This window comes from Stenotrophomonas sp. STEN035, from assembly GCF_056759935.1.
On sequence record NZ_JBRRDY010000003.1, the window covers coordinates 112,929 to 170,599 of the forward strand.

The following is a 57,671-nucleotide window of genomic DNA, read 5'->3' on the forward strand; positions in this document are numbered from 1 at the left end:
TGTCGCTGTCAGCGCCGCACGAGCAAGGTGCCAACAGCTCGGCCTTGCAGCTGAGCGAAGGCATCGCCGTCGCCTCGACGCTGGCGATCTCCGGCTCGCTGTTCGCCGCAACGGTCGGTGGCAATGAAACCACCGGCTATCTGCTGTGCTTCGTAGTGACGTTGCTGTTGGCCGGATTGACAACCGTGGTCGGGCGCAGAATTGGTTGAGCAACGTCAGTTGAGCGACATCGGCTGAGCAAGCTCGGCCGCTTGGCGCAGGCCGGGCAGCATTGGACAAGGCAAGCGGAAACGCGCGCGGGCTGCATCCTGCAGCCCCGGAATTGTTTCAGTGCGCGGCGTCCACGCCTTCCACTTCCAGCAAGTCCTTGCGCAGGATGCGGCGCACTTCCAGCACCGCTTCCGGTGTTTCCTGCACGCTGTGGCCGGACACGATCACCTTCTCCGACAGCGCGCCATCCAGATGCGCGCTCCAGTACGGCACCAGCCCATCGTCGGACTGCGGGGTCGGCACCTCGGCTTTGCGCTTGGCGATGATGGAGTGGTACTTCAGGCCTGGCTGGATCGGCAGCGCCGAGGACGCCTCGATGAAGGGATCGCTGGCCTTCAGGTTCTCGATGCTGTTGGTGATCACCGGTTCCTTGGGCTTCTTGCCATCGGCTTCGCCCGGGTCCTGCAGCGCCATGAAGGCGTCACCAAAGGCACCAAGAATCGTCAGCGGCAAGCGCACCAGCCTGCCGATCAACCGGCCAAGGCGGTTGCCCGCTGCATCCGTACCCTTATGCGGTGAGGCCAGGAAGATAGCGCGCTCCACGTTCGGCTGCGGGGTGAAGTGCAGCACCGGCCCGAGCTTGGCTTCGACCCGCGCCAAGCGCTCGCCCTGCAGGTTGTAGCGCTGGCGGGTGTTGTCCCACAGCACCTCACCCGAGTCACTAAGCATCAGTCGTGCAATCACGCCACCCATGCTGTGGCCGATGAACACCATGTCATGCGATGCCGGCGCGGTGCCCTTCGGGTCGAAGTGACGCAGCGTGCTATTGAAGGCCTTGCTGATGGTGTAACGGTTCAAGGCGATCGGCGCATTGGTCGGGTAGTACACCGACCACACCTGGTAGTGCTCGCGCATCTCCTCATCGCCCATGATCTCGTTGGCCAGGTTCACCCAGGCCTCCGGGCTGCTGGCCAGACCGTGCAACATGAAGATGATGCGTTTGTTCGGATCGTAAGGCTGCATCAGGTAGATATGCGGCTCGCGGATGCCAACGCCACGGCCAAACAAGGTGCGCAGCGATTCGGTGGCAAACCCCGACTGCGCCAACCACAGGCCATAGGCCGCGGTGAAGTTGGCGGCAAGCGGCACTTCCTGGCCACGCATCTGGATGCTGGTGAGATCTGGCGAGTAGGCCTGCAACTGCACATGTCGGGTGGCCAGTATTTCCTCCAGGGTGTTGCCACTGAAGTTCAGCACAGCGGTGGCGTTGATCGCCGGCATCTCGCTGTAGACCGGCAGCTGCTGCTTGCTCTCCTCTGCTTCCAGCGCCTGTGCCAGCACCGGCGCTTCCATCATCGCTACCAGCTCGGCACCAAAACCATCACGTCGATACGAGCTGCGTAGACCAGCGAAGCTCACCGAGGACGCTGCCACCAGTTGCTTGGGCACACCTTCCAGCTTCAGCCCGTCGAACTGCGTGCTGATGGTCCAGTCATCCACCTGCACTGGCAGATTGATGTCCTCACCTTCCAATGCGCGCGCGCGGGTGCGCTGGAACACCACCGAGGCGGCCTGCTCGGTGGCATAGTTGTAGTAATCCCGCACCTGGGTAAGCCGGTCTTCCAAGGCGCGCTGTGCCGGGCTGCGGCCGCTGAAGAACAGGTACAGATAGGAATAGCGCGCGGTTTCCAGCCAGGCATTCAAGGCGGCCGGCGGCAGCTCGATGGGCTCGTTGCCCTTGGCCTTGGGCGTAAGCGCCAAAGCTTCCTGCATCCACAGCTCGGCCAGCGTGGACAGGCGCTGCTCGGACTGCAGGCCGTCGTTGGTGGTGACTGTCTGCCGGCAAGTGGGCAGATCCTTGCTGCAATCACTTTCGGTCAAGCCAATGACCGACAGCGACTCCTGCGACAAGGCACTGAGCTTGCCGGTGCTGAGGATGTCGCCGCGCTTGAGCATCACGTAGTCGGTGTTGCTCACCGCTTTCATCTTCACCATGGCGCAGCCGCTGGACAGCAGCAGCGCCAGTACCGCGACCACCGGCAACAGCCGGCGTATCCATGTCTGCGGGTTGTGGCTCATGGGTTGGTTCCTGGTGCGGGAATGCCGGGTACGCCTGCGCGTATCCGGGAAGAGAAGTCAGCCACATCGCCCGCTTCGCGCGCCCGCAGCGTTATACGCCCCGATTGTTGCAGAGTCGCCAGCGGCACGCCCGGGGTCAGCCCACCGACGTCGGCGGCGTACTCGGCCAGATAACCGGAGGCCAGCAGCCGATAGTCCAGCGGCAGGTTGGGCTGAATGCGGCGCATCAGCTCAAATACCACCGTGGTGCAGTTGCTGGTCAGCGTGTTGTAGAAGCGCGGCTTTCTTTCCAGCTGCTGAGCACGGTCCACGTAAAAACGCAGCAGATCGCGCATCTTGTCCGGGCTCAGCCCATGCAGGCGGTACAGATAGACATCCTCGCCACGCACGTTGCTACGCGTCAGCACGATGTCGCGCTCGTCCGAGGCCACCAGCACCGCCTCGAACTTGCGGAAGAAGCCGCCCAGCGCCGAGAACGACTCGCCCTGCTCCTTGCGGATCTCCAGCGAGAACACCAGCTGGCGGCCATCGGCAAAACCGAAGGACACCAGCGTGTGCGCAATCGCCGGCCCCATCCAATAGGACAGGATCATGTCCACCGACTGCACCTGCGACAGATCGTACTCGCGCGCTTCCCAGCGCACGTCGTAGTCGGTCTCGGTCCGCCAATGGAAGTTGCGCACGTTGTCGATGATCAGGCGGTCGCCTTGGATACGCGCATGCAGCGGCTGCGCCACGTCATCGGCCCAGGCCCGGTCCTGCTGCGGGTCGATCGTCGCCCACCAGATCAGCATCACCGCGAACAAGGCACCGAACACCGCCAGCGAATGCCAGCGCCGTACCGGCCCAAAGCCCGCGCGGATCGCCCAGATGCTGGGCACGCACCAAACCAGGATCGCCACGATCTTGGCCACCACATTGCCGGGGAACTGGTACCACAGCGCAAACCCGCCCCAGATACCGATGCACAGACACAGGAACGCCAACAGAACCCGACCGACGCCACGCACTACACTGCCCAGACGCCGCTTCCCTACATTTGCCACTTCACTCTCCTGAAAGACCCAACGGCCCCGGAAGCGCATCGCGCCAAGCCGGCAACCACCGCCAAATGAATGGGTCGCCTGCGACCCGCGGCAAAGATAGCCTGCCCAGCGCCGAAAGAGAGGTGAAAAAAAAGAACCGGCACATGGCCGGTTCCTCAATTCCATCACAGCCGAGCGGGCTGAGCTCGGCCAACTCCCCTTCAGGGCCGTCCGCGCCAAACCGCAATCCCGCCTAATACCTTGTTTTTCAACAAATAAATCGGCACCAGCAGTGCCAGACTCGGCAAGAGTCAATCATCGTCGCCACGACCCACCACGCGCTGCAACTCATCGAAACCGCCCGGCGCCAGATCCTTCAACAACGTAGTGAAGTCGCACCCTACCAACCGCTGCGCTCTGCGCAATAACAACGGTACCGGGCTGGAAGGCTCCTGCCGCGCATAGAAATCGCAGATTTCATCGATCCGGCGCCGTACGTCTTCCGGTCCGCAAATCTGCCCCGACGGTGCCACAGCAGCACCACCGGCAATACCCACCACAACTGCGCTCGGCTGACCGTCTTCAAGGGAGGCCACGACCCCGCTACGGGCCTGCCACTGCGGCTGTACGAATCTGTCCAGCTCCAGCAGGTCATCCAACAGCAGTTTCATATCCGGCGCGGCGAGGCCCAACCGGTCACTGAGCAGCGCATCAATCGCACGTGCATCCTCCAACGCACGCTGCACCACCTGAGCGGTCGCGGCCAGATCATCTTCCTGGCAATCGCGGCAACAAGCTTCGATCTCCACCCTCGACGCGGCAGGACCATCACCACCCTCGGCGAGCTTGATACTCCCGTCTGCCACACGCAGGTCACGCAGGCTGAAGCGGCCCAGCCTGGCCGACCACACAAAATGCGCTGTGCGCAACAATCCCAGTGCCCCTTGTGGATCTGCCAGCCCAAGCAAGGCATTCACCCGCGCTGTTGGATCGTCATCATCCTCTGCATCCAGCTGCGGGTGGACCCAAGCCCACTGCTGCTCCAACAGGCCGCGCAGCAACGCAATGCCGTCGCCCCAGCCGGCCAAGCCATGCATGCTGGTCCACGCGCTGGTCAGGTGCATCGCTACCCGCAGGTCACGCGTACGCTGCGCCAGTACCAGCGCCTGATCGCGAACCCGCTCCCAATCAGGCGCTTCGGCCGCGATGACGCTGTCGCCTACGGCACGCTCGCTGCGGCTTGTAGCAGCGCGCTCCAGGGCCATGAAGGCGGCGTCGTATTCCAGGTCCGGACCGCAAGGGGATTCCTCAGACAGGCTGACCCACAGATTTTCCAATTCGCCGTGCATGCTCATTGACGCCCTCTCTTGTCGCTTTCAATGGATATGCTCACTGCGCACACTCCGCGTCCGGATCATCGCGATCACACACCGCAAGCTGATCTGTAGGCAAACGGATACCGGGTTTGACGATACCGAAGGCGCGGTACTCCGCATTCAGCGACCCGACGTCCACATAAGGCATCCGCCGCATGCTGCCGCTCTGCGCACGTGAACCAAGCACCACGATGGGAATGTTCACCGAGCCGGTTATCGTCAACGGAGCGCCATTCACATCTTCCGCGTAGAAATACGCAGGTGGCTTCCCGATAAAATCCACATACGTGGTCGGGTGCGAGGTAACCAGGTAGATCGGATCAATCGAGGTACCAATACCACCACTGGACCACCAATGCGCTTCGCCTGCGCGCACAGATGCCTTGCCTACCTGCAGCAGGTCACCACCCTGTACCTTGAGGAAGAAAGCGGCATCGCCAACATCAACGCTGCGCTGGCTGCCATTGACCGAGCCCAGCGCCAACGTACCTGCATTGGTCATGCTGAAGCCTCCTTTGGCCACAAAATCGCCGAGCAGGCCAACGCGGTTCGTTGCAAACTCGGCTGCCGTTCCGAGGCTTGTCGCGCCACCAGAGCTACCGCTCAGCGCTCTGGCAACAATGCTGCCAGTGCTGCTCTGCGCGATATTTCCAGCCGCCTGCAGGCGAACCGCATCTGCATTCAAATGGCCTGAAAGCTGCAGATCACCACGTCCAACGCGCAGCAGCAGATTGTTATTTGCCGTTACATCGCCATCGACAAGCAGACCGGTGGCATTGCTCAGTTCAAGACTAGCCGCCTTGAAATCACCCAGTGAAGAAAGTCGGTTCTCCCCTCGCAGTTTGACATCACCAAATGCCGAGCCAGTCAACGCCGCAGCCGACAAGACGCCACTGGTCTGGGTGACTCCAGCCGCGCTGTTCAGCGTCAGCCTCCCCGCCGAGTTGATGTCTGCCGCAAGCAACAAGCCGTCCCGAGCTCCCAGCACCACATCACCGCCGCTCAGCCCCTGGCTGATGGACAGCCCCCCGCCGTTGGACAGCAGCGTCAACCTTGCGCTACCCACATCAACGGCGTTGGCAGGCAAGGTCAAGCTGCCTCCTGCCACCGCAGTAACTGCACCGCCACCACCACGGTTATCCAATGCCGTCAGCCGCAGGTCATTGGCATCTGCCAACACGATGCCATCGCCGAGCGCACTCACTCCGCCCCTGAAGTCGTTGGCGGCATTGCCCAACGCTATTGCACCAACTGCCATCAGGTCAGTTGAACCGCCAACCCTCACGGCTGCTGTCTGGGTGATTCCGGCGCCACTGTTCACCTGCAGATCCCCACCAATGGTGGCGGCTCCAAGATTCACACCGAACCCATCGAGATGGGTATTGCCCAGGATGCTTGCAGCCCCCACGGACAGAATCCCTGTCGCACCAGCAACGAGCGATGTTGCATCAACCCGTGCGAGCTGCAGGCTGCCAGCAGCTGCGATCAGCACCTGCTGCCCCTGCAGAGACAGCGGCCCTGCGAACACGTTGGCGGTGTTGTCCAGAACGATACGTGTACCACTGCGTATATCACCGCTACCCGCAATGAGCAGTGCCCCCGTCTGGGCAATGGACCCTGCTGATGCCGCCATATTTCCATGAACGCGAAGCGCGTCTATCGTCAACGCATCATTGGCACGCAGTACCGCATTGCCGACGACCGTGCCATTGCTGATGGACAGATCATCACCGGCAGTAGCCTCCAGGCTGCCAAGCATGACATCGGCTACGAGGATGCTGCCGGCACTGCTCAACGTCGCCGCACCATCCACCGCCATGCTGCCGGTCTGCGTGATCGAAGCGCCGCTGGCAGTCAAGTCGCCGCCGACATCCACGTTATTGACCGACAGCGCGCCGCCGCCTGCATCAAGTGCGGCATCGCCGGTAATCGCCAGCGATCCGCTCTGGGCGATACCCTTGCCCCCGGCGCTGAGACTGCCCGCCACCAGATCGCTGATTGCCAGCCCACCCGCACCGGCATCAAGTGTGGCGCCGTTGGCTACCGCTGCACCTGCCACGCTCAGGCCATTGCCTGCGCTGGCCGCGAGGCTGCCGGCGCTCACTGCTGCCAATGACATGGCCCCGGTGCTGCCCAGCGTTGCCGCACCGGTCACGGCAAGCGTACCGATCTGGGTGACCGAAGCGCCGTTGGCGTTCAGGTCTGCACCGACGCGGAGTGTGTCCACCGTCAGCGCATCATTGGCGCGCAGTACCGCATTGCCGACGACCGTGCCATTGCTGATGGACAGATCATCACCGGCAGTAGCCTCCAGGCTGCCAAGCGTGGCATCGGACATCAGGATGCTGCCGGTACTGCTCAGCTTTGCCGCACCGTCCACCACCAGGTTACCGGTCTGGGTGATGCCCGCGCCGCTTGCACTCAAATTTCCGCCGACAGCGACGTTGTTGACGGTCATCGCGCCGCTACCCGCATCAAGCGTGGCATTCCCGGACACAGACGTACCCACAACATCAAGGCCGTCACGGCCCATCGCGTCCAGACTGTTCAAGGTCCCGCCGTCCAACAACAAACTGCCTGCATTGCTTATCGTCGCCGCTCCTCCCGACAGGTAGACCGGCCCAGAAAACAGATTGCCAGCGTTGCCAAAGTCGATCCGCCCTGCACCCGCCGATATCCGCGTAGCCCCCCCCACCTGGGTGCGACCAGAATTCTGCACGATATCGCCATTGGTACTGGTAAACGTTGCAGCTCCAGCAGCGGAAACGTTGCCGGATAAAGCGATACCGTGACTACCCAGCAGATCCAGGTCTGCGCCCGCCAAGGCGATCTGAGTGATCAACTGGCCGCCATTGGCTGCCAGCGTCAGGCTGGCAGTGCCCGTATCCACATCGTTGCCGGTCAGCGATAGACCTCTTCCAGATACCAGACTGACCGCGGAATTGGCACCGTTGTGCAGCTGCGTCACCAGCAGATCGCTGGCGGACTCGATAGCAATCGTCGTGCCTGACAACGCGAGCCCGCCACCAAACGCGTTCTGTCCATTGCTCAAGGTGATGTCGCCAGCGGCATTGAGCTGGCTGGTACCGGCGACATTCAACGCTCCGCTCTGCTGGACGGAACCACTGCTGACTGCCCCCAAATTTCCCAGGACCGTGACATCGTCGAAGACGATCCCGTTACCCGACAGCGTGGTATTTCCGCCTATCGCGGCATTGCCAAGGCTCAGCCTGCCATTGGCAGTTGCAGAAAGACTGCCCGCCTGCACAACGTCCAGATCAAGTGCGGATGCACTGGCTATCTGAATCGCGGCACCGTCCAGAGCTACCACGCCATCAAAACGGTTGCCGCTGTTGCTCAGATTGATGTTGCCCTGTGATGCGAAGCTGGCCGATCCCCCAACGCCATAGGCAGCGGCCTGGGTGATATCAGCGGCAACATCCACTGAAAGGTTGCCGGTTGTGGTGATGCCTTTGGCGTTCAAAGATGCGCCGCGCACCGTCAACGAGTCCAATGCGGTAGTCGCGCCAACATGGTCACCAAAGGTCACCGCGCCGGTAGCGGTGATGTCCAGTGCATGCGCGCCGTTGATCGCCCCCGCAAAAGAGACAGTTCGTGCATCCACGGTCACATCATTGCTCAACAGAACAGGACGATTGAACACAGCGCTGGCATCGACGCTTACGTCGCCTCCCAGCATGGTGGTACCGCCACCTTGTACCAGCAGACTCAGCACATCGACCGCGCCGCCGAATGCGGTGCCGGCGCCACCGGCTGCGGCCAGTGCCCAAGGCCCGACAACGGTGCTGCCGAATGTCGTTGTGCCGTTCTGGCTGCGCACGCTGGTGAGTGCTCTCAGGTTGACCGCATCATTGAATGCAATGTCGCCACTGGCAAAGACCCAACCGCCCAGCCCGGTAGTGCCGGCTGCATCTGTCGTCAGCGATGCCAGCGCGCCAGCCCCTCCTACCGTGCCACCGAAGCGGGTGACACCGGCCGTATTGACCTGCAGTGCATAGCCACCGTCGATGCTACCGCCAAACCTGATGTCGCCTCCGCCGGTGCTGGCAAGGGCCACGTCCTTGGTCAACACCACTGAAGCGTCATACAGCTGCGCGCCGCTGGTCCTTACCGATGTGCCCAGCAAGCCGACGGCGGCACTGTCGACCTGCAGGCTGGTCAGCGCATTGCTTGCCCCGATCGATCCGAAACGCACGGTGCCACTGCCTGCATTCAGTGCCAATGCGTGCGCACCATCCACATCTGCGAGGGTGATGTCGCCCTGCGCGCTGGTCAGGTTGCTGTCGCCGTTCAACTGCAGCGCGCCATTGAACACCTGCGCGCCATCCGTGGTTACTGCGCTATCGATGGCCGCTGGGCCGGACACAGTCAGGTTGGAGAGCGCTGTCGATTGCCCTACACCTCCGCCAATTCGGACCGCGCTACCTGAGTTCAGCGCAAGTCCAAATCCCCCATCAATGCTACCTGCGATGCTCAGTTCTCCACCCGCGACCAGCGAGGTGTCACGCGTCAATCCAACTCCGCCGACGTAGCGTTGGTAGCCTGTCGTGGTTATGTTGCTGCCAAATCGAAGCTGCGCTGCACCGGCATCCAGTTTTCGCGCACTGACACTGCCCAGTTTGAGCAGGCCTCCTGCATTGATCAGGACATCGAGGCCCTCCAGATCGACCTGACCGCCAAACGCATTGGGGGCGCCCAATGTGATGTTGCCGCCGTCAGCCTTGAATGTACTTGCACCCGAAACGTCCAGCGCCCCGAATTGGCTGATGGACGAGCCAGAAACCCCCAGACCCCCGCCATCGGTAACCGTGATGGAACCCAGCGACATTGCCTTGCCGCTGAGAATGGCGCCACCGCCTGCGATGGTCGCGTCATCCAGTGCCAGCGCCCCCACGGCATCTGCATTCAGCTTGGTAGCCTGGGCCCGACTGATGTCCAGCGCGGTGCTTGCTTTGATGGAGACAGTGCTGCCGTGGAGCGATACTTTGCCGTTGAATAGGTTCCCAGCATTTGTCAGCGTTAGATCGCCGCCCGAAGTGAAGCTGGCATCGCCGCCAACGTTGTAAGCTCCAGCCTGCACGATACCGTTGAGTACGTTGAGGCTGAGGTTGCCGCTGGTCCTGATGCCCTGCGCGCTGAACGACCCAGCAGAGACTGCCAGTGATGCCAGTGCATTGGTTGCCCCAACAGCACCCGAAAACCGCGTTACCCCCGCTGCACTTGTCGTCAGCGAATATGCGCCGTCCACCGCGCCGCCGAAACCGATGGAACCGGCAGAACTGGATAGCGTGGTGCCACCGAATAGTACGACATTGTCGCCATAAGCCTGGTCACCCAGAGTATTGAACACACCCGCCAAGCGCGTCGTGCCACCGGTGCCGGTAGCAAGCGATGCCAATGCAGTAGTGCTGCCAAAACCGCCAGCCAGCGTAGTGGTTCCTGCCGTGTTTACTGCCAGTGCATGCCCGCCATTGGCACCTGCATTGATACTGATGGACTCACCAAGCGTACTGGCCAACGTGACATCACCAGTCAGTTCCAGTCCGTCGCCGTACGCCTGCGCGCCGCTGGTGGTCACATTGCCGCCCAGCTGGGTAGTGCCACCAACATCAGTGATCAGCGAACCCAGGTTTACAGCGCCAGCAAACGCGGTCTGGCCGGCGGTGTTGACGGTCAAGCCGGAAGTGCCGCTGACACTGCTGCCGAACGCGATATTGCCTGCCGCCGCACTGCTCAGCGTGACAGGCCCACTCAGCGAAACGGTATCGCCATAGGTCTGGCTTCCCGTTGTTCGCACATTGCCGCCCAACTGTGTAGTACCTGCTGCATCGGTGGTCAACGAAGCAAGGGCTTCAGTCCCACCTATGACGCCGGCGAAGGTGGTGGCTCCCGCAGTATTGACGGTCAAACCATATGCGCCATTGATGGTGGAGTTGAAGTCGATGGCACCTGCCGATTGGCTGGTCAGCGACGTCGTCCCCGACAAGTCAACCGGACCGCCGTAGCGCTGCATGCCAGTGGTGGTGACGCTCGACGGCAACGATATTCTCACTGCATCTGAGACATCCAGCGACGTCAGCGCTGTTGAGCCTCCCACCGCACCACCAAAACTGACCCACCCGGGCGCTGTGATCGACAAGGCATGGGCGCCATCAATCACTCCGCCGAATGTGATTGCACCCAGTGCGCTAGACAGACTGGTGTTCTGGCCCAGCACTACGGCGCCGTTGTAATTCTGCGCCCCAGTACTACTGATCGCGGCAGGCAAATATATGGATCCAGCGGTCGCATTCAGTGAGTCAACCAGGACATTGCCCAAGGCCAAGCTGCCAGCGGCTGAGATGGCTACATTGCCGGCGTCGAGCGATACATTCCCGCCGAAGCGGTTGCCGGCATTGGTCAACGTTACCTTCTTTGACGCATTGTTCAGCGTGGTGGTACCCGCCACCTCCAGCGCCCCGGTCTGGGCAAGATCGACGGAATTGCTCAAAGCAAGATTTCCGCTGACTATCCCGCCGATTCTGGCTACTTCGTTGGTCGCACTGCTCAGTGTGGCGTCGCCGGTAACAGCCAGCTCAAGCCCCTTGCTGGCGAGCAGTTTGCCGGCACTTTGGCTGACACCTTTATCACCGGAAAGCTGGATGGTTTCGGCGTCGCCATCACCAGATAAATGCAGCTCCCCGCCTACAGCATCTGCAGAAAGCAGCTGCGTCGCCTCTACCACGCCGCCGAGATTGATAGCCGACGCTGCCAGCGCTGGATCCAATCTTGCCTGCAGTACGACCCCGCCGGCCGTGATGAGGCCGGTGTTACTCACGGCGGCAGAGGTGCCGGCTGGCAAACTACTGGTTGCTGCGCCCAACAGCGCAGTAAGGCCTTGCAGCGGATCGTACTGGAGAGTGACACCGCCAGCCGACAGCAGATTCACCGTGCTGCCAGCGATAGAACCACTATTGGAGACAGACGCTCCCATCAACACTACCGGGCCCCTGCTGGTGATCTGCGCCCCTGCAGCAGTGCTGACGCTGGCTGCTGCGCCGGACTGGTCGAACTGATATTTCTCGCCCTGTTCGACCTCATTCCACTTCAACGAGCTGGCCACCAGGCCACCAACATTCACCTGCGCGTTGCTACCAAATGCAATGCCGGCAGGATTGATAAGAAACACATGACCGTTCGATGTCAGCACACCATCAATGCTGCTGAGCGACCCACCGTGCACCACGTTCAAGGTAACGCCGTTTATATCTGGAGTAGTGATTTGGACCGTGCCGCCCTGGCCGATATTGAAGCTACCCCAGGTGATCAGTGCTTTGGCTTGGGCCTGGCTGATCGTCATCGTGTTCGAGCCGGCTGCGCCGTAGGAGATCGTTGCGCCGGTGGCGCTCCCAGCCTGCGGAAGCTCCACGGCTTGTGCCCCGCCAGCGCAAGCAAGTGCCAGCGCGAACGGCAGCAGGCGCAGATGTGCGGGCAGACGGCGGCTGACGCCGGTCGTCGCGCGTGGCGAAGCGCCGATTTCGGAGGTCACCTGGATTTGGCCCAGGGCGTGATTGAACACAAGACGGTAGATGCGGTTCATGGTTCAGATCCTCAAAAATTCATGCTCAACCGTGCATACGCACGGGCATCGCGTCCATCGCTCGCATCGGCGGAACTGGTAGGCAATGCACCAGCCAAGCGCACTTCCATGCCATGGAAGCGCGGCAGCCGGAAAGTCACTCCAGCACCGGCGCTGGACAAACTGGTTGGCGCCAGGTGACCGGTGGCATCAGCTACCCGGCCGTGGTCGGCAAACACGTCAAACGTCAGTAGTTCGCGCCAGACCAAACCTTGAAACGGAGACATCCTGTCAGCAAACCCCGGCGCATCCACCTGGTACTCCAGGCCCAACAGATAGCCGCGATCACCCAGTGTTTCACCCTGCGAGTAGCCGCGGATGCTGTCATAGCCGCCCAACTGGAACTGCTCCATCGCCGGCAAGCCATTACCCGTGTACTGACCATTGAACTTCGCCACCAGGCGCTGGTCGCGAGTGAGGTATTGCATGCGCATCAAGCCCAGCCGCGCCACGGTGAACTGGCTGTCGCGATAGGGGTTGACCACGTCGAGTGCTGCCGAGTTGTCACGCAGCGATCGGCGCACGCTCAGCTGTGCCAGGTTCACACCGCGCCAACGCGTATCGTTCTGGCGCAAGCCGATACCCAGCTCTGCCACGTCGTAGCGGTGATTGGACAACGCCATGCCGATAGCCTCGAAGCGCGAGGACTCGCGCACCAGGCGCGCCGATGCTGTCATCTGCAACGGCACGGTGTTGAGGAATTTCCAGTCTGTACCAACATAGCGCTGTGATGCAGGACCCTTGATGGCAAGCACCGCCATTGGTCCAGTGTTCACTTCCAGCTCGCTCTGGTTGGCACCGGCCAGAACGGACAGCCCAGAGACGCCACGGATCGGCATGCTGTAGGAGAAGGCACCATTGCGGCTGGACGTCGGACTGAACTGCCAGTTGCCACTGATGGCAAAAACATCACCACGTCCAAGCGGGTTGTTCCACACCAAGCCCGCCTGCACGCGGCCGCGCCCACTCGTCTCAGTACCGAAATTGTCGACACTCAGATTCACCGCCCAGCCTCTAGCGGCTTCGCTGGCGACCAGTACCAGATCCGTCTCTCCCTCGTTCTCGCCAGGCTGCAGCACCGAGGACACCGACACTCCTGGCAGGTCGCGCGCGTACAGCAGCGCGCTGTCGATATCGCTACGGCGCAACGGCAGCCCGCGCATACGTTCAGCACTGTCACTCAAGGTGCGCTCTTGATAACGCTGATTGCCCTGCACGATGACTTTGCCGATGCGCCCCTCCATCACCTGTATCTCGATGATGCGGTCCGCCGCAACCGTCTGCACTGGCAGGAAAGCAACGCTCACCAGAAAGCCGGCTTGCCTATAAGCCGTCGTGATGACGTCCGCTGCAGCCTGCAACTGTGCAAAATCCAGCGCCACCGATGATTCGCCTGCGGCCAACTGCGCGAAGTGCGCATCGGCGATGGCTTGAACGCTGGCAGCTGTGATCCGCTGCTGCGGGTGCTCCGCTACACCTTTCACCCGAAAGCCACGGACCTCCATCTTCGCGGTTGTGTCGCGCTCGGATACAGCAGGCAGCATGGTCTGATGTGCATCCGTGGACGCGGTTGCAGATGCAGTGGTTGCGTCCGGCTCGTAGGCCTGCGCTGCCGGCAGCGCCGCCATGAGAGACAGTGCCAACGTGGTCATTTTCATCAACATGGGTCCATCAACAAAAAAAATGTGCGCTGCACGGCACAGCAGCTGGCGCCAGCGCATGCAGATCCACTCACAAGCTCGAAGGTAGGTAGCTGTCGCTGCCAACAGAGAAGGAGCTTCATCGGTTCTATTCCCTCAACAACCAGATCAGCAAACCACCCGCCAGCAGCGCAAGAGCAAGCGTCGCCAGCTTCCATATGCTGCTGTTCTTCCGTGCATCCGTTGCTGCAACTGCCGCCCTGGTGGGCTGCAGCGCATTGGGCTGGGTCTGCGCCTGGTGGTTGCGCCCGGCCTGCAGAATGCGACGACGACGTTCCCGGTACTCTGCGCGATCAAGCTGACCACGCTGGCGCGCGTCGGCCAGCGACCGCAGGCTTGCGTTCGCTTGATTCTCCCAATCGTTCACTTCAGCTCCCTCAGTACCCGAAAGCCAACATCGGCTTGAGCTGCGGTCGGCGCGGCACGACGCGCCTCCACCGTGCAGTCAGACCAGAAGCTGGCATAGCTCCCTCCCCGCAACGCTGCACCATCGCCGCCACTCACCCATTCCCACACGTTGCCTGCCAGGTTCACCAAACCCCAGGGGTTCGCCTCGCGACCACGCACCCCAGCAGGCGCTCCGGCCTGCTCAGCGGTGGCGGTAGGCGGAATGCAGTTGGAGTCAGGGGCCTGCCGCCATCGCTGGCTGGCTTGTGCCGCATGCAGCCACTCGGCATCGGTGGGCAAGCGATATCGCCAGCCGCCGCTGGCGCGCGTCAGCCAGCGCGCATAGCCTTTGGCCTGGCCAAGGGTGACGTTCTGCGCCGGCAGGCGTCCCAGTTCAGCGCTGGCAACCGTCCGTACCGCGCATTGGCCGGTAGCCCGACAGTAGATGTTGAAGTCATCTACAGCGATCTCGCCGCGTGCCAACGCAAACGGCTTGCCACCGGCCATACCCGGTACAACCATCATCATTGGCCCACGGCCTTCGCCCACCGCGTCGTAGCAAGGGCGCGCGCGGCCAGCCAGCCCGTCGCAGGGATCCGGGCCATCGGGAACCGGCGGTAGTGGCTCATCCTCGCTTGCGGCACTTGGCAGGGCAGCAGCAGACGCACCGCGTTTGGTCGACGCCGATGCCACAGCCGGCCGTGGGGTGGAACCTGCCTTCGGTGCCACCTGGTCGGGCGAGGGTTCCGCCCCGCCGAGCTGCAGACGACCGCGCAGCGAACCTTGCGGCAACTGACCGCGCGCCTGCATCTCCCGCTCCAGCCGCGCCATCGCCGTACCGTCAGCGCGGAACTGGCTGTCAAGCCGTTGCCGCAGTTGCTCCCGCTCACCGGCCGGGGTGGCGTCATTGACCGCCATGACCGCAGCAACCAACTGATAGCGCGCCTGCAGCTTGGGCAAGCTGGTGTTGCTCACCAAGGTTGCAATGCCACGCGTCACGGCCTTCACTGCCGCCGGATAATCGCCCTTGGCGAACTGTGCATCCGCCTGTGACTGGTAGGCCTGCGCCAGCAAGGCTGGCGCCTGCTCGCGCACGAAGGCAGCATCTGGCTGCAGCGTACGCAAGCGTGCAAACAGACTCTCGGCCTTGTCGATATCACCAGCTGCAACGGCGCGCCGCAATGATTCGCCGCGTGCCACCACTTCGGCCTGTGCACGCTCCGCCTCCAGATTGGCCATCGCTGCCAACTGCCGCTGCTGAAGATGCGCGTGCTGCTGTTGCAGGGAGGGTGTTTTCGCCGCGTACTCCAAAGCGAAGTCCAGCAGGATCAGGTCATCGGGTAGCTGAGCGGGCTGATCGTGGGACGCCAACGTCGCCGCAACGGTCTCACCCAGACGCAGTTGCGCAGTCTGCAACTGCGCGGGATCGTCGCGCAGCCTGGCCATGACTGCCGCCATCTTTGCCTGCCAATCCGCCGCCGCCGAGGGGGCCTGCAGCAACTGTTCAAAGCTGGCCGTTGCCTGGGCAACGCTGCCAGCCGCCGCAGCATCGGCTGCCGGGCGCGCGAGGCTACGCAACTTCGCCTGCTGCAACTGCAGACGCAGCGATTGTGGGAACTGCTTCGTGGCCAGCGCCAACTGGCTACGCGCCAACTCCTGCTGGCCCTCGGCAAGTGCGGTGGAAATTGCCTGTGCGTACCCAACTTCGAGATCAGGGGTGTGCAAAAGCGGGCTGCCGGGATCAATCATTCCTATCCGCGCCAAGGTCTCCTGCAGGCTGCCGGCGCCGTTCGCGAACAGATTGCCCGACCCGAGCAGTTGTTCACCGAGCCGGGTATCCAATGCATTGAGCTGACTGTCACGCTCACTTTCAATTGCGGCGCGACGCGCGTCCATCGCAGGCGCGTAGAGACGCAGGCGATCACGCAAGGCAAAGACCTTGGCGATGCCGGGAAAGTCAAAGCGACCGGCCTCCGGCTTCCACAACTCATCAAGCCGCCGCACAAGAAATTGGCGTACCAGGTCGCCGCTTCCAACAAGGAACTGCGCACGCTGTTCGTCATCCAGTGATTCCAGCCCAGCCACGGCCTGTGCTTCATCGCGATAGCGGTCCGGCGCCGTAGCACTGAAGCCCTCGACCACCTTATTCAAGCGACTGGACGCCTCATGCCGCCATAGGCCAACACCCGCGGCAACCAGCACCACAGTCGCTGCTGTGCCATAGCCAACGACAGGAAGCACACGCTCGCGCCAACCCACATAGCGCAGACCTTCCAGCAGCGACTGCACGTCCGGCAGACGCTTGCTCTGTTCAAAGGCCACCGCGGCAGACAAGGTCTGGTACTGACGACGGCTCAAGCCAGGGATCGGCGGCAGGCGCCGGCCCTCTTTCAACGCAACTTCGGCACTGTTCTTGTCAAATGGATGTCGTCCGGTGAGCAGTTCCACGCACACGCAGCCCAACGCATAGATGTCGTCAGCCGGTGTCGGCGCCTGCCCACGCAGCATCTCAAGGCTTGCATACGCGGGGGTCAGTGCGCCCAACGTAGCCGCATCGAACACGGTCTGCTCACCGCTGGCATCCGCCTTGTGCTGACCAGCACGGGCGATCCCGAAATCGAACACCTTCGGCGTACCGTCCAAGGTAACCATCACATTGCCGGGCTTGAAGTCGGAGTGAACGATCCCCGCTGCATGTGCGCGCCCCAAAGCGCGCGCCATGCCTTCTATCAGCGGCCGCGCTCGCGCCAAGGACATGCCATTGGAGGCCTGCTCACGGATGTAGGTACGCAGGTCACTGCCGGCGACATACTCCATCGTCATGAAGACGATGCCCTCGTCCTTATCGAAGTCGTGTACGCGCACGATGTTGTCATGAGCAAGCTGCTGTGAACGGCGCGCCTCACGCTGCAGCGCAACCAACGAGTCAGGATGGCGACGGAACTCGTCGCTCAGGACCTTCACCGCAACCCATGGATCGCGATCGCGCGCCTCGATCTTGCGGGCATCCTGCGCCAGATAAACCACACCCATGCCGCCGCGACCGAGCTCGCGTTCCAGCAAGAATCGTCCCTTCAACGTGCTCCCCACTGACACGTAGCGGTCACTTGCGGCAACCACGTGCTCCCAGCCGGCGGTTGCCGCACTGTGTGAGTGACTCCCGGTACTGTTGATGTCCGGCGGCGCAGCAGCCACATCATTGGCAGGCAGTACCCGAGTGACATCGTCTGTTTGGTCGCCCGCGCGTGGCGCCGGCTTGATCACCGTTACATCGTCACCGGCCGGGGCTGTTCCCAACTGCGTGCGCATGGACTGCATGCGCTCGAGCAAGGTACTGATGGTCACCTCATCAATCGCACGCTCTTCACGCATGCGCCACAAGGTCTCAAATCCGATACGGTATTCTTCTTCAGGCAGGCTCTGGCACTTGTCCAGAGCTGCCAACAGGGCGGGAAGATCAAGCTCCCCGGAACGGAAAGCGGTAACCAATTCGACCACGGAAGGACTGTCCTCTTGCACGTTCTTTACTCCTGGATACGCACGACAACGGCTGATACGTTGTCGCGGGCGGCGCGCCCAAGCGCCAATTCAAACAATCGCGTCAGCAACGCGCGCGGCTCGCGCACTCGACGACATTCCATATCCAACTCCGCATCGGGAATCTCCTTGTTGATACCGTCGGTACACAACAGGAACGGAGTTCCACTGGCGTGACTGGCCACGACCCAATCGATCAACAATGGATCCTGCGCCCCCACCGCGCGCGTCAACGCGCCCGCGTTTGCACCAGTACCGGAAAATTGGGTGACGTCATCACGCATACCGTGTACATGGTCGCGCGTCAGCTGACGCAGGCCCCCACCCGACATGCCGTAGGCACGGCTGTCGCCCACCCATCCACACAGCATGAAGTCCCGGTCGTAAACCAGCACCACCACCGTTGAACCGATCACATCCACCTGCTGGGCATGGGCACGCTGCAGCAGCTCGCCATTGACTTTCTCAAGCTCGTCCTCGATCGCCTCGACAAAATCGGCAACGTCTCCCTGCCGCTGCATGGCCCCAAGCCGCTGCACGATCAGCGCACTCGCATAGTCTCCGGCGGAGTGTCCGCCAAGACCGTCAGCAACTACCCATAGTCCTATTTCGTCACGGCAGAGAATGGCATCCTCATTCAGACGGCGTACTTTGCCGGTATCGGTATGCCCTGCTGAGGCATAGGGTTGGGCTCCTGCATTCATGCATCCACCTCCATCGAACGGTCGGCCAGCATTGCCTGCTGGCAGTCATGCGTCTGCGGCAAGCCAGACAGCACACAGGACACGGCTGCGTCGCGCCACCAGATGCTGCCGCCCTGCTCCAGGCAGCGCGCCCACAGCTCCCGACGCTCACGCAGAACAGGCCCGATATCGCTACTGCGCAGCGTTTCATCAGACGCGCAGCCACTGTCCTCACCGTCAAGCGCCAGCACCCGCTCATTGAACTCCTCGATGCTGCCAACCGTTCCGCTGGCTACCGCGACATGCAGGCACCAGGCTGCGTCGAACCAGGGCAGGTTCGGCCGCAACAGCCCACCCGCATCCGTATCAGCCCTGATCACCTTGGCAATCAACAGCGGAAAGCGCCGCCCCACGCGGTCCACGCCAGGCGCAACCACGCCTGCGAACGCGCTGCTCCCGCAGGTTTCGGGCGCACAGAGGAAAGCCCACGGCCTGATCCGCACAGCGCTTTCCGCCGCCCACGCAGGTACGGTCGGTAGCAACTGGCTGACGTGTGCGTCCCATGCCTGCACCAGTTCCTGCGGCAACCGACGCTGCACGAAATCGCCCAGCCACGGCAGCTTTCCGTAGAAGCCACTGCCTGCATTGGTACCGCTCATACCCATCATCAACTCCCGCACCGGAACCGGCTTACGTCGCCGTCCAGAAAGGGATGACGCAGATTCGCCGCCTGCAGGGGCAACTGCGCACGATGGCCCTCCAGGTCCAACGTGGCGACGTATCGCAGATCCGACTCGGCACGCAGCTGCGATGCCTGCAATGCGCGGATGAACGCCCAGTCCCCCAGATAGACAACGCCGCCCAAGCGCTTGCCGGCGGCATCGAAAGCGGTGAACGAGACCCGTCCTGGGGTGGGTCCCGGCCATCTCATCGGCATGCTTGGCGGTGCACCTTCACGGTAGTCGTAATGCTGGCCATCAATGTCGATGTCCAACCGAGACACCCCATCACCGAGCTCCGGCGCCAGCAAGGTAAACCCCACTTCGGGCAGATTGCCGTCGCGGAAGTACTTGCGTTTTATCGCATCGGCCAGCTGCATGTGCGCTGGTAGCGCAGGATCGCTCGCGGCCGCGTTGGCTGCGTCCTTCCACTGCCAGCGGGCGCCACTGGTATCGAGCAATCCCGCCAGGGTTTCGCGGTACAGCGTGTCGAAACGCCCCCCATGGCCGAACAATTCCCCAAAATTCTGCACAGGAATTTCAGCGACAGCGCTTGGCTCGAACGGGTAGCGTCCATCGACGAACTGCCTGCACACCTGTGCTATCGACTGCGCCACTTTGGCATCCACCTGGGCCTGTGCCTGACGATTGAGCTGTATTGAGCTCTCGCCGGTCAGCCCTAGCAGCCAGCCCGATACCGGTGGCGGCAATTGCGCCGCCTGCTGTCGTGCCAACAACAGCGCTTCCGCAGGAGTACCAGTGCTGGTCCCAACCGGAGCCAGCAGATCCTGACCCAGCCGTTGGAAGGTGGCCAACACCTGGTCCAACGGCGTCGCGCCGGCAGCCCCCACGCATAGCTGGGCCAACGCGGCAAAGTGCTCGCTGATTGCCGCACCCGGTTCAACCGGAGCGGCCCCGCTGCCTTTGTTCGCAAGTGCCGCTTTCAAGGCGGCGCCACCGGGCACGGCAGCGACCGCCTGCGCAGCAGCCTTCCCTGCGGCCGCTGCGGCTTTCCCCGCTGCGGCATCCGAGGCCTTCTCTGCCGCGCTCTGGGCCGGTGCGCGCATCATGCTCTGGGTGTGCTCGCCCACCAACACCAACAACAGGCGCAATGGCGAACTAGGGCCGGCAACCTTGGCCAGCGTCGATGAGGCACCGTCGCTGCCGCTGTCACTGACCAGTTGCAGGTCGCCGAGCAGGCCGTTCCAGGCGCGTATGTAGTCCTGCTCATACAGGCGCAACACTTCGCCAGCCAGGCGCGCACGCGCCAATTCATCCATCGGCTGACTTCCAATGACCCAATCATCGGCAACGAACTGCGCAACCGATTCGTCAATTCCCGTCGTCGCCAGCTCTGCGAATACCGGCTGCGTATACAACGCCGGCCAGGGCGCGGATAGTGCCACGCCACTGCGGCGACGGAAGGCATCAGCCAGCAGGCCCAAGGCACGATCAAGCCGCAAGGACGGCCGCGGCTGTGCCTGCGCGGAGAGCTTGAGGTTGCTGTACACCAGCGTGGCAAGGTTGGCCGAGCGCAAGGTATTGCGTGCCTGCTCGACCAACAGCGGCTCTGGCGTGATGACCCGCAGCCGACCAGGCTGCTCGAGCAGCATCGCCACCTGTGCATCCAGCGCCTTCACCAGCACAGGATCGTCCTCGAACAAGCGCTGTGCATCCAAGCCCGCAAGCGTGCGCAACTCGGCAGCCTGCAGGTGTGCTGGATCACCCAGCATCAAGTAGCCCTTGAGGTAGTAGTACAGCGCCTGCGGTTCGGCTGCGGACTTCTGCAGGCCGCGCCGCAGCTGTGTCGCCAGCCCTGGTATCAGCAGGGCATTCATCTCACGCGCCTGTGCCTGCTGCAGCTCCTCGCCAATGGCATCACGCTGATAGAGTCCCCAGCTCTGCGACCAGGGCTTTTTGGCTGGAGCACGCGCCACTTTGGCTACCGAGTCCACCGCCTGCAGGCGCTGCAGCGTGCGCTCGTAGTAACCGCGCAGATCCTTGGCGGCGGAAGGGTCTGCTAGCGGCGGGCGGTCGTCCATTGCCCGTTGCACCTGTGCAAGATAGTCACGGTTACCGCTATAGCTGGCAAACATCCCGAAGCTGCACACTGCGGCCACCAGCAGCGCCGCAGCACACCCTGCCGCATGCAACACGGTGCGTCGGCGCTCCCTTTGTGGGCTGAAACCGGCCAGACCAGATTCGCGTAGTACCACCGAGCGCAGCAGCTGTTCGATGAAGAACGTCCTGGGCTGCGCGCTGGGCTCAGGAGCACGCTGTGCATCCAGGCCGAATGTGCGCGCCACTGCCCCAAGCATCCGATCTATCGGCGTACCCTCCTGGGTGCCCGAAGTCAGATACACGCCGCGCAGCATCGGTGCAGGCGCCAAGGCCTGACCGTTGAAGGCTGCTTCAATGAACTGCCGGGCCACATCCCCGATGGTGGCGAACTGCGGCGGGAACGCCAGCATCGCCGCGCGCCGGCTACCATCGCGCTCATCGTGCAGACGCTGCAACAGGCGCGTATTGAGCCGGTCCAGCAAGCGCGCGAACGCCTCGGAGAACGCCAGTGCTGCGCTGCCGTCAATCGATTTCTGCAGAGGGAACGACGTACCCCAGACCTGTGCCCGCTGCTGTGGGCTCAGATCGTCGAAAAATTCGCTGAAGCCGGCAAGCAGGTCACACTTGGTCACTACCAGATACACCGGCACCTGCAGATGCAGCTGCTGATGCAACTCATCCAGACGTCGCCGGATCGCCTGCGCATGCAATTGACGCTCGCCCGGGTCCAGCGTGAGCAGATCCGACAGGCTCATCGTGACAACCACACCGTTGAGCGGCTGACGTGGACGGTGCCGACGCAACAGACGCAGGAAATCCTGCCATCCACTCGCGTCTACCGCACGGTCCGAATCATGCGTGGTGTAGCGTCCTGCGGTATCCAGGAATACTGCCTCATCGGTGAACCACCAATCACACTGGCGGGTGCCGCCAACGCCGCGCACCGATTCATTGCCAAACCGAGCTTCCAAAGGAAAGCGCAGACCCGAGTGCTGCAACAGCGTGGTCTTGCCCGAGCCCGGTGGCCCGATCACGGCATACCACGGCAAGGCATACAGATTGCGGCTGCCCGGACGCCGACGCAGCAACTGCATGGCCTCGTGAAACCGGCTTTCCAGCTGACGCCGCTCGCCCGCGCTGCGCTGCGCCACATCATCGCCATCACCCAGCGCGGTAGCCATGCGATTGGCACGGCGCCGCCGCAGCCAGCTGCGTACCGCCCACGTCGCCAGCGCCAGCACCGCGAGCACCGCCAGGAACAACAGGCGTGCCCACACCCCGGCCAGAGGCTGGCGCCCAGCCAGCCCAAGATAGGGACCGCCAAACCAGACCAGCGCGGCCAGCAGGATCACCCCAAGCAGGACCACCCAGCCACCACGACGCAGTTTTTCCAACACCACAGCCATCATCAATCTCCCGGCTGATAGAGAATTTCCACGCGGCGATTGCGCGCGCGGTTTTCCGCCGACTGCGTCGGTCGTGCCAGCGGTTGCGAATCGCCTGCGCCGGAGAACTCAACCCGTGCGGGGTCCCGCAAACTACGCCCCAGCGCGTGTGCCACCGCCTCTGCGCGGGCCGCCGACAGCGCGAAGTTGTCCTTGTAAGTCAACGAACGCACGGGTTGATCGTCGGTGTGGCCGACGATGACCACCCGGCCCGGCAGCAGATCCAGAGCCGCCGCGACCTTGTCCAACAAGGGCTGCTGCGCCGGATCTACTTCGACACCTCCAGAGGCGAACATCGCACTGCCGTTGATGCGCACCCGCGCACTACCATCGGGCTGACCCTCAACACTCAGCTGCCCGGCGCGCTGCTCGGGCGCCAGCAGCTCACCCAAGCGCAGCTTTGGTGCCGGTCGCGCATCATCAGGGACCCGCCCGTTCTGCAATCCGATCGTGGCCACCTGCGCACTGATCGGCGCGGACAGATCGTTGAGCCGCGTGTGCAACCACAGGAACACACCGAGTACCAGGCAGGCAGCGGCAATGCTCACCACCCACAGTGGCAACCATCGCCATAGCCGCGAGCGCTGGTCTTCGATGCCCTGCCATTGCGGCGACAGCCCTTCCGGTGCAGTCCCACGCTGACTACGGATACTGCGATACAGATCGTCCTGGATGGATGACAGCCGCATCGCCCCGTCCGGTTCAATCTGGTAGCGCCCTGCAAAGCCCATTGCCAGGCACAGGTACAGCAGCTCCAGCAGCTCGATGTGCCGCGGCACGTCCTCGCGCAAGTGCTCAAGGATGGCGAAAAACTTGGAACCGCCATAGGACTCACCATGGAATGTCACCAGCAGGGTGCGCTGCGCCCAACCGCTGCGCTCACCCCACGGCGCATTCAACACCGCCTCGTCCAGTGCTGCACACAGCACATAGCGGGCGGTCATCACCGACTCCGGGCTGCAGCGGGCTTCGCGCACCCGCGCCTCGAACTTGCGTATCTGTGCCTCTGCCTGCTCACGCAGACGCATCACGTCCGGCGCATAGGTACTGCGGCGCAACTGCTCGGCCAGCAGCAGCAAGGGAGTGGCTGCCTGCGTTAACGGATTGAGACTGCCATTGACGAAGTCGCCAATCCCGGTCTGGGTCGTATCGTTGTCGGCTGCAACCGCCTGCACTGGGGCCTTCCAATCACGTGCGTTCATCGCCCTACCCCCTGATCGCCCAGAGTTGCAGCGTTATGCCCGGGAACTCGTTGCCCAGGTGGAACGCAAGACCCCCTGCGCCTTGCAACGCACGCCACATCGGTGTCTGTTTGTCGAATTCAAAATAGACATGGCCGGCGTGGTACGGGATCTGCCGTGGCGCCACTGCCATCGGGGCCAGAGCTATACCCGGCAGTTGCAGGTTGACCAGGTCGCGAATCTGCTCAACCGGGCCGATCTTGGCCATCGCCGGCAGCCGCCGGCGCAGGTCATCGGCAGGCAGGTCCGCCTTGGCGGCCAGCACGAACTGGGCAGCGTCAAGCAAACCCGGGTCCGGAATCACCGCCACCCAGACACCAAACTTGCGGGCCTGCACAGGTATCGCCAATGCGGTCTGCTCAAGCACCGCGCTGAGGCTGCTGCGCAAGGCTGCAATCAGCGGTTCGAAGCTCTCACGTTGCGCATCATGCAGATAGGGAGCAAATGCTGGCGGACGCTTGCCCGGCGCAGTGAACGTCGCCAGTTCCCCAGCCAGTGCCAGCAGCTCGGTGTACAGGGCTTCCGGGTGCAGGCGGGGAACGGCAGCCCAATAGGCCAGACGCGGCTGCCAGCGGTTGACCAGCTGCAGCATCAGGAAGTCGGCGATCTCGGCAGCGCCACCGCGGTCGCTGACTGCCACCCGCGCTGCCAGGGCTTCGCCGCGCTGGTGCAGCAAACCGAGCAGCTCGACCAGAAACGTAGAAAGCCGTGGGGCGGCTTCGCAGGCAGTGACGCTGGCGATGAATCCGTCATCCAACTGAGCACGCCGGTCGGCTCGCACCTCCACCAGTTGCGCAAGCGGTATCCGCGCCAGACCTTCCAACGGCTGCGAGGCCAATGCCAGCCGCGTGCTGAGCCCGGCAACTTCCATCAACACGCGCTCATCGACGCTGCCGGAGCTATCCAGCGCTTCCAGCTCTCTTACGCCATAGCGATAGAGCTGGTCCTGCGGCGATTCCGGCCGGCCGATATCCGGTTGCGCCGGTTGCCGCAGCGGCAGCGTCAGATAGATGGTCTGGTCACGCGCATTGAGGTCCAGCTCCAGCGGCGGCGGCAATGGATCATCACCGGGCATCGCGAACGGCGTGCCGTCGGCAAACACGCCACGCGCGCGACGCACGCCCAGCTTGCCCACCGCCAGCAGATCGGTTTCCAGCTCCAACTCGCTGAAGCCCCAGCCATGGGCCTGCAACGGCGTCGTGCGCAACTCGACGTAGCGCTCGATGTAGCGTTCCTGCTGCTGTAGATGCTGGGGGCGAAGGAACAAACCTTCACTCCAGACGACCTTGTTGCTGTGTGCCATCGGCTCTGCTCGCAGGTTGCGGTGTGCAGGCCCTTGCTACACCGGTCAGAAATCGTGAACCGGACAATCCCGCCGGCCCGTTTTCACCGTTACGCGCAGCAAGCGGGAACGATGATGGGTGGCGGCGATTCTGGCCACTGAGGTGGGGCGGCAGCCCGTCATTTCGTCTCAGACCTGCGTGAGCTCTTGTAGCGTGCCAGCTGCGTTTCGTAAGCGCGGGCAAAATCCTCGCCAAACAAACGACGGAAACAATCATCTGGATCCTGCGACAGCGCCTGATACTGCGCTCGATAGCGCTCCCAGTAGCGGCCTTTGCCACCAAGGCCAAAGCGACGCCCATCGCGGTCAACATCCTGTTCCAGACGATCAGGATCGAAGCTCCGCAACACCGCGTCATAGCCCGCACGCATACCCGCCAGCATCGCCATCTGATGGCAGCGGATATCATCAAAGGCGTCTTCAAACGCCGCCGCACCCGTCAGGAAGGCACCGCCTTCGCCACCGCCGATCTTATGCAACGCGTCCTGCGCGGTTGCTGCGAACTTGAGCGGATTGTTTTCCGTACGCTGGATGACCGTCACCGGCAACCGGAAACTGTTCTTGACCTCGGCGCGCGCACGCAGCACCTCCATCACTCCTTCGGTGACAATGCGCAGGATCCTGTCCTGCTCCATATCACGCCCCATGCTTGGCGCGCCGATCGCGGGCGATGCCGCCAATGGCTGCGCCAGGGCTGGCGGGTGATCGTCGCCGGACAAGTCCCAGTCCTCGGGCAGCTGCGCGCCCGCGCCGAGCACGCTTGGCGGGCGGAAGTGGTCCTGCGAGGAAGCACTGTGATGCCATGCGGAAGCATCACTCTGCACCGCCACCGGCCGCGACACTGGCGCACTTGCCTGCAGCAGTTGCAATGGGTCAAGTTCAAGCGGTGCCCCCAGCACCGCCATCAGGTCGACATGATCACGGCCGGACCCGGATGACGGACCCGGTGCTGCCGGCGACGCCGCCATCGCTGGCGGCTCCTGGCTTGCCCCGATGCCCTGCCACAAGTGGTCGAACGGATCCTCCACCGGGCCGGTTGCGACGGGTGCCCTGGCAGCAGGACTGAAAGCCACCTGGGTCAGGTCCGGGTTGTACTCGTCACTGGCAGGCGGCAGAGGACCAGGCGCGCCGATGGTCTGCAGACGAACTTCGATTTCGAAACTATCCACCTGCAGCCGGTCTGTATCCCCCAGCATCGCCGGTTCACCGCGCGTCAGGTTGGCGCCGTTGAGCAGCATGCCATTGGTGCTGCGGTCTTCAATGAAGTACATCCCATTGAGATACCGCACCATCGCGTGCACACGCGACACGCCGGATGCCGGCAGCACCCAGTCACAGTCCTCGGCACGGCCGATGCTCCCGCCCTGCTGGATGAAAGTTTTCTGCGCGGAGCTGCCAAATTGGGAGGCGTGACGCCCGCTGACGGTGAGGATCAGGTTCTGCTGGGAAGACACGTAGGTAGTACTCCAGATGAAGCAGGTTATGTAGACAGGCGCTGTGACTACGGAGTCATCCGGCCATGCCGTCGAGCACGGCCAGCGCCTGTCGAACATAGCCTGCACGGCGCTCGTGGAAATTCGCTGTGTCAATTGCCGCCAACAGATTCAACGCAGCCACCACGGCGCGCGCAGTGAGATGCTCCGGGGGAGCCACCACCTGCTGACCGGCCGGTGCCAAGCTGCCCTCGGCCCAGCCCGCGCTTGCCGCAAACCACGCGCCCACGCTCCCGTAGCCACCAGCGTTGGCATACTCGAACGCAGCACGACGGTGCTGTTCTGTAGGCTCACGCAACCAACGCTCTGCCAACGCCGCGCCCGCACGAGCCTCTGGCTCCAACGTCTGCCCGCGGGCGCATTGACACAGCCAAGCGACCACGTAGCGTTTTGGCATAACCCGCGCGGCCAACTGCAGTGCGGCCTGATCATGCCCAGCCTCGAACAGCGCGCGTACCGCGTCTGGCGCAGTCATCCCACTCCTGAGCAACCCGCGCGCCGCCGGATCGATCTGCATCTGGTCGCATGCGTCTGCAAAGACCATGGCTTGATTGGCATCCATGCGGGTCACCCGATCAGGATCAGCGGCGCTGCCATTTTGGCCAGCGCATCAGCGGACAGGTTCAGCATCGGCGCCTTGACCTCGGCCTGGGCACCAGCCTGCACCTGCAGCATCGCATCGGAGTGCATCTTCAGGCTTGCCCCGGCACCGATGTCCATGGTCGCCCCGGCCTTGATGTTGACCTGCACCTTGCCCTCGACGTTGACCGCCTGCGAGCCCTCGATCACGATCTTGACCCCCTTGATGGTGATCTCGCCGGAACTTTTCATCACGATGCTGGATGCACCCGTGACCAGCTCGATCTCCGAGCCCGCATCGAGCTTCAATTTCTTCTGCACCGTGGTGGTGGCGTTCGCCCCCACGGTGAGCTGCTCCTCGTTATCAACCTCGATCCTGCGATCGTGCTTTACCTTGCCGAGCTGATCGTTGTCGACTGTGTAGCGCTGATCATTGCGCACATCCAACTGCTGGTCGTGCTCGATCAACAGCAGCTGATCGTTCTCAACCTCGACATGCATGTCTTTCTGCGCATGCAACAAGAAGTCCTCGCTGCCCTTGCGGTCCTCAAAGCAGATTTCGTTGCAGTCGGCGGCACCGCCATCTGGATGGCTGCGGCTGCGTATGCCGCTACGGGTGCGCTGCTCGGGCAGCGGATACGGCGGCATGTGATCGGCATTGAAAACGCTGCCAACAATCAGCGGCCTGTCCGGATCACCGTCCAGGAAGGCAACAAGCACCTCCTGCCCTACCCGCGGAATTGCCTGTATGCCCCATCCTTTGCCAGCCCACGCAGAGGCAACACGCACCGGGCAGGATACCTGCGCATGCTGCCGGCCGGGCTTGCTCCAATGGAAGTTCACCTGCACGCGGCCATTCTTGTCGACGGCAATGTCCTCCTCGCTCTCGCCGGCAACCACCGCGCTCTGCACTCCAGCGATGCGCGGGCGAGGCGTAGTGATGGCCGAGCGGTACGGCAGTTTCCCCGGCAACGCCTGGAACTCGCAGGACACTGTCACCCCACTACCCGCCGCCTCACCTTCCTCAAGCACCGTCTGCGCGGAGGTCACCAGGTACTCCTGGTTCCAGTCCGCCTGCGGCCCATGTTCCAACTTGAACAGCTGGCCGACGCCCAGGCCCCATGCATTGGTGTGGCCCTGGAAGCAGGAACGCTCGACGTTATGTGCCTCCGCCCGCACCTGCGCGTAGCGCCGCCCATCTGCCTGTACAGGATGTGCACCGTGCCACTGGTAGCCTTCCAGCCCGCCAATGCCATGCAGCCCGTCACCGCTGAGGCGCTCGTCACCCAGCAGGCTTGCGCGTGGCTTGAGCGGGTCGTACTCGTCCAGCTGATAGCGCGTTGGATGCACCTGCAGACGGTGACGCCAATTGCTCACCCCAGCCTGGTGTCCACCCATTGCCGCAGCTGCGCTCTGCCACTGCATGACCTCGAACGGTGCCAACCGCCCGTGGGCACCAATGCCGTCAGCCAGCACCAGCGTATGCTTGCCGCGCGCGTTCTCGAAGTAGTAGTAGATGCCTTCCTGCTCAAGCAGGCGCGACACGAAATCCCAGCCATTTTCGTTGTACTGCACGCAATACTCACGCGGCGGGTAGGCTCCCGACAGGCTCATCCGCACGTCGCTATAGCCGATCTCGGACAGGTACTTGCGGGCGATGTCCGGCACGCTCATGTCGACATGGATACGGCAATCCTGGCGCCTGCTCAGCAACCATAGCTTTGGCACCACCGCGAACGACAAACGCACATTGACCAGACCATCGATGACCACCCCGTCGAGCTGCTCGACAGCGGCGATGATGCCGTGAAAGTGGCGCTGCTTGCCGTCAACATCCAACGACACCGTCATCGGCGTGCCCAACAGCGCCGGCAGATCGGGACAAGCACTGCTACACAGCCCCTCTATCTCGTACCTGAAGGGCTGGCCCAAGGCCTCGTTGGCCTGCAGCCGCACGAACCGGAGCTGCTCGCCGAGCTCAGAATGCAGGGAGATCGTGCGTGCCATCATCAATCCGTAACTCAAGGAAATTGCCGAAGTCCGACGCCACCGCCGAACTAATGCCGCTGACTGGCCCGGCGATGCTCACATGACGCGGCGCACGGCGACCGACAATTCGTCTCAATGCCCGGCATGGACTACGGCCGAGGACGAACTTGATGCCACTGGCATTGCCAACGCCCTGACCGCTTCTGCCCGTACAGATCGCAGCGAAGCATTCAATGTCGTCGGGTCCTGGGCGATTACCGGATCGAGATAGCGCGACCGGATCAGGGCCATACCGCCATGATCGCCCATGCGCTGCAACACCACATACAAGCGCGATGCGCTCTCCGTGGTGTGCGCATCCAATACGCCTCGTCGAGCATCACGCATCCGCAGCGCGGTCCGATGCGCCGCAATCGAAGCTGCCAGGTTCCCGGCATGGTCTTCGATTCGACCCAGCACATCCCAGGTGGCCGATATCAGCGCATGATCCGGCGTGACCTTGCGATAGCCGTCCAGCGTGGCCAAGGCTGCCTTGCGCGCTTCCGCATGCCGATCCGTGTTGGCCAGCATGCTGGCCAGCCCCCCTTGGCTGAACAGCGTATCGGGATGCAGTTTCCCCAACACACGCTCCCGGTTGGCAAGCAGCTGGCGCTGCATGGCTATGGCTTGGTCAAACTTGGCGGGAACGCCCTGTTTGGCCAGCAATCGGATCATGTCAGCCTTGCTACGCAAGGTGTCCGGATGCGCTGGCCCCAACACCCGCTGCCGTCGCTGTAGAAGATCGCTCATGAACCCTTCGGCCGCAGACCAGGCGCGAGCATCCTGGGCCAGACGAACCCGGTTGGCACCTTCCAGCGCCAAGGCCTGCAAGGTATCCGGGTGATCCACGCCGAGCGCCTGTTGGCGGACCGCCCGCACCTCCGATGCCAAGGCCAATGAGTCCTCGTACTCGCCTGCAGTATTGAGCAGGTCGGCCATCGTCAAGCTGGCCGCCAGTGTCCGCGGCGCACTGCGCCCATAGCGCGAACGAAGCTTTGGCAACAGCACCTGCATGCGCTCAAGCGCGCGCTCACGCTGCGACATCCGGGTCAACGTAGCAACGATGCCCACCCCAAGCTCCATCATCCCCGCATCCAACCGACCAGACCGCTGCGCCCAGTCCTGCTCCAGCTTCAGCTGCAGCGCCAGTGCTTCAGGCTGACGCCCCTGCGCCAGCAGCACGCGCGCCATCAGCACACCTGCACGCAGCCAAAGTGGATTGTGCTCGGGTACATCCGTTGCCGTGGTTCGCGCATCCAGCAGAAGCTGGTGGGCAGCCTCGAAGCTACCCTCACGATACAACGCATCTGCAAGGTCCACAGTGGCATCGAGCACGCGCTCGGGCGGCTGCTGCTGAGCCCGCAGGTCTTTCAACACCAGCTGCAGTTCGTGTGCGGCTGCCGGGTAACGTCCGATGGAGGCCAACACCCCGGCCAACGACTGCCGCAACTCAGTGGCAAGCACCGGGTCATCCTTGAAGTCCAACTGCAAGCGCTGCAAAGCGTGCGCCACCACATAGCGCTCAAGCAGGTCGCGCGCCACTTCTGGCGGCGCCTGCGCGCCCCCGCGCTCCATCGCATGGCCCATCGCGTCCACGTCAACGCTCTGCAACATCTCCTGCTGAAAAGCCACCATGCGTTCCAACTGCAATCGACGCTGCGCAGCGACCTGCTGCTGTTCATGCGCCTGCGACAGCGCCCATAGCGACGCCAGCAGTGCGGACACCGCACACACCAGAACCAGTGATGCTGCCAGTACCGGCAGACGATGCCGTTGCAGAAACTGCCGTGCTACCAACCAAGGCGAAGCCGCGGCCCCCAGAGGCAACTTGCCCTGTTGCCAACGAGCAAGATCGGCAAGCAGGCTGGATACCGCCTCGTAGCGCTGCCCGCGCTCAGGGTCGGTGGCCTTGCGCACGATGGCATCCAAGCCAGTCACCAGTGCGCCGCGCAGCCGCCGTGGCGTGGCGCGACACTCCAGCGCAAGCGCGGTCTGCGCCGCAGGCGTCAATGAGGACAGCAGCCGCAATGGCGACAAGGCATCACTGGTATCGGCGCTGGGCACCTGGCCACACAGCAACTGGTGCAGCAGCACCCCAAGCGAGTACACATCACTGCGCACATCGATACCGGCATGCCTGCCGGCCTGCTCCGGACTCATGTAACCCGGCGTCCCGGCAGCGAGCTCCCCAGCCTCGTCCACCAGTCCATCAATGGCAATGCCGAAGTCGATGAGCTTGGGCTGGGCGCGGCCGTCGACATCGCCAACCAGCACATTGCGCGGCTTCAGATCACGATGGATCACTCCTTTCTGGTGCGCGTGCTGTACACCTTCACAGACCTGCATGAGCAGCTGCACACGCTGCTCCAGGCTCGCCCTGCGTCCGCTGCACCACCCGTCGATGGCCTCGCCATCGATGTATTCCATGACCAGATAGGGTCGCTCGTCTTCGTGCAGGCCTGCGTCGTAGATCTGAGCGATAGCAGGGTGGTGCATCTGCGCCTGCATCCGGCACTCAAACTCGAAGAACGCGCGTTGCCGCTCGTCCAGCCACGGATTTGCCACCAGTTTTATCGCCACCCGCTGCTGATAGGCTCCATCCGCGCGATGCCCCAGATAGACCCTGCCCATACCACCGGCACCGATCAAACCGTCGATTGCCCAGGGCCCACAGCGGGTGCCTTCGCCCAACAGCGCAGGCATCAGTGCGGCGACCGCCTGCTCCAACGGCTGCCGCAACCTGATGGTAGCTTCTGCAGCCACACCCAGCATTGCCTCCAGCTCTTGTTGCAGCAGCGCGTCGTGACCTGCTTCACGCAGGACAAAGGCTTCCCTTTCCGACAGCGGCAAATCGCTGGCCTGGTGGAAAAGCAGCTCCAATGTCCGCCAACGCTCGGCAATCAACGTCGTGTCAGCCGCGCCAACAGCCATGCACGGACGAAGCGCAGATCCCTTTCAATGGTTGGCAATGACACTCCCAACATCTGCGCTGCTTCGTGCACCGTCATCCCAACCAGCTCGGTCAGCGCGAACGCCTGCGCCTTGCGCGGGTCAAGCCGAGAGAGATCTTCGAACGCTTCGGCGATACCAGCCAGGTCGACTGGCGCAAGCGCTGGATCGATCAAACGCATGGTCAATGGCACCATCTCGCCACTGCGTTTGGCGCAGGCCTGCGCACGTGCCAAGGTAATCAGCAGCTGACGCATCTGCAGCGACGCCAACGCGAAGAAGTGCTCGCGCGAGGCGAACTCTTTGGCCCGCTCAGAAAGCGTCAACCATGCCTCGCTGACCAGTTCGGTTGCCTGCAAGCCACCACTGGCAGCACGCGACAGGTTGCGCACTGCGATGCGGTGCAGTTCGTCGTACACCAGATGTGCCAACGCATCACTGGCGGGGCTGTCCCCCTCTTGCCAACGCACCAACAAACGCGTGATGGAATCCGGGCAGGACACCGACATGAGAGTATTCACAGACAAGTTTTCCCCGCAGAAATTACCGGCGACAAGCCCGCAACATGCTGAGCACCCCCAGGCTCACAATGCGACGCGCGCAACCGCACCCGTCTGCTCAGGCACCGACCTTATCCTGACTGCAGAGCGCGGCAATCCACGAAAATAGGTAATAGCGGCAGCCATGAGGCGACGTTTCGTCTCACGGCATTGAGAAATATGATTTTTTACGCACCACTCTTACGCACAGCCAGCGTTGCCAGCGGCAACGCTGTCGATCCTCGGGCAAGCACCCCGCCAACACATCCAGCTGGCTCACCCCACCAGTACGGTGAAGCAACCGAGCACGATGACACCTCCATGCGCCGTGCTGTCGCCCATACGGGCGGCAGGCAGCCCCTTGATGAACACCTTGGTCGAGCCCTTGACGATGGTGTCAGGAGGACCAACGCAGACGCACATATCGGTCACCCGTGCTGCCGGCAATTTGCCGATCAGCACGGTTGGTGCGCCTGGCGCCAGAATCGGGCCACCGACGTGCGGGATGATGCCCGTCACCATCGGGCAGGCATGCATGTCAGTCAGGCGGGCTGCGGGTTGCAAGATAAAAATCCTACGTGAGGAAACAAAGGCAACAGCAAAGAACCGGCAGGAGGCGAACAGTCAAAAGCCTCAGGTCAATCCAAAGTGCAGCATCGCGGTGCGCACCGCAAGCAGGTCCATGTCGTTCAGGTCAAAAATGGCCTCGCACTTCTGTGCGTCGGCAAAATCCACCATTACGAAATTAGGCATGAAACGCTTGATGACTTGGCCATGCGGAACGATCCCATTGGGTCTAGCACCCACCGGGATATTCAAATTCATATATGCCCCCATGCCCTGCAGCCAAAGCCTTTTCATGCTATCGCCGAACTGTGGCGGCGGCGGGGTGTAATTCGCCCCACCAATCCCGCCCTGGACGGCCGCACGCATTTGAGCCGGGCTGTTCCAATTATGCTCGTCTCTTTCCCGGATGGACTTGAACAAGCCCGTGGTCGTCCAGTACATCATCCCAAATGCTTCCGGGTCGGCACCATTGATTGCGGCGCCCATTATTCTGTTTTGTTTTCTTACGTTATCTGCAAGCTTTTGGTCGAAATCCTTGTTGTCAAGCGAGGTGCCGCCCTTCCCGACATACTGCAATCCATCTTCCCTGTCGTTGTATGGCGAAACCGCACCGTCCGAATACAGATTTTTGACCGGCATGATGGATGCAATAGTCGGCCTACCCCTTAAAAGCGCGTTTTCCCGCCCCGTACTCACGCCACCGGCCGCTGACGATGAAGCCAACTCCCTCAGCTTCGCGATTTCCTTATAGCCATCCTTCGTAAATAGAACAGCCACCTTGCCAGCAACATCCGACAGTTTTTTCCTGCTCAGATTGCCGCCGCCGGCGTACATATTCTCAGCAAGCACATCAACGCATTCGTTGGCAATGTCTTTCCAGCCGGAGCACTTGTCAAACTTCAGAAGCAAGAACTCAGAAGGATGGTTCGAAACAAAGCTCTTTGCTTCAGCAAGTATCCTTGAAAGCCCAATACCCTTGGTGCCCGCCACAAGAACACGCCCGACTTTGGTCCCGTGATAGGACGTCAAGCCACCGGTAATCCCCTTCATTATTCGAAGATCAAAAATCCGGATTCCCGCAACCGCCTGGGCATAGATGTTGAGCGCCTGCGTCTTGGCGTTATCACTGCCATTTACAATCGCCGCATCATGCGAGCCCGCAAAAACAAGGGTATTCAAGCGGCGGTCGCTATACCTGTCATAGCTAATCATATATTCACCAATTGCCTTTATTTTCTATTCGATTGAGTAGGAGAACTCACCACCGGAAGCTCCAACCTCAACCCCGGAAATACCTTGTCCGCCAATCGCCCGCCCCAGGAACTCCCGGCTTATTTCCGGAAGCATCGTATTGGTCAGAATCGCGTCGATCATCCGCCCGCCTGATTCGCCTTCGTTGCAACGGCTGACCACAAGCTCGACCACGCTGTCGTCATAGTGGAAGGGGATCTTGTAGCGCTGCTCGACACGCTTTTTGATGCGATCCAGCTGCAGGCGCACGATCTGGCCCAGCATGTCCGGGCTCAGCGGGTAGTACGGGATGGCAACCAGGCGACCCAGCAGCGCTGGCGGGAACACCTTCAGCAATGGCTCGCGCAAGGCCTTGGCCATGCTTTCCGGGTCCGGCATCAATTCCGGATCCTTGCACAAGCTGGCAATCAGGTCGGTGCCGGCATTGCTGGTAAGCAGGATCAAGGTATTGCGGAAATCGATACGGCGACCTTCGCCGTCCTCCATCCAGCCCTTGTCGAATACCTGGAAGAACAGTTCGTGCACGTCCGAATGGGCTTTCTCCACCTCGTCCAGCAGCACCACCGAATACGGGCGGCGGCGCACGGCCTCGGTCAACACGCCGCCTTCGCCGTAGCCCACGTAGCCAGGAGGAGCCCCCTTGAGCGAGGAAACGGTATGCGCTTCCTGATACTCACTCATATTGATGGTGATCAGGTTCTGCTCACCGCCGTATAGCGCTTCGGCCAAGGCCAGCGCGGTCTCGGTCTTGCCGACGCCAGAGGTGCCGGCCAGCATGAACACACCGATCGGCTTGGAGGGGTTGTCCAGGCCCGCACGGCTGGTCTGGATGCGCTTGGCGATCATCTCCATCGCGTGGTCCTGGCCGATCACCCGCTTGCCGAGCAGTTCAGGCAAGCGCAGCACGGTTTCGATTTCGTTGCGTGCCATACGCCCCACCGGAATGCCAGTCCAATCGCCGACCACCGCAGCCACGGCCTGGTAGTCCACGGTCGGCAGGATCAACGGGCTTTCGCCCTGCAGCACCGCAAGCTCGCCCTGTACCTGCTGCAGCCTTGCCAGCAACGCCGGCCGATCCACCACGGCGACAGCTACCTCCTCCACCGCTGCCTCGGTAGCGGCCTGCACTTCCAGCATGCTGCCCGTACCTTCGACCGGTGAACCACCACTGCGTAGCTGCGCACGCAGGCCCAGCAGCTCATCAACCAGCGCCTTCTCCGCCTGCCAGCGGACTTCCAAGGCAGCAAGACGCGCGCGTTCACCCGCCAGCGCGATCTCAACCGCAGCGTCCCGCTCGGCTGTCTCGACCCCGACCGCGGCCTCGCGGGCGATGATGCGCTGCTCGGTTTCCAACGACTCGATGCGTCGACGACTGTCATCCACCTCGGCCGGTACCGCGTGCAGGCTGACCGCTACGCGCGCGCAGGCGGTGTCGAGCAGGCTGACCGATTTGTCCGGCAACTGCCGTGCCGGAATGTAGCGATGGCTCAGCTTGACCGATGCCTCCAGCGCCTCGTCCAGGATCTGCACCTGATGGTGTTTCTCCATGGTGCTGGCCACACCGCGCATCATCAGCACGCCCTTGATCTCATCCGGCTCGTCGACCTGGATGGATTGGAAACGCCGGGTCAACGCCGGGTCTTTCTCGATATGCTTTTTGTACTCGGCAAACGTGGTTGCGCCAATCGTGCGCAAGGTACCGCGTGCCAGTGCAGGCTTGAGCAGGTTTGCCGCATCGCCGGTACCGGCTGCACCACCTGCTCCCACCAGCGTGTGGGTCTCATCAACGAACAGGATGATCGGGCGGGTACTGGCCTGCACTTCTTCGATCACGGCACGCAGGCGCTGCTCGAACTCACCCTTCATGCTCGCGCCGGCCTGCAGCAAGCCCACATCCAGCACACGCAGTTCCACTTCCTTCAATGCCGGCGGTACGTCACCACGCACGATGCGCTGTGCGAACCCTTCCACCACGGCCGTCTTGCCGACACCGGCTTCGCCGATCAGGATCGGGTTGTTCTGACGGCGACGCATCAGGATATCGACCACCTGACGGATCTCATCATCACGGCCAACGATCGGGTCGAGCTTGCCATCGCGCGCCTGCGCGGTCAGGTCGGTGGTGAAGCGCGCAAGCGCTTCCTGCTTGCCCATCGCCGCTGGCGCAATCGCCCCACTGGCCTCGCCCGGTGCACCCGCGTTGCCCAGCTGGAAGCCATCGCTCGGGCGCTGACCTTCCTCAGGTGAGCTGGCAACGATATCGGCAAAGCGCTCGCTCAGCGCCTCCGGCTTGAGTTTGTCGAACTCCCGCGAAATCCCGCTCAGTACGCTGCGCAGGGTGCGCACACTGAGAATGCCGACCACCAGGTAGCCGGTGCGCACCTGCGCCTCACCGAAGCTCAGCGATGCATATACCCAACCCCGCTCCACTGCCTCCTCGATGTTGGATGACAGGTCAGTCACGCCGCCTGCGCCGCGCGGAAGACGGTCCAGCGCAGCGGTCACATCACGCGCCAGATGCGATGGCTCAATCTGGAAATGGCGGAGAATCCGGTGCAGGTCCGAATCAGGCAGCTGCAGGATCTGGTGGAGCCAGTGCACCAGTTCAACATAGGGATTGCCACGCAGCTTGCAGAACACCGTAGCGCTTTCAATCGCACGGTAAGCCAGCGGGTTGAGCTTTCCAAACAATGCACTACGGCTAATTTCGGTCATGACGAAGCTCCTGGTGAATCAGAAAAAGCACTGGCCAAACGCGGGTGGACGACCACTTCATCGGCATCCGTCACACTCCAGGCGCGTTGCCCTATCCAGCTGTCCAATCCGATCCGGCCACTACGCCCCAGCCGCATGGGCGGTACCTGATCGGCACGCAAAAGCAGTTGCAGGTCCCAGGACTGGGTATCGCCGACATAGCTGCGCACTGCAGCCGTCAACTGCGCCAGGGCATCACCGCCCGGCAACCACTGCCGGAACGAGACCAGATCCAGCGGACCAATCCGCACCCGGAAGCGATGCTGGCAACCGCGCACCTGCGCGCCCAGTACCGCACTGCGGCCAAGCTGGTTGGCACGGCCACGGCCCAGTTGCAGGCGACTGTCGGCAGGCAAGCGCATCCACTCGCCAACGAACTCGACAATCTGCACGGGCACCTGCATGGCTTGTTGCAACAGCCCCTGCAAGCCCTCGCGGTTGCGCGCCAGTGCGCCCAGCCTGCCGGCGAAATGTCGTTTGTAGTTGTCCGGCAGCCGGTCCCGTCCTTGCAGTCCTGGCGTTGCCAGGCCAACCAGGGCCCCCAGGTACAGGGCGAAGCGGTCATCATCACCGCGCTCAGCCTGTACCACCGGCTGCGCATCGGCCCAGGCCCGGTAGAACAGGCCCAGCATGCGGTGATGGAACAGATCGGCAAACGCTACGAAACTTCGGTCACGCGCATGCAGCTGGCGCTGCAGCGCGTACTCGGTCAGGTGAAGTGGCAACGGTGCATTCGGCCCGAACAGGCCCAGTACCAGGCCATGCAATGCGGGCGGCGCGCCGGTCTGACTCAGCTCGAAGCGTTCGATGTCGCTGCTGGCAAATGCCAGTGACGGCGTATGCCGCAACCGCACCGGATCATCGGCCGGTCGCACCGAGCGCCCAAGCCGTGGATGCTGCGGGTGGGCACGCTCTATCAGGCGCAGCGCGGCAAACAAATCAAACGCGTATGGCCGCTCGGCGAGCGCAGCAAACAGCTGCGCCTGCGTCGCAGTTACAGCGGCGCCAGGGCGCCCGGACATGCCGTCCATCGCGCTACCTCGTTGCGTTCGACCGTGCGCAGCACCGTCTCGGTGAATGAATTGACCGACACATAACGGGCAAAGAACTGGCGCAGAACCCCTCCAAGCAAATAGGCACCGGTTCCTTCGAACGCGTTCTCCTCACAGGTCAAGGTAATCTCCAGGCCACGGCCGAAGGTGATCGGACCCGGTATCGGAATGCGCCTGACGATGGGGCGTGCCTGCACCGACTTGATTCCCTCCAGCTGACGCTGGGCGCCGGCATCGTGGGCATCGCAGTAGAGCGAGAGCATCTCGCGCAGTGCGTTGACGCCCTGCCCGTCGCCCACTTCGAACAGCGACAGATAGTTCAACTGCAGGTGACTGAGCAGCTTCCACGCGCTCTCGCCGCCATCCCCTGCCGGACGTGGCCGGGTTGGCCCTGCGACACAACGCACCGAGGCAACCGGGGCACCGTTGTCCATCTGGAAGTCACTCTGCCCTTTCCCGACCGGCAACTGCAGCGGCAGGTCGCGGTTGCTGCACAGCAGTTCCAGCCCAAGCTGACGCAGCCGGCTTGGATAGGATTTGTCGCGAGCATCCACCAGACTGACAAACAACTCGCTGCCCACATAACTGGAACGCGCGCCCTGCCGACGCTGGCGCGCCGACAACTGCCGGGGCTCACGGCGCACGGTGTAGTACGCCGCATGCGGATCGTGCCAGGTGCGTGCGTCGCCGCCGTAGAACGGCTCGAAGCGCTGCTCCGACTCCTGGCTGTCGCCGAAACCCTCCACGCGGGTCACGCTGTGGATCTCGAAGTCCACCGGCCGGGTCCGGTCAACCAGTACGTGGTGCTCGTTGCGTCCCGCATCCAGATGGATGCGGTCCGCACGCCGGGGAAAGAGATTGATGGCCGGGGTGCAGAACAGCCTGAAGTTTTCAGCCGAAACCGCGTTGTGCAGGCTGGCCACGCTGCGATCGAACAGGACGACGATCTCGAAGACCTGCCCCGGGATCCGCTGCAGCGTCCGCCGCAGCGCGGTGAACTCAACGAAAAGGAAGCGTTCCGGGCAGGCAAAGTATTCCTGCAGCAGCCGATAGCCACTGAAGGAGCGCCCGTCATACGGCAGCAGCGCTTCGCTGTCGTCAAAGCCACGCGCATGCAGACCGGTGGCGTCATGCCACGGCGACGCGATTCCGCCGCCCCTCACCTGGTAGCCAACAGCGTTGCCCAGCAGCTGCTCATACAGACGCTTGCCGGCTTCACCAGCAAGGAACAGCGGCAAAGCATCCATCGCCAGATCCTGCACCGGCACACCCGACTGGGTCTCCAGGCGCAGGCGCAGACCCGAACGCACCACCGCCCCGGCAGGCAGGTTGATGCCAGCTGCCGCCAAGGCGGCCGGACTGTCGAAGTACTTGGCTTCCGCCATCGCCAACGGCCAGAGCGTTACCTCATGCGCGGTACGGTACTCACAGGCCGTGCGCTCCTCAGCACCGACCTGCCCGCGCAAGGCACTGTGCCGCGCGACCCGATGTCCTGCGGCAAGATTGGCATCGCTCAAGTCAGGATGCAGCTGCACCACCGCCATCGAAGGCAGGGGAGCCAGGAAATTGGGGTAGACCATCTCCAGCAGGTGCTGGGTAAACACCGGATACTGCGCCTCCAGCTTCAACTGGACACGCGCCGTCAGGAAAGCAAATCCCTCAAGCAGACGCTCGACGTATGGATCGGCACATTCAATGCCATCCATCCCCAGGCGCCCAGCAATCTTTGGAAATTCGCGCGCAAACTCCGCGCCCATTTCGCGGACATGCTGTAGCTCGCGGTTGTAGTGACGCAGCAAGCGTGGATCCATCAGGCGTAGCCCTCAACCAGATCCAGCTTTCCTGTCTCAAGGTCCACTTCGGTCTTCAGATACAAGGCCAGCGGGATCGGCTGCGCCCACATGTCCGAGCGGATGTCGAACACCAGCGATTTCCGGTCCATGTTCGATTGCTGCGCTCGCACCGCAACCTGCAGAGTATTGGCAATAAGGCGCGGCTCGTAGGCCAGAATGGCCATGCGCAGCCTTTGCTGCAACTGATTCACGTCGATCCCCGCCAACTGCGTACCAGTCAGATCCGGGATGCCGAAGTTGATCACCGACGATGCAACCTCGGGATAGTCGGCCAAGGCCGCGTCACTGGCCATCTGCACGCAGTTCAACAACCATGACAGATCGCGGGTCACGCATTCGCGCAGGCGACTGGGCGAAATCACCCGTTGCTCTCGACTTTCGGAGCTGCGCAAAGGCTCATCATCGGTCAGACGATCCAGCAGGGATGGCTGCAATCGCTCGGTGGTGGTCAGCTCAGCCATCGGTGAACAGCCTTACACCGCGTCAAACACAATCGTGGTAGTTCCCAGCAACGGGTACTCGCCTTCGTCGCTGGCAAGCATGCGCTGTCCGAGGCCACGCCCCTGCTCGTCCCAATGCGTACCACGTGCAAGCCGCAGCGCGTCATCTGCACTGGTTTCGGTACCCGGATAGCGCGCAGGGATGAACACGATGGACTGCGTGCCATTGCGCCAGGAAATCTCCGCCGGCAACCAAAGGATGTCGCGCAGATCCTTGGGGGCGTCCAGTCGTAACTCCTGCACCTGTGACAGCGGCACCCAGGCGTAGCCGCCCTGACTGATCACCTCAAGACAGGGACCGAAGCGTGCGTCTGCATCGCCCAACCAGCTGAAAGCGACGCCATCAATGCGCCCTGCTACCGCCGGTGCCTGCTCCAGCGCCAACTCGCGCAGCGGCGCTGCTGCATCCGCCTGCCCCTTCTGCTCCAACAGCAGCGCCTGCAGCAACGGGGCCAGCCATGGCTCCGGCGCGCCGAGAACATGCGGCGTGCATTGCCCGGCCAACACCTGTGCACGCAGCGCTTCTGCACGCAGCAGTACCTCACAGGTAGTCGCCATCAAGCTCAGGTTGGCATCCAGCTGCACCGCGGCCTGCAACTGTTCGCCGGCGCGTCGCCACTGCCCCATCACCGCCAACAACTGGAACAGGAACACGCGCTCACTGGCATCCGCAGGCGCCGACCGCACACGTGCGGTCAGCGCTTGCAGCGCCAGATCCAGCTGGCCTGCACGCAGCAGCGCTGCGGCCTCGTTGGTCGAACCGGCGACAGCGCCGGTGGTCAACTGGATACTCATGGGTATCAGCCCTTGGCCACAGCCTGCATGTCGTAAGTGAAGGTCTTGGCTGCACCATCCGCATTGCCATCGGGCTTCTGCGGCTGGAAGCCGTACTGGAACTTGCCGAAGTGCAGGGTAATGTTCTCGGTCAGGCGATCTTCGCCACCGGAGCCACCGGTCGACACCGACGTGATCAGCACGCCGTTGCTCAGGTGAATGGTGACGTAGTCGGTCTGCTCACCGGTTGCGTTGGTCACATACAGCCATGCCTCATCCAGGCGTGCACCCGTGGAAGCGGCCTGCAACAGCGCGTTGGAGCTCTTGTCGACGTACTTGGTGATGGAGATATCCTGCACGTGCGCCTTGCCACCGGAGCTGACGCCACCGCTATGCAGGTCGCCGCTATTGCTCACGCCCCAGGACCAAGCCAACACCGGGATTTCGCCCTTGTGCTTGCCATGGGTCGAGCCGCCCTCGATGGTGACCGTGCCGCCCTTGAACTTCAGATGCATGTCAAATGCCATGAAACCACTCCTTCATTTTCGTGTGATCGCGTAGATCAATGGGAAACACCGGCGACTACGCAGCCACCGGCGTGGTTGAAACCTTGGATCAGGCCTTGGCCTGGGACGGCAGACGCGACACCAACCGCAGCGACACCGTCAACCCTTCCAGCTGGTAGTGCGGCTTGAGGAAGAACTTGGAGGTGTAGTACCCAGGTGCGCCTTCGACTTCCTCCACAATCACCTCAGCGGCGGCGAGCGGATGGCTGGCCTTGTACTCCTCGCTGGAGTTCGCCGGATCACCGTCCACGTATTGCAGGATCCAGTTGCCCAGCCACTTCTGCATCTGCTCGCGGTTGGAGAACGAACCGATCTTGTCGCGCACGATGCACTTCAAATAGTGTGCAAAGCGGTTGCAAGCGAACATGTATGGCAGGCGCGCGGCCAAGGCAGCATTGGCGGTTGCGTCCGGGTTGTCGTACTCGGCTGGCTGGTTCAGTGACTGCGCGCTGATGAACGCGGCCATATCCGAATTCTTGCGATGCACCAGCGGCATCAAGCCCATCTTGTCCAACTCGGCCGAGCGACGATCCGTGATCGCCACTTCAGTCGGGCACTTCATGTCCACACCGCCGTCGTCGGTGGGGAAGGTATGTGCCGGAAGCCCTTCAACCGCGCCGCCGGACTCGATGCCGCGGATGCGCGAGCACCAGCCGTACTGCTTGAAGGAACGGTTGATGTTCACCGCCATCGCATAGGCCGCGTTCTGCCAGGTGTACTTGGCCGAATCAGCTCCAGCAGTGTCCTCCTCGTAATCGAACTCATCGACCGGATTGGTATTGGCCCCGTACGGCAAGCGCGACAGTGTGCGCGGCATCGCCAGGCCGATGTACTTCGAGTCCTCCGAGTCGCGCAGGGAGCGCCAGGCCGCGTAGTCCGGCGTGGTGAAAATCTTGGCAAGGTCACGCGGATTGGCGAGCTCGTTCCAACCATCCATGCCCATCAACTTCGGCGCTGCTGCCGATATGAACGGTGCGTGGGCGGCCGAAGCCACCTGTGCGATACCAGCCAGCAGCTCCACATCCGGCGGCGAGTTGTCGAAATAGTAGTCACCCACCAGGCAGCCATACGGCTCACCACCGAGCTGGCCGTATTCCTGCTCGTAGATCTTCTTGAAGATCGGGCTCTGGTCCCACGCCGTGCCCTTGTAACGCTTGAGGGTCTTGCCGAGCTCCTTCTTGGAGATGTTTAGCACGCGGATCTTGAGCTGCGTGTCGGTCTCGGTGTTGTTCACCAGATAGTGCAGGCCGCGCCAGGCACCTTCCAGCTGCTGCATATCGGCATGATGGATGATGTGGTTCAGCTGCTCGGTAAGCTTGCGATCGATCTCGGCGATGTACGCCTTGAGCGTCTGCGATACGTCATCACCAACGATATCGGCACGACTCAGCACCTGCTCAGCCAAGGTACGCACCGCGGATTCGACCTCTTCCTTGGCGCGCTCACTCTTCGGCTTGAATTCCTTGTTGAGCAGGGCGGCGAAGTCGCCACTCTCAAACGCGGCTTCAATGCTGCCAGACTCTGCCAGCTGTTCAGTATTCATGGCTTATTCCTGTTCCGGCTCGCCGGGCTTGGGGGCAGATGCAAGCGCCTGCATCAACGCGGGATCACGCATGGCCTGCGCAATCAACTCCTCCGCGCCAGCCTTGCCATCCATGTACGTATCCAGATTGGCCAGCTGCGTGCGGGCCTCAAGCAACTTGGCCAGCGGGGCTACTTTGCGCGCGACCGCAGCCGGCGAAAAATCGTCCATGCTTTCGAACGTGATATCGACGTTCAGACTTCCCTCGCCGGTCAGCGTATTCGGTACCGAGAAAGCGACGCGCGGCTTCATTGATTGCAGACGACTGTCGAAGTTGTCGACATCTATCTCCAACGACTTGCGGTCTTCCAGCGAAGGCAGCTCACCTGCGTTCGCACCGGACAGATCCGACATGACGCCCATCACGAAGGGAAGCTGCACTTTTTTCTGTGCACCGTACAACTCAACGTCGTACTCGATCTGAACGCGCGGTGCGCGATTGCGCGCAATGAACTTCTGGCTGTTTGCCACGACTTTGCCTCCGATTAGACCGATCAGTTCCGGCACGAAGACAACGCGCAGGAAGCAGGCGGGTCCAACCCTCCCTCTTCATGCCTTCGACTTGTCTCCGTCACATGCACCACGCACTGCCGGTGAGTCACATTGCGTCATCACCACCGCAATCCAGCACCGAGTCGAACGAACCCCACTCAATGCCGGCGAAGTCTAGGAACGGCCACGCATCGCGCACACGACAATCCGTCTCAACCTTTGCTGGAAAAGAAATTGCAGGTTTGATGATGGGTTCTTGTCGCTTTTCGCGTTTTGTTTAAGTAACGGACCCCAATTGTGGGTCGCGGCGACGAACCATGACCATTGCAGGACACAGCGCACACGCTCTTACGAACGTTCTTACGCTCAACGACAACATCCGTTCGATCACGCACATCAACTATTCGATGAGCTTCGACAGCACGCCACTGGATGTCGACGATGTATTGCTGCATGACATCATCGACTTCATCGATGGTCGACTTGGCGACTACGACCTTGGCGAGCGCATGATCCGCAATGCATTCAATCTATCGCGCGCCACGCTCTACCGCCGCTTCCAGCCGCTCGGCGGCATCGCCAGTTTCATCCGCGACAAACGCCTGCAACTCGCACATATGCACCTGAGAGGAAACCCAACCTGCAGCCTCACCTGGCTCCTGTATGAAGTTGGGTTCTCGTCGGAGCGGCAGTTCCAACGCTCGTTCCAAGCCCGTTACGGCATGTCGCCCGCCAACTGGCGCAAGTCCTGCCAACTCTGCTGAAAAAAGTTCACGCCACCCAGGCAGCCTACAAAGAAAATCGGTTCCCGAACGAAGAGCATTCGATGCTCAGATTTCTTCGACTGGATGACCGTCGGTCGCCGCCGTAACAGAGATCCAAGCCCCAACGCGTGCAAGCAGTACAAGGCGCTGTTGATCGTGCGCATCAAACTGTCCTGATGCGCTGCGGCTGCGCATGATCGGCGCATACGTTGAGCATCGAAGAATCCTTACCGCACATGAAGGCATCATCCAGCCGCACGCAACAGTATCGCCCTACCTGATACGGAGTCGTCGCAGCTGTACGGAGCACGCAGGAATGGCGTAGCTCACGCATCAGGCAACCACTACCCGGAGCAAGCCCATGTCTTGGAACCCCTTCTCTTCAGGTTCGTCGTCATCGCCATACACGATGAGAAATTTCAGGGACACAGCGCAAAGCTTTTTCCGAGCGACTACCGGCCAGTCACCGCGGGTGTCCACGTTCTACAACTCGCTGACCGATGACGAGCTCAACCAGCCGATAACAGCACTGAATATCGGCAGTTTTGTTCGTAGGGAAAACCATGCAGTACTGCATGGCACCACCCCGGCAACACGCGAAGATCTTCTTGCGATCGCAGCGATCCCGTTCAGAGCGGTTGCTGCACATACGGTTGCGCAGAATGTTGTCGTTGGCCAGCAGGGATTCTTTGGAAACAGCGAATATCAGCAAGAAGCGCTGATTGGCACGTTATCTGGTTTGCACGGTCAATGAAGTCGTGAGAAGGCTTCAGCAATCGACTGGATCGCTCCGCATATCCGGATCGCCTGAACGCAACAGCGCCACATGCTGTTACCGGCCCAGCCTTGCAAACCGCCAAAACGAAAAAGCCACCCGGAGGTGGCTTCATCTTGATGTCGCTTGGTGGGCGGTACAGGGATCGAACCTGTGACCCTTGCCGTGTGAAGGCAATGCTCTACCGCTGAGCTAACCGCCCGTGTTGCGAGCCGCTCATTATAGGGGGCTGAGCGAACACGTCAACATCTTTCTTCACGCGATTTCACATCGTCTGGGTCGGCTTGTCCGAGCTGGAAGTGCCGGCCAGCAGGGTCTCGATCTTGTTGCGGATGGCCTCGCCGTCGGCGCCCTCGGCCAGCTGCACGCCGATGCCGGCCTGGCGGTTGCCCTGTGCGCCCAGCGGGGTGACCCAGACCACCTTGCCGGCCACCGGCAGGCGCTCGCTGGAGTCCGGCAGGGTCAGCAGCAGGAACACCTCGTCGCCGAGGAAGTAGCGCTTGGGTGTGGGCACGAAGACGCCACCGTTCTTCACGAACGGCATATAGGCGCCGTACAGCGCTGCCTTGTCCTTTACCGCCAGTGAAAGGATGCCCTGGCGGGCGTTCGTCGCACTCATCGAATAGTCCCCTTGGATTGCACTTGGTTGGCCGCGCCCCATGCCAGCAGCAGCTCCACCACGGCCAAGTCGGCGCGGATGGTGGTGCGCAGCAGGTCGCGGGTGCGATTGGCGGCATCAAACCAGGCGGCCAGCTTGTTCAATCGGGCCGGATCGGTCAAGCCGTCGGCCGCTTTCTTCAGCGCCAGGTCGGCGGCATGGCGCAGGCGCAGGTCGGCGTTGTCGTCGCCGGTCCAGCGCTGGGCCAGCTCGACGCTGCCCAGCTTGCCGGCCAGCAGCTGCTCCAGCTCGCTGGCAACCTGCCGGCGCAGGGCCATGCCCTCGCCTTGCAGCCATTGATCGGCGAGTGCCGGATGGCCGCGGGCGGCGTCCAGCGCTTCACGCGCCACGCCTTCGGTATAGCCGCGGGTCTGCAGCCAGGCCATGGCTTCCTCACGCGGTGGCATGCGGAATTCCAGGCGCTGGCAGCGGCTGCGGATGGTCTGCGGCAGGCGCGCCGGGTCGGCGCTGAGCAGCCACAGGTAGCGACCGGGTGACGGCTCTTCCAATGTCTTCAGCAAGGCGTTGCAGGCGGAGCGGTTGATGGCATCGGCCGGGTCAACGATGACCACCTGGGCCACGCCGTAGTGCGGGGTCAACGCCAGCTTCTGCGAGATCTCACGTACCTGGTCGATGACGATCTCGGTGCGCAGCTTGTCGCCGGTCTTGTTGGGGATGAAGCTGGTGAACTGCAGGTCGGGATGGGTGCCAGCGGCAAGCAACTGCGCGTTACGCTGGCGTGCTGCTTCATCCGCGCCGTGGTTGAGCACATGCGCGGCCAGCCGCATCGCCACCGCGCGCTTGCCCATGCCGGCCGGGCCGCACAGCAACAGGCCGTGACCGAGCCGGCCCACGTCCAATGCAGCCACGGTCTGGTCATAGACGCGCTGCTGCCAAGGGGCCAGTGCTTCGCTCATCGGGAAATCCTGTACATCATTCGGGTCATGCCGCTCATTGCGCCGCCGCCTCGCTGCGCTTGGCGCGCAACCGCTTCAGGTATTCGGCCACGGCGGTGTTGTGATCTGTATAGGAGGCGGAGAACACGTGCGCGCCACTGCCATCGCCGACCGCGACGAAGTACAGCGCATCGCCCGGTGCCGGCTTGGCGGCGGCATGCAGTGCGTCGCGGCTCGGCATGGCGATCGGGGTCGGCGTGAGGCCGGCGCGGGTATAGGTGTTGTACGGCGTGTCAGTGGTCAGGTGGATCTTGCGGATATTGCCGTCGTAGGCGCTGCCGATGCCGTAGATCACGGTCGGGTCGGTCTGCAAGCGCATGCCCATCTTCAGGCGACGCGCGAACACCCCGGCAATCTGCGGGCGCTCGCTGGCCAGGCCGGTTTCCTTCTCGATGATGGAAGCCAGGATCAGCAGTTCGTACGGCGTTTTCAGCGGCAGGTCGTCGCTGCGCTCGGCCCAGGCGGCGGCCAGTTCCTTTTCCATCGCGGCATGGGCGCGCTTGAGCACGTCCACGTCGCTGTCGCCGCGCTGGTAGACGTAGGTTTCCGGCAGGAAGCGGCCTTCCGGGTGCTGGTCGGGGAAGCCGAGCTTAGCCATCAGCTCGGTGTCGGCCAGATCGGTGGTTTCGTGCTGCAGCGGCTGCGCGCGCGCCAACGCGGCACGTACCTGACGGATGTTCCAGCCTTCGACGATGGTGACGCGGTACTGCAGCACCTTACCCTGGCGCATGTTCAGCAGCAGCTGGCGCGGCGTGGGTGCCGGCTCCAAGGCGTATTCGCCGATCTTGAGCTTGCCGGCAGCATCGAGCTGGCGGGCCAGCAGCTGCCATTGCAGGTCGTCGCCTTCGTCGACGCCCGCCGCGCGCAGCTTGCGCAGCACGCTGGTGAGCGAATCACCGGAGGCGATGGTGATGCTTGCCTCGGACGGGGTCAGCGGCGCATCGGCAAAACTGCTCTGCCGTTGCCACAACCAGGCCGCACCTGCGCCAGCGAGGGCAAGCAGCACTACCAGCACCGCCAGCACCAGCAGACATCCGCGCTTGGCACCCGCCATGATCACCCCGTCTTCAAAGAATTGACGCGCAGGATACCGCGCTGGCGGCAACGCCAGCCAAAACGGCGTTCATCATTGTGGATCGAGCGCACGCAACAGCCCGCGCGCCTTGGCCCGGGTTTCGTCCAGTTCCTTGTCGGCCACCGAATCCACCACGATGCCGGCGCCGGTGCGGAAGCTGGCGGTGCTGCCCTGCACTTCCGCGGTGCGGATCAGGATGTTCAGGTCCATGTCGCCATCGCGGTTCAGCCAGCCGAAGGCGCCGGTATAGGCACCGCGGGCGGTCTGTTCCAGCTCGGCGATAATCTCCATGCAGCGCACTTTGGGGCAGCCGGTGATGGTGCCGCCGGGGAAGGTGGCCGCGATCACTTCGCCCGGAGTGACTTCCGGGCGCAGGCGCGCGCGCACGTTGCTGACGATGTGGTGCACGTGGGCGTAGCTCTCCACGATCATCAGTTCATCGACCTCGACGCTGCCGGGCGCAGCGATGCGGCCCAGGTCGTTGCGCTCCAGGTCGATCAGCATCACGTGCTCGGCGCGTTCCTTGGGATGGCCGACCAGTTCCTGGATGCGCGCGGCATCGTCGTCGCCTGCAAAGCGCGGGCGGGTGCCGGCGATCGGGCGGGTCTGCACCACATCGCCGCTGACCGAGACCAGGCGCTCCGGCGAGGAACTGACCACGGCGCGGCCGGCGGCAGTGAACAGGCCAGCGAACGGTGCGGGGTTGGCGGTACGCAGGCGCGCGTACAGCGCTTCCGGTGCGAGCGGTGCGTCGAACTGCGCTTGCCAGCGGCGCGAGAGGTTTACCTGGAAGACGTCGCCGGCATGCAGGTAGTCGATCACCTTGTGCACGCCATCGGTGAAACGCTCGCCTGCGTCTTCGCTGATGGTGGATGGGCCATTCCAGTGCGGCAGGGCTGGCAGCTGCGCGGCTTCGGCTTGATCGTGCTGGAGCTGGCTGAGCAGCTCTGCTGCGTCGTCTTCGGCGATGGCGATGCAGCGGCCGCTGTCGCGCTCGCGCAGTACCGCTGCCGGGCAGCGCAGTGCGATTGCGGAAGGCAGGCCATCGCTGCGCTGTGGCAGTTGCAGGATCGGCTCGACTTGTTGTGCGAGTTCGTAGTCGAGCAGCAGTGCCCAGCCGCCACGGAACGGGATGTCCGCTTCCATCGGGTTGCGGGCTTGGCGCTGGGATTGCCAGTCGCGGTCGAGTGCGGAAAGGAAGTCGCCTTCGACTGGGGCGCCGTCTTCGCGCTGCAGGCTGCCGTCTGAGTTGAGCAGCAGCTGGCCGCCATTGGCGATCAGCAGCATGTCCCACTGGCCGAGCTTGCCGGCGGCGGTGGATTCAAGCAGGACCGGATAGCGATGCGGTGCGAGCCGATGCAGCGCCAGCAGGTCGGTGTCGGCGTGCAGGGGGAGGATGTGCATCGTTGGCCAAAGAGTCGGGGAGGCTGACGGCTCCCTTCTCCCGCCTGCGGGAGAAGGTGCCCGAAGGGCGGATGAGGGGAAGCCTTTAAAGCTTCTGGAGCTTTAAAGCCGCCCTCACCCCAACCCCTCTCCCGCTTGCGGGAGAGGGGCTTTGAGCAAAGCAACAGCCAAAAGCTTCAAGCAAAGCGACAGGCACCAGCCTCAAGCAAAGTCGCAACGCAGCTTTAGACCCGCTTGAACACCAGCGTGCCGTTGGTGCCGCCGAAGCCGAAGCCGTTCGACATCACCACGTCGACGTCGGCCTTGCGGGCCACGTTCGGCACGTAGTCCAGGTCGCAGCCTTCGCTCGGGTTTTCCAGGTTGATCGTCGGCGGGATGATGCCGGTGTTCAGCGCCATCACCGAGAAGATCGCTTCCACGCCGCCCGCTGCACCCAGCAGGTGGCCGGTCATCGACTTGGTCGAGCTGACCAGCATCTTGTAGGCGTGCTCGCCGAAGGCGGTCTTCATCGCCATGGTCTCGCCCAGGTCGCCCAGCGGCGTCGAGGTGCCGTGTGCATTGAGGTAGCCCACCTGCTCCGGGGTGACGCCTGCGTCCTTCATGGCCGCGACCATGCAGCGGGCGGCACCTTCGCCGTTCTCGCTCGGTGCGGTCATGTGGTACGCGTCGGAGCTTGCGCCAAAACCGGCCAGCTCGCAGTAGATCCGGGCGCCGCGTGCCTTGGCGTGCTCGTACTCTTCCAGGATCAGGATGCCGGCACCGTCACCCAGAACGAAGCCGTCACGGTCCTGATCCCACGGACGCGAGGCCTTCTCAGGTGCGTCGTTGCGGGTGGACATGGCCTTCATCGCGCAGAAGCCGCCCAGTGCGGTCGGCGAGGAACCACGCTCGGCGCCACCAGCAACCATCACGTCGGCGTCGCCGTACTGGATCATGCGCATCGCCGTACCGATGGAATGGTTGGACGTGGCGCAGGCCGACACTGCCGAGAACGACGGGCCCTTCAGCCCGGCGATGATGCTCAGCTGGCCCGGCAGCATGTTGATGATGGTCTTGGGCACGTAGAAAGGCGAGATCTTCTTGCCTTCGTGGAAATCAATGGTCTGCTCTTCGATGCCGAGCAGGCCGCCGATACCGGCACCGACGATGGCGCCAATGCGCTCAGCATTGGCATCGGTGATTTCCAGGCCGGAGTCGTGCAGCGCCATGAAGGCGGCACCCAGGCCGTAATGGATGAACGGGTCCATCTTCTTGGCATCCTTGCCGCTGACCCGATACTTGCCGAACAAGGGGTTGTCGGCGGTGATGTCGAAATCCCTGACCTCACCTGCAATTTTGGTGGTGAAGCGCTCCAGGTAGCCATCAATGACATTCGTCAACGGGCCAATGCCCGAGCGGCCATTGATGATGCCTTCCCAACTGCTGGCCAGATCATTGCCCAGCGGCGACACCATGCCCATGCCGGTAACAACTACGCGACGACTCATTGCGGATTCTCCTGGCCCCGCACGCGGGGAGATTGAAGCTTAAAAGCACAGGGCCGCATCAGCGGCCCCATGGGTTTGCAACGCGGCAGACATGCTTGCCAACCGCGCCTTGTCAGACCTGGATCAGGCCTTGACGTGTGCCTTGACGTAGTCGATGGCAGCCTGGACGGTGCCGATCTTCTCAGCCTCTTCGTCCGGGATTTCGCACTCGAACTCTTCTTCCAGCGCCATCACCAGCTCAACGGTGTCCAGCGAGTCTGCGCCCAGGTCATCGACGAACGATGCGCTGGTGGTGACTTCTTCTTCCTTGACGCCAAGCTGCTCAACAACAATCTTCTTGACGCGTTCTTCGATGGTGCTCATTAGGATATCGCTCCAGATGGAGTAGTGGTTCAAAAGACGCCAGCCCCCAGGGCTGGCCGTGGGATAGTGTAGTGGAAACCGTCGCGGCGGTGTTTCTGAACAAAAAAGCCTTGACAATCAACCACTTGGGTGCATTCCCTGCACGCCACGCTTACGGCATGTACAAACCGCCGTTCACGTGAAGGGTTTCGCCGGTGATGTAACTGGCCGACGGACCGGCCAGGAACGCCACCGCCTTGGCGATGTCTGTGGGCTCGCCGAGGCGGCCCAGCGCGACCTGGCCGAGCATCGCCGACTTGGCGTCCTCTGGCAGATCCTTGGTCATGTCCGTGTCGATGAAGCCCGGTGCGACCACGTTGACGGTCACACCACGGCTGCCAATTTCCTTGGCCAGCGACTTGGAGAAGGCAATGATGCCAGCCTTGGCGGCAGCATAGTTGGCCTGGCCGGCATTGCCGGTGACGCCGATGACCGAAGCGATATTGATGATGCGGCCCTTGCGCGCCTTCATCATGCCGCGCATCACCGCCTTGGAGGTGCGGTAAACGCTGGTCAGGTTGGTATCAAGGATGGCCTGCCAATCCTCGTCCTTCATGCGCATCAGCAGGTTGTCGCGGGTAATGCCGGCGTTGTTGACCAGGATGCTGATGGCACCGAATTCCTTGCTCACCGCATCGATCAGCGCATCTACTGCGCCCGGCTCGGTCACGTTCAGTGCGCGGCCGTGGCCGCCGAGTGCTGCCAGGCGCGTACCGATGGCGGCAGCGCCGTTGTCGGTGGTGGCGGTGCCGATGACGGTCGCGCCCAGCGCGGCCAGTTCGTCGGCAATGGCGGCACCGATGCCGCGGCTTGCGCCGGTGACCAGCGCGATTTCACCCTGCAATGGCTTGCTCATTTCTGTTCCTTTTGTGCATGGCACCGCGCACGCGCAGCGCCCATCATGACCAGGCGCAGGTTGCGCCCGCGTCGCAATCGGTTGCTCAGTTTGCCCACTCTTCCAGTGCACCGGCAAAGTCTGCCGGGGTGGCGAGCGGACGCCCTTCGATGTTCTTGTCGATGCGCTTGACCAGACCGGTCAGCACCTTGCCCGGGCCGCATTCGGCCACGCGGCTGACACCGCGCGCGGCCAGCGCCTGCACGCAGCCGGTCCACTGCACCGGCTGGTACAGCTGCTGCACCAGCGCCTGACGGATGGCATCCACGCCGTCATGCACCCGCGCGTCAACGTTCTGCACCACCGGCAAGGCCGGCTGCTGCCACGCCAGGCCGTTCATCACCGCAGCCAGACGGTTGGCGGCTTCGCGCATCAGCGGCGTGTGCGACGGCACGCTGACGGCCAGCTTCACCGCCTTGCGCACGCCCTTCTCGGCCAACAGCGCCAGGGCGCGGTCGACCGCTGCAGCGTCGCCGCCGATCACGATCTGACCGGGCGAGTTGAAATTGGCCGGGACCACCACCTGACTGCCTGCAGCTTCGGCGCAGACTTCCAGCACCAGCGCGTCTTCGGCACCGAGTACGGCGGCCATCGCGCCAACACCGGTCGGAGCGGCGTCCTGCATCAACTGGCCACGCAGGCGCACCAGATGTGCACCGTCGTGCAGCGTCAGCGCGCCTGCAGCGACCAGTGCGGTGTATTCGCCAAGGCTATGCCCGGCCAACACTGCCGGCTTTGCGCCGCCCTGTGCATTCCACAGGCGCCATACCGCGATGCTGGCGGCCAGCAGCGCTGGCTGGGTGAATTCGGTGCGATTGAGCTGCTCTTCCAGGCCGCCCTGCGACAACGCCCACAGATCGACGCCCGCGCCCTCGGAGGCCTCGGCAAAGGTTTCACGGATCTGCGGATGCAATTCAGCCAGTTCGGCCAACATCCCAATGGATTGCGAGCCCTGGCCGGGGAATACGAAAGCGAGTCGGGAGTCAGTCACGCGGTCTTCTGCTGCTTCAATCGAAGGCCGGAATAATAAGCGCGAAAGCGCCCGCCCGTCTGTACTGGCGCGTATGCAGCAGCATGGCATTGTAGTGCCGAGCCATGCTCGGCAGGGGCATTGCCGGTAAAGCCCTGACGCGCATGCAGGCTTTTCTTTGTAGGAACGGCGTGAGCCGCGAAGCCACTGCAACGTCAACGGCGGCAAAGCCCCCTCCCCAACCCTCCCCTTGCCTGCGGCAAAAGGGAGGGGGCGTAGTGCCAACGACAACGGGCAGCCATTGGCTGCCCGTGCGGTGTACGTATTGCTTGAGATGTTTAGTAGCGCAGCAACGCCGAGCCCCAGGTGAAACCGCCACCGAAGGCCTCCAGCAGCAGCAACTGGCCACGCTCGACGCGACCGGAACGGATCGCGGCATCCAGCGCCAGCGGCACCGAGCCGGACGAGGTATTGCCGTGCTTGTCGACGGTGACCACCACGCGCTCCATCGGCATTTCCAGGCGCTTGGCCGTGGCTTCAATGATGCGCAGGTTGGCCTGGTGCGGGATCAGCCAATCCAGGTCGGACTTGTCCAGACCGTTGGCCTGCAGGGTTTCATCAACAACCGAGTCCAGCGCCTTGACGGCGTACTTGAACACGTCATTGCCCTTCATGATGATGTTGCCCGGCTTGTCGAAGCCGACCGACACGCCAACCGGATCCCACAGCAATTCCTTCTTGCTGCCGTCGGCATGCAGATGGGTGCTGAGAATGCCGGTGTCTTCGTCGGCCTTGAGCACGACGGCGCCCGCGCCATCGCCGAACAGCACACAGGTGGTGCGATCAGTCCAATCGACGATACGGGTCAGGGTTTCCGCACCGATCACCAAGACATGCTTGGCGTCACCGCTGCGAATGAATTTGTCAGCCACGCTCAGGGCGAAAAGGAAGCCCGAACATGCTGCATTGACGTCAAACGCCGCCGAACCAGCTGCACCAAGGCGGGCCTGGATCAGGCAAGCGGTAGACGGGAAAATCAGATCCGGCGTGGTGGTACCCACGATGATCATGTCCAGCTGCGATGCCTCAATGCCGGCAGCTTCCAGCGCGCGCACGGCGGCGTGGTAGCCCAGGTCACTGGTCGTTTCGCCTTCGGCAGCGATGTGCCGCTCACGGATACCCGTGCGCGACTCGATCCACTCGTTGGTCGTCTCGACGATCTTGGTCAGATCATCGTTGGTCAACACTTTCTCGGGCAAATAACTACCAGTGCCCGCGATCCTCGAGTAGATCCGCTTGCTCATGCTGTTTCCTATTGCGCGAAGCCGCCCGTAGGCGGCCCCGGAAGAATCGGTGCAACAACCGCCACACTCAGGTGGCGGCAGCCGTCACAAATCAATCTTCTTCGACGACCAGGGTCGACTTGGTCGTGATCACCTTCTTGCCGCGGTAGAAACCATCAGCAGTGATGTGGTGACGCAGATGCACTTCACCGGTGGTCGGATCGGTGGACAGCTGCTTTGCGCTCAGGGCGTCGTGGGCACGACGCATGCCGCGGCGGGACGGGGTAACACGGGATTTCTGCACAGCCATGGGATTGCTCCAAACTCGGTTTCGTTTGCTTCGTCGTTTAATTGCACAGGACGCCAGCGTCCAGCACTACTCGCTTTCGCCGCAGCCGCCGACGATTACCGGCCGCAATTATTTCTTCAGCGCCGCCAATGCCGCAAAGGGATTGGCCTTGCTCAATTCTTCTTCGGTCGCGGTGAAGTCCTGTTCGACTGCCTCGCTTCCTGGCGCCAGTGCAACCACCGGCACCGCCAACACCAACTCGTCTTCCACCAGGTCCAGCGGACGCAGGTTGCCGTCTTCGGGCACCAGCATCGCTTCGTATTCCTCTGGAAGCGCAGATTCTTCTTCTTCGTCCTTGATCAAGCCCAAGCGCTGCTTGATCGACACCGGCAGCAGGAAACGCTGCATGGTGCGCTGACAGATCAAGGGCAGCTCGGTATCGATGGTCAGATCGACATACGACACCTGCAAGATGTTGTCTCGATCGAATTCCAGTGAATACGTGCACTGGCCTTCGGTATCGGCAACCAGACCCTGCAAGCGGGTCAATTCGGACAAAGGCACCTGACCATCAAAGCGCCTGCGCGCAATGACCATCCGCCAAGCATCCAGCAATTCGGGTACGTTCGCGGACATAAGCTGCAGAATGTTAAGGAGTAGCCACGCCGCTGTCAAATCCATAGCGGCGGAAACATTGTCAGACCGGCGGCGGCGCAGCAGACTGGCCGTCCCGAGCTGCGTATTTTTACACATGAAGCCCCTGATTCTCGCCTCCACCTCACGATATCGCGCTGAATTGCTTAACCGGCTCAGGATTTCGTTCAGTTCAGCCGCTCCGGATGTGGACGAAACCCCGCTCCGCGGGGAGCCACCGGCAGCCCTGGCGCAGCGCCTGGCCGCTGCCAAGGCCGAAGCCGTTGCCCGCCAGCAGCCCGGCAGCTGGGCGATCGGCTCGGACCAGGTCGCCGAGCTGAATGGGCAACCATTGGGCAAACCCGGCACCCGCGAGGCGGCGTGTGCGCAGCTGGCGGCGATGTCCGGCCATGAGGTGCTGTTCCACACGGCGGTCTGCTTAAGTGATGGCAACACGCAATATCGGGCTACCGATCTCACCCGCGTGCGCTTCAGGACCCTGCAGGCGGCCGAGATCGAGCGCTACATCGACGCCGAACAGCCCTTGGATTGCGCCGGCAGCTTCAAATGCGAAGGCCTGGGTATCAGCTTGTTCGAAGCCATCGACAACAGCGACCCCACCGCCCTGATCGGCTTGCCGCTGATCCGGACCTCGCAGCTGCTACGCCAGGCCGGCTACCAACTGCCTTGAGCGACCACCGACCACACAAACAGCGCAGCGCAGCGCGGATACAAAGCTATTTGACCTCGAACGGCTGCTCGGCCCAGGTTTCCACACTGCCGTCATTGCCATGCAGACGCAGGCCCAGCCAATGCGTACCCGGCTTCAGGCCTGAGGTATCCAGGCGTGCATCGAAGCCCGTATTCGGATGCTGCGGATCGGTGGATATCTTCCAGAACGGGCGCACATCGAACGCACGCCCGTAGGTAGCATCACCCACGCTGCGACCGTCCAGCAGCAGCTCAACCCGCGACAATCCCACGCCATCCTTGAAAGCCCAGCCACTGACTTCCAGCGCACCAGCCACCGCCTGACCGGCCAGCGGAGTTTCCACCCACGCCATCGCCGGCGTCACACATGGCCCCTGCTGCTTTTCGGCCGGCAAGCGGAACAACAGGAAGCGCTGGAAACCGTGATCCAGTGAGATCACCCGCGGCGGCGGCAACGGCCCAACCAGATCGCAGTCCTTGTGGTAACGCTCCAACAAGTCACGGTAACGCTGGTCGCCCGGGGCCAACACCAGCAGCACCGGCGTCGAGCGACTGCCATCACTGATCAATTTCCAAAGCGCCAACTGTGCGGTGCGCCCATGACGATCATTGAGCGCATGCGGCAACACTTTGATCGCCGGATCATTGAGACGGAAACCCAGCTCCGCGCCCACCTTGAAGTTGCCGGCCAGCAACTGGGTGTCTTCCGGCATCTGCGAGAGCTCATCACGCACGCCTTCGGCCAGCTGCTGCCAGCCCGCGAAGTTGCGCGGGTAGTACTTGCTGCCGGCCAGATGCTCACGCAAGCCGGGTGAAGCGGCAACCAGGTAATAGCTCATCGCCAGCAGCAGGCCAAGCGAGGTAAGCACCCACAGCGCACGCCGCCAAGGACGCGACCAGTGATTGAGCAGCGCCGGCACGCAGACCAGCAACGCCAGATAGCCCG

43 protein-coding genes and 1 tRNA gene (2 of these 44 cut by a window edge) are annotated in these 57,671 nt (G+C 62.6%); 4 read left to right on the plus strand and 40 right to left on the minus strand.

The genetic code is table 11. From position 1 onward, the window contains the following. Positions 1-209, plus strand: the 3' end of a protein-coding gene (locus ACVOLL_RS02670; protein ID WP_481511462.1) for an MFS transporter. It extends 1,153 nt beyond the left edge of the window; the window shows 209 of its 1,362 coding nt (coding positions 1,154-1,362); its start codon lies beyond the left edge, outside the window; it ends in the stop codon at positions 207-209. A gap of 118 nt (positions 210-327) precedes the next feature. Here the strand turns inward: ACVOLL_RS02670 and ACVOLL_RS02675 are convergent, their stop codons facing one another. The 27 genes from ACVOLL_RS02675 to tssB form a co-directional block, all read right to left on the minus strand. Beyond that, positions 328-2,289, minus strand: a complete 1,962-nt coding sequence (locus tag ACVOLL_RS02675) for an esterase/lipase family protein (RefSeq protein ID WP_481511463.1) — start codon at positions 2,287-2,289, stop codon at positions 328-330. Then, entirely contained in the window at positions 2,286-3,299 is a 1,014-nt protein-coding gene (locus ACVOLL_RS02680; protein ID WP_481511521.1) for an Lnb N-terminal periplasmic domain-containing protein, read from the minus strand. The genes ACVOLL_RS02675 and ACVOLL_RS02680 overlap by 4 nt, the downstream gene beginning before the upstream one ends. A gap of 326 nt (positions 3,300-3,625) precedes the next feature. Beyond that, positions 3,626-4,669 carry a type VI secretion system protein TssA gene (gene tssA / locus ACVOLL_RS02685; protein ID WP_481511464.1) on the minus strand — a complete coding sequence of 348 codons (1,044 nt, stop codon included), beginning with the start codon at positions 4,667-4,669 and terminating at the stop codon, positions 3,626-3,628. Between the two features lie 34 nt (positions 4,670-4,703). After that, entirely contained in the window at positions 4,704-12,290 is a 7,587-nt protein-coding gene (locus ACVOLL_RS02690; protein WP_481511465.1) for a two-partner secretion domain-containing protein, read from the minus strand. Positions 12,291-12,301: 11 nt separating this feature from the next. Beyond that, on the minus strand, positions 12,302-13,981 hold the full coding sequence (locus ACVOLL_RS02695) for a ShlB/FhaC/HecB family hemolysin secretion/activation protein (protein WP_481511522.1): 1,680 nt from the start codon (positions 13,979-13,981) through the stop codon (positions 12,302-12,304). Positions 13,982-14,117: 136 nt separating this feature from the next. Further along, positions 14,118-14,396: a hypothetical protein gene (locus ACVOLL_RS02700; RefSeq protein ID WP_481511466.1), complete on the minus strand. Its 279-nt coding sequence runs from the start codon at positions 14,394-14,396 to the stop codon at positions 14,118-14,120. Beyond that, positions 14,393-17,935, minus strand: coding sequence for a protein kinase domain-containing protein (locus ACVOLL_RS02705; protein WP_481511467.1), 3,543 nt, complete (start codon positions 17,933-17,935; stop codon positions 14,393-14,395). Before ACVOLL_RS02705 ends, ACVOLL_RS02700 begins: the two co-directional genes overlap by 4 nt. Positions 17,936-17,940: 5 nt before the next feature. Next, on the minus strand, positions 17,941-18,657 hold the full coding sequence (locus ACVOLL_RS02710) for a PP2C family protein-serine/threonine phosphatase (RefSeq protein ID WP_481507801.1): 717 nt from the start codon (positions 18,655-18,657) through the stop codon (positions 17,941-17,943). Beyond that, on the minus strand, positions 18,654-19,295 hold the full coding sequence (gene tagF, locus ACVOLL_RS02715) for a type VI secretion system-associated protein TagF (RefSeq protein WP_481511468.1): 642 nt from the start codon (positions 19,293-19,295) through the stop codon (positions 18,654-18,656). The genes ACVOLL_RS02710 and tagF overlap by 4 nt, the downstream gene beginning before the upstream one ends. 8 nt (positions 19,296-19,303) lie before the next feature. Further along, a complete protein-coding gene (gene tssM, locus ACVOLL_RS02720; protein WP_481511469.1) occupies positions 19,304-22,828 on the minus strand; it encodes a type VI secretion system membrane subunit TssM in 3,525 nt (1,174 codons plus the stop codon). Beyond that, positions 22,825-24,063, minus strand: coding sequence for a type IVB secretion system protein IcmH/DotU (gene icmH / locus ACVOLL_RS02725; RefSeq protein ID WP_481511470.1), 1,239 nt, complete (start codon positions 24,061-24,063; stop codon positions 22,825-22,827). Before icmH ends, tssM begins: the two co-directional genes overlap by 4 nt. A 4-nt stretch (positions 24,064-24,067) precedes the next feature. Further along, entirely contained in the window at positions 24,068-25,405 is a 1,338-nt protein-coding gene (gene tssK, locus ACVOLL_RS02730) for a type VI secretion system baseplate subunit TssK (protein ID WP_481511471.1), read from the minus strand. Positions 25,406-25,563: 158 nt separating this feature from the next. Then, on the minus strand, positions 25,564-26,898 hold the full coding sequence (gene tagH / locus ACVOLL_RS02735; RefSeq protein WP_481511472.1) for a type VI secretion system-associated FHA domain protein TagH: 1,335 nt from the start codon (positions 26,896-26,898) through the stop codon (positions 25,564-25,566). Between the two features lie 55 nt (positions 26,899-26,953). Continuing rightward, complete coding sequence (locus ACVOLL_RS02740; RefSeq protein ID WP_481511523.1) at positions 26,954-27,481, minus strand: DUF6931 family protein; 528 nt, start codon at positions 27,479-27,481, stop codon at positions 26,954-26,956. A gap of 23 nt (positions 27,482-27,504) precedes the next feature. Further along, the gene (locus ACVOLL_RS02745; RefSeq protein ID WP_481511473.1) at positions 27,505-29,523 is read right to left on the minus strand and encodes a type VI secretion system Vgr family protein; all 2,019 of its coding nucleotides are present in this window, start codon (positions 29,521-29,523) and stop codon (positions 27,505-27,507) included. A gap of 114 nt (positions 29,524-29,637) precedes the next feature. Then, on the minus strand, positions 29,638-32,475 hold the full coding sequence (locus ACVOLL_RS02750) for a serine/threonine-protein kinase (protein WP_481511474.1): 2,838 nt from the start codon (positions 32,473-32,475) through the stop codon (positions 29,638-29,640). Beyond that, positions 32,445-33,002, minus strand: a complete 558-nt coding sequence (locus tag ACVOLL_RS02755; protein ID WP_481511524.1) for an ECF-type sigma factor — start codon at positions 33,000-33,002, stop codon at positions 32,445-32,447. The genes ACVOLL_RS02750 and ACVOLL_RS02755 overlap by 31 nt, the downstream gene beginning before the upstream one ends. 306 nt (positions 33,003-33,308) lie before the next feature. Beyond that, positions 33,309-33,569, minus strand: coding sequence for a PAAR domain-containing protein (locus tag ACVOLL_RS02760; RefSeq protein ID WP_481511525.1), 261 nt, complete (start codon positions 33,567-33,569; stop codon positions 33,309-33,311). Positions 33,570-33,665: 96 nt separating this feature from the next. Next, complete coding sequence (locus tag ACVOLL_RS02765) at positions 33,666-34,811, minus strand: PI-PLC domain-containing protein (protein WP_481511475.1); 1,146 nt, start codon at positions 34,809-34,811, stop codon at positions 33,666-33,668. 24 nt (positions 34,812-34,835) lie between these two features. Further along, a complete protein-coding gene (gene tssH / locus ACVOLL_RS02770; protein ID WP_481511476.1) occupies positions 34,836-37,565 on the minus strand; it encodes a type VI secretion system ATPase TssH in 2,730 nt (909 codons plus the stop codon). Next, positions 37,562-38,626 carry a type VI secretion system baseplate subunit TssG gene (tssG, locus tag ACVOLL_RS02775; RefSeq protein WP_481511477.1) on the minus strand — a complete coding sequence of 355 codons (1,065 nt, stop codon included), beginning with the start codon at positions 38,624-38,626 and terminating at the stop codon, positions 37,562-37,564. The genes tssH and tssG overlap by 4 nt, the downstream gene beginning before the upstream one ends. Next, positions 38,599-40,467, minus strand: coding sequence for a type VI secretion system baseplate subunit TssF (tssF, locus tag ACVOLL_RS02780; protein WP_481511478.1), 1,869 nt, complete (start codon positions 40,465-40,467; stop codon positions 38,599-38,601). The genes tssG and tssF overlap by 28 nt, the downstream gene beginning before the upstream one ends. Continuing rightward, positions 40,467-40,970: a type VI secretion system baseplate subunit TssE gene (gene tssE / locus ACVOLL_RS02785; RefSeq protein ID WP_481511479.1), complete on the minus strand. Its 504-nt coding sequence runs from the start codon at positions 40,968-40,970 to the stop codon at positions 40,467-40,469. Before tssE ends, tssF begins: the two co-directional genes overlap by 1 nt. Positions 40,971-40,982: 12 nt before the next feature. Further along, on the minus strand, positions 40,983-41,804 hold the full coding sequence (locus ACVOLL_RS02790; RefSeq protein WP_481511480.1) for a type VI secretion system accessory protein TagJ: 822 nt from the start codon (positions 41,802-41,804) through the stop codon (positions 40,983-40,985). Between the two features lie 5 nt (positions 41,805-41,809). Further along, complete coding sequence (locus ACVOLL_RS02795; RefSeq protein WP_481511481.1) at positions 41,810-42,310, minus strand: Hcp family type VI secretion system effector; 501 nt, start codon at positions 42,308-42,310, stop codon at positions 41,810-41,812. 88 nt (positions 42,311-42,398) lie between these two features. Next, a complete protein-coding gene (gene tssC / locus ACVOLL_RS02800; RefSeq protein ID WP_481507782.1) occupies positions 42,399-43,892 on the minus strand; it encodes a type VI secretion system contractile sheath large subunit in 1,494 nt (497 codons plus the stop codon). Positions 43,893-43,895: 3 nt separating this feature from the next. Next, positions 43,896-44,402 carry a type VI secretion system contractile sheath small subunit gene (gene tssB / locus ACVOLL_RS02805; RefSeq protein WP_481507806.1) on the minus strand — a complete coding sequence of 169 codons (507 nt, stop codon included), beginning with the start codon at positions 44,400-44,402 and terminating at the stop codon, positions 43,896-43,898. 338 nt (positions 44,403-44,740) lie between these two features. Between tssB and ACVOLL_RS02810 the strand changes: the two genes are divergently transcribed. Further along, entirely contained in the window at positions 44,741-45,187 is a 447-nt protein-coding gene (locus tag ACVOLL_RS02810; RefSeq protein ID WP_481511482.1) for a helix-turn-helix domain-containing protein, read from the plus strand. Positions 45,188-45,548: 361 nt separating this feature from the next. Next, positions 45,549-45,941 carry a hypothetical protein gene (locus tag ACVOLL_RS02815; RefSeq protein WP_481511483.1) on the plus strand — a complete coding sequence of 131 codons (393 nt, stop codon included), beginning with the start codon at positions 45,549-45,551 and terminating at the stop codon, positions 45,939-45,941. A gap of 148 nt (positions 45,942-46,089) precedes the next feature. Here the strand turns inward: ACVOLL_RS02815 and ACVOLL_RS02820 are convergent. The 12 genes from ACVOLL_RS02820 to ACVOLL_RS02875 all read right to left on the minus strand — a co-directional run bounded on the left by ACVOLL_RS02820 (position 46,090) and on the right by ACVOLL_RS02875 (position 56,017). After that, positions 46,090-46,164 (minus strand) — tRNA-Val (locus ACVOLL_RS02820). Between the two features lie 63 nt (positions 46,165-46,227). Continuing rightward, complete coding sequence (locus ACVOLL_RS02825; protein ID WP_481511484.1) at positions 46,228-46,581, minus strand: PilZ domain-containing protein; 354 nt, start codon at positions 46,579-46,581, stop codon at positions 46,228-46,230. Continuing rightward, entirely contained in the window at positions 46,578-47,537 is a 960-nt protein-coding gene (locus tag ACVOLL_RS02830) for a DNA polymerase III subunit delta' (RefSeq protein ID WP_481511485.1), read from the minus strand. Before ACVOLL_RS02830 ends, ACVOLL_RS02825 begins: the two co-directional genes overlap by 4 nt. A gap of 34 nt (positions 47,538-47,571) precedes the next feature. Beyond that, the gene (mltG, locus tag ACVOLL_RS02835; protein ID WP_481511486.1) at positions 47,572-48,630 is read right to left on the minus strand and encodes an endolytic transglycosylase MltG; all 1,059 of its coding nucleotides are present in this window, start codon (positions 48,628-48,630) and stop codon (positions 47,572-47,574) included. Between the two features lie 72 nt (positions 48,631-48,702). After that, on the minus strand, positions 48,703-50,055 hold the full coding sequence (locus tag ACVOLL_RS02840) for an aminodeoxychorismate synthase component I (protein ID WP_481511487.1): 1,353 nt from the start codon (positions 50,053-50,055) through the stop codon (positions 48,703-48,705). Between the two features lie 224 nt (positions 50,056-50,279). Then, a complete protein-coding gene (gene fabF / locus ACVOLL_RS02845; RefSeq protein WP_481511488.1) occupies positions 50,280-51,542 on the minus strand; it encodes a beta-ketoacyl-ACP synthase II in 1,263 nt (420 codons plus the stop codon). 123 nt (positions 51,543-51,665) lie between these two features. Beyond that, positions 51,666-51,905, minus strand: coding sequence for an acyl carrier protein (acpP, locus tag ACVOLL_RS02850; protein ID WP_054659808.1), 240 nt, complete (start codon positions 51,903-51,905; stop codon positions 51,666-51,668). A 151-nt stretch (positions 51,906-52,056) separates the two neighbouring features. Further along, positions 52,057-52,800, minus strand: coding sequence for a 3-oxoacyl-ACP reductase FabG (gene fabG / locus ACVOLL_RS02855; RefSeq protein WP_481511489.1), 744 nt, complete (start codon positions 52,798-52,800; stop codon positions 52,057-52,059). A gap of 85 nt (positions 52,801-52,885) precedes the next feature. Beyond that, a complete protein-coding gene (gene fabD, locus ACVOLL_RS02860) occupies positions 52,886-53,830 on the minus strand; it encodes an ACP S-malonyltransferase (RefSeq protein ID WP_481511490.1) in 945 nt (314 codons plus the stop codon). Positions 53,831-54,147: 317 nt separating this feature from the next. After that, positions 54,148-55,113 (minus strand): beta-ketoacyl-ACP synthase III, encoded by a 966-nt coding sequence (locus ACVOLL_RS02865; RefSeq protein WP_481511491.1) that lies wholly within the window; start codon positions 55,111-55,113, stop codon positions 54,148-54,150. Positions 55,114-55,204: 91 nt separating this feature from the next. After that, positions 55,205-55,402 (minus strand): 50S ribosomal protein L32, encoded by a 198-nt coding sequence (rpmF, locus tag ACVOLL_RS02870; RefSeq protein WP_282270713.1) that lies wholly within the window; start codon positions 55,400-55,402, stop codon positions 55,205-55,207. Positions 55,403-55,510: 108 nt separating this feature from the next. Continuing rightward, positions 55,511-56,017, minus strand: coding sequence for a YceD family protein (locus ACVOLL_RS02875; RefSeq protein WP_481511492.1), 507 nt, complete (start codon positions 56,015-56,017; stop codon positions 55,511-55,513). A 115-nt stretch (positions 56,018-56,132) separates the two neighbouring features. Between ACVOLL_RS02875 and ACVOLL_RS02880 the strand changes: the two genes are divergently transcribed. Continuing rightward, complete coding sequence (locus ACVOLL_RS02880; protein WP_481511493.1) at positions 56,133-56,705, plus strand: Maf family protein; 573 nt, start codon at positions 56,133-56,135, stop codon at positions 56,703-56,705. Between the two features lie 46 nt (positions 56,706-56,751). Here the strand turns inward: ACVOLL_RS02880 and ACVOLL_RS02885 are convergent, their stop codons facing one another. Beyond that, positions 56,752-57,671, minus strand: the 3' end of a protein-coding gene (locus ACVOLL_RS02885; protein WP_481511526.1) for a glycosyltransferase family 39 protein. Its footprint extends 922 nt past the window's final position; the window shows 920 of its 1,842 coding nt (coding positions 923-1,842); its start codon lies off the right edge, out of view; the stop codon is at positions 56,752-56,754.

Bases quoted from the DNA above. Each gene is read 5' to 3' on its own strand.
- ACVOLL_RS02710 (WP_481507801.1), bottom strand. From the start codon at position 18,657: ATGAATGCAGGAGCCCAACCCTATGCCTCAGCAGGGCATACCGATACC.
- ACVOLL_RS02830 (WP_481511485.1), bottom strand. From the start codon at position 47,537: ATGAGCGAAGCACTGGCCCCTTGGCAGCAGCGCGTCTATGACCAGACC.
- fabF (WP_481511488.1), bottom strand. From the start codon at position 51,542: ATGAGTCGTCGCGTAGTTGTTACCGGCATGGGCATGGTGTCGCCGCTG.
- rpmF (WP_282270713.1), bottom strand. From the start codon at position 55,402: ATGGCTGTGCAGAAATCCCGTGTTACCCCGTCCCGCCGCGGCATGCGT.
- ACVOLL_RS02675 (WP_481511463.1), bottom strand. From the start codon at position 2,289: ATGAGCCACAACCCGCAGACATGGATACGCCGGCTGTTGCCGGTGGTC.
- mltG (WP_481511486.1), bottom strand. From the start codon at position 48,630: ATGGCGGGTGCCAAGCGCGGATGTCTGCTGGTGCTGGCGGTGCTGGTA.
- tssF (WP_481511478.1), bottom strand. From the start codon at position 40,467: ATGGATCCACGCTTGCTGCGTCACTACAACCGCGAGCTACAGCATGTC.
- ACVOLL_RS02795 (WP_481511481.1), bottom strand. From the start codon at position 42,310: ATGGCATTTGACATGCATCTGAAGTTCAAGGGCGGCACGGTCACCATC.
- tssH (WP_481511476.1), bottom strand. From the start codon at position 37,565: ATGACCGAAATTAGCCGTAGTGCATTGTTTGGAAAGCTCAACCCGCTG.
- icmH (WP_481511470.1), bottom strand. From the start codon at position 24,063: ATGAACGCACGTGATTGGAAGGCCCCAGTGCAGGCGGTTGCAGCCGAC.
- ACVOLL_RS02750 (WP_481511474.1), bottom strand. From the start codon at position 32,475: ATGGCTGTTGGCGCGGCTGACACGACGTTGATTGCCGAGCGTTGGCGG.
- ACVOLL_RS02690 (WP_481511465.1), bottom strand. From the start codon at position 12,290: ATGAACCGCATCTACCGTCTTGTGTTCAATCACGCCCTGGGCCAAATC.
- ACVOLL_RS02755 (WP_481511524.1), bottom strand. From the start codon at position 33,002: ATGTCGGTGTCCTGCCCGGATTCCATCACGCGTTTGTTGGTGCGTTGG.
- ACVOLL_RS02810 (WP_481511482.1), top strand. From the start codon at position 44,741: ATGACCATTGCAGGACACAGCGCACACGCTCTTACGAACGTTCTTACG.
- tssK (WP_481511471.1), bottom strand. From the start codon at position 25,405: ATGGCACACAGCAACAAGGTCGTCTGGAGTGAAGGTTTGTTCCTTCGC.
- tssC (WP_481507782.1), bottom strand. From the start codon at position 43,892: ATGAATACTGAACAGCTGGCAGAGTCTGGCAGCATTGAAGCCGCGTTT.
- ACVOLL_RS02745 (WP_481511473.1), bottom strand. From the start codon at position 29,523: ATGGCACGCACGATCTCCCTGCATTCTGAGCTCGGCGAGCAGCTCCGG.
- ACVOLL_RS02865 (WP_481511491.1), bottom strand. From the start codon at position 55,113: ATGAGCAAGCGGATCTACTCGAGGATCGCGGGCACTGGTAGTTATTTG.
- ACVOLL_RS02765 (WP_481511475.1), bottom strand. From the start codon at position 34,811: ATGATTAGCTATGACAGGTATAGCGACCGCCGCTTGAATACCCTTGTT.
- tagF (WP_481511468.1), bottom strand. From the start codon at position 19,295: ATGAGCGGTACCAATGCAGGCAGTGGCTTCTACGGAAAGCTGCCGTGG.
- ACVOLL_RS02815 (WP_481511483.1), top strand. From the start codon at position 45,549: ATGTCTTGGAACCCCTTCTCTTCAGGTTCGTCGTCATCGCCATACACG.
- ACVOLL_RS02740 (WP_481511523.1), bottom strand. From the start codon at position 27,481: ATGGTCTTTGCAGACGCATGCGACCAGATGCAGATCGATCCGGCGGCG.
- ACVOLL_RS02840 (WP_481511487.1), bottom strand. From the start codon at position 50,055: ATGCACATCCTCCCCCTGCACGCCGACACCGACCTGCTGGCGCTGCAT.
- tssA (WP_481511464.1), bottom strand. From the start codon at position 4,669: ATGAGCATGCACGGCGAATTGGAAAATCTGTGGGTCAGCCTGTCTGAG.
- acpP (WP_054659808.1), bottom strand. From the start codon at position 51,905: ATGAGCACCATCGAAGAACGCGTCAAGAAGATTGTTGTTGAGCAGCTT.
- ACVOLL_RS02760 (WP_481511525.1), bottom strand. From the start codon at position 33,569: ATGCATGCCTGCCCGATGGTGACGGGCATCATCCCGCACGTCGGTGGC.
- tssG (WP_481511477.1), bottom strand. From the start codon at position 38,626: ATGTCCGGGCGCCCTGGCGCCGCTGTAACTGCGACGCAGGCGCAGCTG.
- ACVOLL_RS02825 (WP_481511484.1), bottom strand. From the start codon at position 46,581: ATGAGTGCGACGAACGCCCGCCAGGGCATCCTTTCACTGGCGGTAAAG.
- ACVOLL_RS02880 (WP_481511493.1), top strand. From the start codon at position 56,133: ATGAAGCCCCTGATTCTCGCCTCCACCTCACGATATCGCGCTGAATTG.
- tssE (WP_481511479.1), bottom strand. From the start codon at position 40,970: ATGGCTGAGCTGACCACCACCGAGCGATTGCAGCCATCCCTGCTGGAT.
- fabG (WP_481511489.1), bottom strand. From the start codon at position 52,800: ATGAGCAAGCCATTGCAGGGTGAAATCGCGCTGGTCACCGGCGCAAGC.
- ACVOLL_RS02875 (WP_481511492.1), bottom strand. From the start codon at position 56,017: ATGTCCGCGAACGTACCCGAATTGCTGGATGCTTGGCGGATGGTCATT.
- ACVOLL_RS02790 (WP_481511480.1), bottom strand. From the start codon at position 41,804: ATGAGTATCCAGTTGACCACCGGCGCTGTCGCCGGTTCGACCAACGAG.
- ACVOLL_RS02695 (WP_481511522.1), bottom strand. From the start codon at position 13,981: ATGACCACGTTGGCACTGTCTCTCATGGCGGCGCTGCCGGCAGCGCAG.